This is a genomic window from uncultured Bacteroides sp., from assembly GCF_902491285.1.
In the GTDB taxonomy this organism is placed as follows: Bacteria; Bacteroidota; Bacteroidia; order Bacteroidales; family Bacteroidaceae; genus Bacteroides.
Genome location: NZ_CABUHK010000033.1, coordinates 1 through 51,859 on the forward strand (window position 1 = coordinate 1; position 51,859 = coordinate 51,859).

The 51,859-nt window shown below is 42.4% G+C and carries 33 protein-coding genes; 24 read left to right on the top strand and 9 right to left on the bottom strand.

Going from position 1 to position 51,859, the window contains the following annotated elements; all coding sequences use genetic code 11:
- Nucleotides 1-161: 161 nt before the first annotated feature.
- The 3 genes from RDN93_RS10410 to RDN93_RS10420 all read right to left on the bottom strand — a co-directional run bounded on the left by RDN93_RS10410 (nt 162) and on the right by RDN93_RS10420 (nt 2,169).
- A complete protein-coding gene (locus tag RDN93_RS10410; RefSeq protein ID WP_209319475.1) occupies nt 162-674 on the bottom strand; it encodes a hypothetical protein in 513 nt (170 codons plus the stop codon).
- 604 nt (nt 675-1,278) lie between these two features.
- Nucleotides 1,279-1,647: a hypothetical protein gene (locus RDN93_RS10415; RefSeq protein ID WP_308745459.1), complete on the bottom strand. Its 369-nt coding sequence runs from the start codon at nt 1,645-1,647 to the stop codon at nt 1,279-1,281.
- A 93-nt stretch (nt 1,648-1,740) separates the two neighbouring features.
- The gene (locus RDN93_RS10420; protein ID WP_308745460.1) at nt 1,741-2,169 is read right to left on the bottom strand and encodes a hypothetical protein; all 429 of its coding nucleotides are present in this window, start codon (nt 2,167-2,169) and stop codon (nt 1,741-1,743) included.
- Nucleotides 2,170-2,490: 321 nt separating this feature from the next.
- On the opposite strand from RDN93_RS10420, the gene RDN93_RS10425 reads away from it, so the two are divergent.
- The 7 genes from RDN93_RS10425 to fsa all read left to right on the top strand — a co-directional run bounded on the left by RDN93_RS10425 (nt 2,491) and on the right by fsa (nt 13,940).
- On the top strand, nt 2,491-3,558 hold the full coding sequence (locus RDN93_RS10425) for a FecR domain-containing protein (RefSeq protein ID WP_308745461.1): 1,068 nt from the start codon (nt 2,491-2,493) through the stop codon (nt 3,556-3,558).
- Between the two features lie 19 nt (nt 3,559-3,577).
- Entirely contained in the window at nt 3,578-7,171 is a 3,594-nt protein-coding gene (locus tag RDN93_RS10430; RefSeq protein WP_308745462.1) for a SusC/RagA family TonB-linked outer membrane protein, read from the top strand.
- Nucleotides 7,172-7,193: 22 nt separating this feature from the next.
- Nucleotides 7,194-8,621: a RagB/SusD family nutrient uptake outer membrane protein gene (locus tag RDN93_RS10435; protein WP_308745463.1), complete on the top strand. Its 1,428-nt coding sequence runs from the start codon at nt 7,194-7,196 to the stop codon at nt 8,619-8,621.
- A 17-nt stretch (nt 8,622-8,638) separates the two neighbouring features.
- Nucleotides 8,639-11,149, top strand: a complete 2,511-nt coding sequence (locus RDN93_RS10440; RefSeq protein ID WP_308745464.1) for a zinc-dependent metalloprotease — start codon at nt 8,639-8,641, stop codon at nt 11,147-11,149.
- 239 nt (nt 11,150-11,388) lie between these two features.
- Nucleotides 11,389-12,135 carry a 2,3-diphosphoglycerate-dependent phosphoglycerate mutase gene (gpmA, locus tag RDN93_RS10445; RefSeq protein ID WP_308745465.1) on the top strand — a complete coding sequence of 249 codons (747 nt, stop codon included), beginning with the start codon at nt 11,389-11,391 and terminating at the stop codon, nt 12,133-12,135.
- Between the two features lie 28 nt (nt 12,136-12,163).
- Complete coding sequence (locus RDN93_RS10450; protein ID WP_308745466.1) at nt 12,164-13,216, top strand: class I fructose-bisphosphate aldolase; 1,053 nt, start codon at nt 12,164-12,166, stop codon at nt 13,214-13,216.
- A gap of 67 nt (nt 13,217-13,283) precedes the next feature.
- The gene (fsa, locus tag RDN93_RS10455; protein WP_308745467.1) at nt 13,284-13,940 is read left to right on the top strand and encodes a fructose-6-phosphate aldolase; all 657 of its coding nucleotides are present in this window, start codon (nt 13,284-13,286) and stop codon (nt 13,938-13,940) included.
- A gap of 134 nt (nt 13,941-14,074) precedes the next feature.
- Here fsa and RDN93_RS10460 read toward each other — a convergent pair whose 3' ends face one another.
- Entirely contained in the window at nt 14,075-18,022 is a 3,948-nt protein-coding gene (locus RDN93_RS10460) for a two-component regulator propeller domain-containing protein (protein WP_308745468.1), read from the bottom strand.
- Nucleotides 18,023-18,134: 112 nt separating this feature from the next.
- Here RDN93_RS10460 and RDN93_RS10465 point away from each other — a divergent pair, with 112 nt between their 5' ends.
- The 14 genes from RDN93_RS10465 to RDN93_RS10530 all read left to right on the top strand — a co-directional run bounded on the left by RDN93_RS10465 (nt 18,135) and on the right by RDN93_RS10530 (nt 44,787).
- Nucleotides 18,135-19,565, top strand: a complete 1,431-nt coding sequence (locus RDN93_RS10465; RefSeq protein WP_308745469.1) for a phosphotransferase — start codon at nt 18,135-18,137, stop codon at nt 19,563-19,565.
- A gap of 10 nt (nt 19,566-19,575) precedes the next feature.
- Nucleotides 19,576-20,325: a nucleotidyltransferase family protein gene (locus RDN93_RS10470; RefSeq protein ID WP_308745470.1), complete on the top strand. Its 750-nt coding sequence runs from the start codon at nt 19,576-19,578 to the stop codon at nt 20,323-20,325.
- Nucleotides 20,326-20,466: 141 nt separating this feature from the next.
- The gene (locus RDN93_RS10475) at nt 20,467-22,461 is read left to right on the top strand and encodes a response regulator (protein WP_308745471.1); all 1,995 of its coding nucleotides are present in this window, start codon (nt 20,467-20,469) and stop codon (nt 22,459-22,461) included.
- 138 nt (nt 22,462-22,599) lie between these two features.
- Complete coding sequence (locus RDN93_RS10480; protein ID WP_308745472.1) at nt 22,600-23,625, top strand: PD-(D/E)XK nuclease family transposase; 1,026 nt, start codon at nt 22,600-22,602, stop codon at nt 23,623-23,625.
- Between the two features lie 332 nt (nt 23,626-23,957).
- Nucleotides 23,958-27,290, top strand: a complete 3,333-nt coding sequence (locus RDN93_RS10485; protein ID WP_308745473.1) for a TonB-dependent receptor — start codon at nt 23,958-23,960, stop codon at nt 27,288-27,290.
- A gap of 16 nt (nt 27,291-27,306) precedes the next feature.
- Entirely contained in the window at nt 27,307-29,112 is a 1,806-nt protein-coding gene (locus tag RDN93_RS10490; RefSeq protein WP_308745474.1) for a RagB/SusD family nutrient uptake outer membrane protein, read from the top strand.
- Between the two features lie 36 nt (nt 29,113-29,148).
- Nucleotides 29,149-31,074, top strand: a complete 1,926-nt coding sequence (locus RDN93_RS10495) for a DUF5006 domain-containing protein (RefSeq protein ID WP_308745475.1) — start codon at nt 29,149-29,151, stop codon at nt 31,072-31,074.
- Nucleotides 31,075-31,112: 38 nt separating this feature from the next.
- Nucleotides 31,113-32,456, top strand: a complete 1,344-nt coding sequence (locus RDN93_RS10500) for a PL29 family lyase N-terminal domain-containing protein (protein WP_308745476.1) — start codon at nt 31,113-31,115, stop codon at nt 32,454-32,456.
- A 301-nt stretch (nt 32,457-32,757) separates the two neighbouring features.
- A complete protein-coding gene (locus RDN93_RS10505) occupies nt 32,758-34,341 on the top strand; it encodes a sulfatase (RefSeq protein WP_308745477.1) in 1,584 nt (527 codons plus the stop codon).
- An 18-nt stretch (nt 34,342-34,359) separates the two neighbouring features.
- Nucleotides 34,360-36,684, top strand: a complete 2,325-nt coding sequence (locus RDN93_RS10510; RefSeq protein ID WP_308745478.1) for a glycoside hydrolase family 20 protein — start codon at nt 34,360-34,362, stop codon at nt 36,682-36,684.
- A 26-nt stretch (nt 36,685-36,710) separates the two neighbouring features.
- Nucleotides 36,711-39,785: a glycoside hydrolase family 2 TIM barrel-domain containing protein gene (locus tag RDN93_RS10515; RefSeq protein ID WP_308745479.1), complete on the top strand. Its 3,075-nt coding sequence runs from the start codon at nt 36,711-36,713 to the stop codon at nt 39,783-39,785.
- 148 nt (nt 39,786-39,933) lie between these two features.
- Complete coding sequence (locus RDN93_RS10520) at nt 39,934-41,751, top strand: alpha-L-fucosidase (RefSeq protein WP_308745480.1); 1,818 nt, start codon at nt 39,934-39,936, stop codon at nt 41,749-41,751.
- Nucleotides 41,752-41,893: 142 nt separating this feature from the next.
- Nucleotides 41,894-43,069, top strand: coding sequence for a mechanosensitive ion channel domain-containing protein (locus tag RDN93_RS10525; RefSeq protein WP_308745481.1), 1,176 nt, complete (start codon nt 41,894-41,896; stop codon nt 43,067-43,069).
- A gap of 107 nt (nt 43,070-43,176) precedes the next feature.
- Nucleotides 43,177-44,787, top strand: a complete 1,611-nt coding sequence (locus RDN93_RS10530) for an AAA family ATPase (RefSeq protein WP_308745482.1) — start codon at nt 43,177-43,179, stop codon at nt 44,785-44,787.
- A 114-nt stretch (nt 44,788-44,901) separates the two neighbouring features.
- Here the strand turns inward: RDN93_RS10530 and RDN93_RS10535 are convergent, their stop codons facing one another.
- Together RDN93_RS10535 and RDN93_RS10540 are read right to left on the bottom strand one after the other, a co-directional pair.
- Complete coding sequence (locus RDN93_RS10535; RefSeq protein ID WP_308745483.1) at nt 44,902-46,050, bottom strand: endonuclease/exonuclease/phosphatase family protein; 1,149 nt, start codon at nt 46,048-46,050, stop codon at nt 44,902-44,904.
- Nucleotides 46,031-47,491 (bottom strand): aminoacyl-histidine dipeptidase, encoded by a 1,461-nt coding sequence (locus RDN93_RS10540; RefSeq protein ID WP_308745484.1) that lies wholly within the window; start codon nt 47,489-47,491, stop codon nt 46,031-46,033. The genes RDN93_RS10535 and RDN93_RS10540 overlap by 20 nt, the downstream gene beginning before the upstream one ends.
- Before the next feature lie 135 nt (nt 47,492-47,626).
- Here RDN93_RS10540 and RDN93_RS10545 point away from each other — a divergent pair, with 135 nt between their 5' ends.
- Both RDN93_RS10545 and RDN93_RS10550 read left to right on the top strand, forming a co-directional pair.
- Nucleotides 47,627-47,860 (top strand): hypothetical protein, encoded by a 234-nt coding sequence (locus RDN93_RS10545; RefSeq protein WP_024987742.1) that lies wholly within the window; start codon nt 47,627-47,629, stop codon nt 47,858-47,860.
- 28 nt (nt 47,861-47,888) lie between these two features.
- Nucleotides 47,889-48,491 (top strand): OmpH family outer membrane protein, encoded by a 603-nt coding sequence (locus tag RDN93_RS10550; RefSeq protein ID WP_308745485.1) that lies wholly within the window; start codon nt 47,889-47,891, stop codon nt 48,489-48,491.
- Nucleotides 48,492-48,623: 132 nt separating this feature from the next.
- Here RDN93_RS10550 and RDN93_RS10555 read toward each other — a convergent pair whose 3' ends face one another.
- Nucleotides 48,624-48,965, bottom strand: a complete 342-nt coding sequence (locus tag RDN93_RS10555) for a hypothetical protein (protein ID WP_308745486.1) — start codon at nt 48,963-48,965, stop codon at nt 48,624-48,626.
- Between the two features lie 3 nt (nt 48,966-48,968).
- Nucleotides 48,969-49,265 (bottom strand): septum formation initiator family protein, encoded by a 297-nt coding sequence (locus RDN93_RS10560; protein WP_308745487.1) that lies wholly within the window; start codon nt 49,263-49,265, stop codon nt 48,969-48,971.
- Between the two features lie 224 nt (nt 49,266-49,489).
- On the opposite strand from RDN93_RS10560, the gene RDN93_RS10565 reads away from it, so the two are divergent.
- Nucleotides 49,490-51,373, top strand: coding sequence for a DNA polymerase III subunit gamma/tau (locus RDN93_RS10565; RefSeq protein ID WP_308745488.1), 1,884 nt, complete (start codon nt 49,490-49,492; stop codon nt 51,371-51,373).
- Between the two features lie 79 nt (nt 51,374-51,452).
- On the opposite strand, the gene RDN93_RS10570 is transcribed toward RDN93_RS10565, so the two are convergent.
- Nucleotides 51,453-51,686, bottom strand: coding sequence for a PspC domain-containing protein (locus RDN93_RS10570; protein ID WP_308745489.1), 234 nt, complete (start codon nt 51,684-51,686; stop codon nt 51,453-51,455).
- Nucleotides 51,687-51,859 lie beyond the last annotated feature (173 nt).

A 51,859-nucleotide genomic window follows, 5' to 3' on the forward strand; every position in this document is an offset into this window, starting at 1 on the left:
TCATAGCATATGAAAAAAGAGGTGAAGGATGTGAAGGGTTGTTTGCTTTGTTTTTTCTACTTCCATTCACCATAAATATCTGATTTATAGTTGTTCATATGAATGGTGAAGCCTGTGAACCGTTGGGAGAGTTCATTTACTTGTTAGGGTTGTTGATTGCTTTATGCTTTTTCAAGTACTTTCTCTATTATATTTAACCGTCTGACAAATTCGTTTTTATACTTCCAACTTTCATGTAAGTTAGCCCAAATTCTCAAACGATTTATAGCCACTTGAACAAAATATTTGTAATCAACTTCTATCAAACCTTCATCCACTAATTGACCTAATGCTGTTGCAATGACAGAGGAGTCAAGAGTGAAAATATATTGTTGGTCGTCAAATTCATCATTATCTATTTGACTTTTTATCTTGAGTTCGTCCACAAGATTTTCTTCGTTGTAGTCATCGTAGTCGTCAAATTCTCCCACACTTTCTATAACCCAGGCAATACAATATCCAACAGATATTTTTTTATTTTTCTTACGCCATTTTCGGAATTCACACAAGGCAGTATGTCCTTCATCTGAACCAAATGGAGATAATTCATCTGAAGCACTCCAAAAAAAATCTTCAGTCAGCAATTCTATTGCTCTTGCGTGAGCGTTATTTTTATCAATTCCTTCAAATTTCATATTCGCATTATATCTATTCGTTTGTTATATGCATTTTCTAACTCACTAAAAATTTGAAAACCTATATATGATTTAGGATTTGGATATTCCTTTCTATAATAACAATTCCAATAGCTAATCATCTGGCTTTTTGTTCTATTATAGAACTCGTTATTTTCAGATATAAAGTAAAGGTAATTTTCAATATTATTATCTATTTGAACTTTTATGTCAGGCAATATATTTTTTACATATTCACCTAATAACCTAAAGCAGAACGGTATTATCCAATACTCTGTACAGAATAACAGATTGCGCAAATGCTTCTGTCTAATAAAACCATCATGATGTTTGGTGAAAATGCAGTCTAAAATATATTTCTGTATAGTAGTCAAATTCCCGGACGCAGGCTCACTAAAGTAAATTCGTTCCGGTATTGTTAAGAGGATATTATTAATTTTGACGTTATATGACCTCTTATGAATATCTCCGTCCTTGATTTTCAAATTATCAATGACTACTTGAACATCCTCTTTCAAATTTAGAGGGAAACACATTATTAGTTCTTCTTTTTTCATCGTCAATAGTGTTCGGAGGATAATCGATCTTTTGGGGGGATTTTCATTTATAAATCTTTTGTTGGTGCTTGCAAAATTTCAAATGTTTCATTGAGGCTATTACAATTAGTATTTAAAACAATCCGTATTTTGCAAGGCATATTATATCTCTTATTACTGTTCAATACTTGGATAGATAGAATATTCTCTTTCAATTCAAACTTTACATCTTTATAGTTGGAATACAAACAATTTATTTGGTCATTGTATTCTATATAAGTTTCATCCTCATACGAAAGTCTTGAAATTGAAATGTAGTTATCGCCTTTTATAAATGAAACTTCTATTATTTCTATCCAATATTCTTTCGGATTAATCTCTAATCTATTACACTCAAATATCAGAATTTCAGATTTACTATCAGTAAGCTCTTGCATATTTCTGTTTTTATATTGATTACACTCTCGTTGCTAATGGGTTGTGAATAACTGATCGTTAGGGTGGTTCATTCGCTTGTTAGCAATAACTTATTATAATCCCAAATACCATTCTAAAAAAGAATTGAAGTTTTTCCATTGTGGAGACAGCTTTCCATTCTGAAAATTGATTAGTTTTTCTCCCAATTCAATTTCGAGAACTTCTCCTGTATTACGGTTATAGAAAAAAACGCCTTCCGCCTCAAAACTATCTAAAGGAAGATATTCTTTCGGCAGTTCCAAATTATTCTGCAAAGTTTCTGCTCTTTGAGCATAAGTTGAATATACAAGAAACCAACATATATTATCTATACTACCAACTCGCCCTTTAAAACTTGTTTCCGTTGTATGAAGACAAAAGAATGCAAAATCACTATTTAAATCAATTCCTAAATCTATCAAAGCCTTTTTATATGCTTTATCTTCTTTTTCCGAATATACACCTTGTTTATTCAAATAGTCTATCACTTTATTACTTAGCATGATTTGATGATATTTTATTTGTTTAACTTTATTGCTAACGTTACGCTAACAGCGAAACAATAAACATCCACTGTTATTTTCTTTAATAATATTGCAATAAAAATACGTCATTCTATCTATGCAAGCAACTAAAAATGCTAATATCTTCGTTCTGTGCTTTGAATATTGTTATATAGCATAAAATATGAGGCTTGCGTTTCTTTTTTGTACCTGTTTTTCCAGCCAATTTGTTCTTTCTGAATTTCCATCAAGAAAAAAAATCTCTCTTAGGTGTCATTAATTTCGGTTGGCTCTACGTATTAAGATAAACAGTTGATTACTATGATGGAAAATCCAGACCAGAATTCAGATTATGCATTGCGTGCGATACAGGAACCGCGACTAAGGGAGACGGAAGAGTTCAACCAGTGGATTAGCGTACCTGAAAACAAGGAGCTATTTCTTGACCTGATGGCTTGCAAGGAAGCTGTGATGCGTGAAAGCCTGGATAGGAGACGCAAGGCAAAAATGAAAACACGTATTTGGGTAGCGGCTTCTGCTGTGGCTGCCGTTTTGGTTTTGGCCTTTCTTATACCTGCTTTACTTCCTTCTTCCTATATAAAAAAAGAGGAACCGGTGCGATTCTTTGCCGCAACTGTCAGTGGAGAACATGTGATGCTGCAAATGGACGGTCATCATGAACAACAACTGTTGGAAGACAGTGTGATGGATATCAAAGAATGGAAAACATTGGCACCGGATACCACCTGTTGCCAAACGTTGACTACACCACGTGGAAAAAGTTTCCTGTTGGTATTGTCCGATGGGACTAAGGTGTGGATAAATGCTGAAAGTAGTCTGCGTTATCCTGTCGCATTCTGCGGAAAGGAACGACGGGTAGAGCTGAAAGGTGAAGCCTGCTTTGAAGTGGCAAAGGATGAAAAATGTCCTTTTATCGTAAGTGCCGAGGGCATGGATACCCATGTACTGGGTACTAAATTCAATGTACGTTCATACACAACAGAAGACCGCCACGTGACATTGGTGCAGGGAAAAGTGCAAGTGACTAACACGAACAGCCTTACGTCCGTAGTGCTTCAACCCGGACAGGACTTGACCTATACGGAAACCGGAGAAGAGAAAATATCGCGTGTCAACATAGCTACTTATACGGCATGGACAGAAGGAATGTTCTATTTTGAAGATTCGTCGCTGGAAGAAATTATGAGTTCTCTGGGCAGATGGTACAACGTGAACGTTGACTTTGAACGGGTGGAACTATACAATATCCGCCTGAACTTTTGGGCGAACCGCAACGCCCATCTGGACGAGGCGGTGGAACTGCTGAATAAACTGGAAAAAGTACATGTAGATTATCAGGACGGAACTATTACGATTAAACATATATAACTTTACAAATACAACTCTTATGAAAAAGCAACAAATTACATTGTCTCGCAAAAAGGCAATGAGAAAGGTCGTATGGATGAAAGCCGCTTTCTTATTGCTGATGTTTGTAATTGCCCTGCATGGACGGGCACAAAATACGGACAGCAAATTGATTTCTTTGGAACTAAAGGAAGCGCCATTGGGAGAGGCTTTGAAGCAGTTCAGCAATGTGTCCGGTTATAAGGTGAATTTTCCTAGTGAAGATGTCGGAGCGTACCGGGTAAGCGTAAGCATACATCAGTTGGCACCTTTGGCGGCACTCCAGAAAATACTGGAAGGGAAACCTTTTGAATATGAGGTGAAACAACATTTTATCACTGTCCGTAAAGTGAAGCCTGCATCGCCTACTCGTAAAGTCAGGAACATCGAAGGGCGGGTAGTGGATGAAAAAGGGGATCCGCTGCCGGGTGCGAATATCCGGGGAATCGACAGCCCGTTTGGAGCTATTTCCGATATCAAAGGAAATTTCACTTGTAAAGTGATGGAGGAAACCCACACATTGGAAGTCTCTTTTGTCGGTATGCAAACTGAAAAGGTATCTATTAAAGGGCGTACTCATGTCAATGTGATTATGCATGAAGATAAACAGCAATTGGGAGATGTTGTAGTGACGGGTTATCAGCGTATCAGCCGTGAACGCTCTACTGCCTCTTTCGGTTTTATAGATTCTGAACAACTGACAAGGCAGATGCACACTGACCTGACTTCATCTCTGGAAGGACAAATAGCCGGCCTGCGTATGGATATCAATCCGAATAACGGGGATATGAGCCCCATTCTTCGTGGTATAGGTACATTCTCGAAGGAAGTAGGCTCACATCCGCTAATCGTAGTGGATGATATGCCGACCGACTTGACCCTGAGTGAGATAAATCCCTATAATGTAGAGAGTATTACTGTCTTGAAGGATGCGGCGGCAGCCAGCATTTATGGTGCTTTGGCTGCAAACGGCATTATTGTGGTAGTTACCAAACAGGCCAGAGAAGAGGGTGCGCATGTGAATATCAATGCTGATTGGTTCATCACCAGCAAACCGAATTTCAACAGTTTGAACCTGGCTTCTACAAGCGACATTATTGATTATCAAACAGCGGTGTTTGATGCGAATGTAGCCGAATCAGGCAGTGCGTCCGGTTTTTTGTCCAGCTATAAGGCAGGCTACTATAATCCGTTGTTCCAACTTTATCTGGATCGGGAGAATGGTACACTAAGTAATAGTGAAGTCGAAGCCACATTGAATCAGTGGCGTAATAATGACTATTATAAAGAATATCGTGACAATGCCTGGCGTACGGCTGTAACTCAGCGTTATAATGTGTCCGTATCGCAGAAAGTCGGAAAAAACAATCACTTCCTTTCGTTCAATTATGAAAATGACAAGGGGCGTACGATAAATGATAAAAGGAATAAATTCTCCTTGTATTATAAGTCGAACTATGCCATCACCAGTTGGTTGAATGTGAATGCCGGGGTGGACGCCCGTTTGGGAAGTAGCGATACACCGAATACCCTGTTTACCAGTTACACTATACAACAACGTTATGAAAGAATAATGGATGCCGATGGTAACCGTTATAATTCTCCTTATGTAAATGTAAGCGGATATTCGGGTGGAGCTTATAATGGGAGTGTCGTGAACAAGGCGGAAGGTGTTTCACCTTATAAAACATTTGGTTTTAATGTGCTTGATGCATTGGGTGAAGGTGCTGCTAAATCACGCAATGTCAGCATCCGCCCGTTTGTCAGTTTGCAGGCACGATTCCTGAAGATGTTTAAATATAACTTCATGTATCAATATGAATGGAATCATAGCAAGAGTGAAGTGTTTGATGCGGAGGACTCCTATTTGATGCGTATGACGTACAACTCTATGATTGATACGAATGGAAATTCGGCAATGCCGAAAGGCGGACGGTTCTTTCAAGATGAGTTGAGCAGTAACCGTTATACTGTACGTAACCAGATAGACTTTGACAAAAGTTGGAAGAATCATACAGTGACTGCCATTGCCGGACTTGAATTCAGGGAAAATAAGATTCCGAAACCTACACGGCAATTAATGTATGGATACGATCCTCAGACACTGACTTCTGACATTATAGATTGGCAGGCATACCGTGACGGTGTAGGAACCAGTGCACTTTCCGGCAATACGATTACTTTGAGTGGCCTGTCGCCTACGTTGCAAGAATCACGTCATCGTTATGCATCTTTTTATGCCAATGCAAGTTATTCTTATTTGTCCCGTTATAATGTATCCGGAAGTATCCGCTGGGATCAGGCGGACTTGTTCGGACTTGATATCCGTAACCAGCGTCATCCCTTGTGGTCTGTCGGGGCGTCCTGGATTATGTCGGAAGAGTCATTTATGAAAGATATTGTTTGGCTCGACTTCCTGAAAGCACGTATGACCTATGGTATCAACGGTAATGTGGATCAGAGTTCGACTACCTATTTTGTAGTAAAGCAGAAGACCCAGAGCAATCCGATCAAGACGACTTACCTGACTTATGATGATGATGATCTTCCGAACCCGAAACTCCGTTGGGAGAAAACAGCCACTTATAATGTGGGACTGGATTTCCGTCTTTTCAATAATTTGGTCAATGGTAGTTTGGAGTATTATAACCGCCACTCATCTGATTTGCTTGTACGCCGCTACATGGATCCCACATTGGGGGCTAAATCACGTGTAGTGAACAACGGTGAGATGCGCAACCGGGGTGTCGAATTTTCTCTTACTGCCAATCTCATCAGGAAGAAGGACTGGAATTTTGCTGTTGATTTCAACTTTGCCCATAACAAGAACAAGATGTTAAAGGTGGATCATAGTGATTCGGACACTTCGACAAGTTTTATTATGAGCCCGCAGAACTACTTTATGGAGGGAACCAGTTATAATACGCTTTGGGCTTACCGTATAGACCGTATTGAAAATGGATATCCGGTAGCGGTGGATAAGGACGGAAACGACCTGGTGACGTTCAACGAGGATGGTACGGTTGCCAATATTACTACTGGATCGTCACTGAAAGGTACTGAGAATCTTGTAAATCTTGGCTCGTTGACTCCGAAATTCAATGGAGCAGTGTCCTTGAGACTTAGCTACAAGGGAATTGCCTTGAATGCTTTCTTTGTATATGCAGGCGGTAACAAACTGCGTAATAGTGTGGTAAGTATGAGTGACCAGGTGGGAAGCCAGACGTTGAAAGACATAACCAACCGTTGGAGTGCGGATGCACCGGATGCAAATGTACGTATGTATATTGATATGCCCACAAAGGTTAAAACTTACGCAAGTACTTTCCAGGATTGGTGGCAATATGGTGATATTAATGTGAAAGATGCCGGTTATGTGAAATTGCGTAGCTTGAGTCTGGGGTATAGTTTGCCGTCTGGTATCTGCCGTCAAATCCGGCTTAATTCATTGAATTTGAAGTTGCAAGTGAACAACCTGTTTACCTGGTGTAAGGCAGGAAGCGACATTGACCCGGAAAGCTACGGATTGAACAGCGGCACACGCGGCATGGTTTCACCCAAGACTTATTCTATCGGATTATCAACAAGTTTCTAATTATTTAAAAAGAATATAGGATATGCGTAAATTACTTTATATATTGCCGGTTCTGCTTATCTTGGGATTTGCGGCTTGCGAGAATTACGTGGATATTACCCCTACAGGAAAGAAGACTGTGGACTCTACCGAGACTTATTATGAATTGGTGGCTTTGCCGAACCGGAGTTATTATCCGTCATCTTTTGCTTTGTTGAGTGATAATGTCTGGTCAAAAGAATCGAATATTATCGGCAAGGAATATCTTTCCTCTGATGGAATCAATATGACTTTTAATGAGGATGCCGATCGTAAAGAATTAAGTGATAATAATCTGTATGCAAACTGTTATCAATACATCTTACGCTCTAACATCGTGATTTCATTGGTAGATCATAGTACAGGTGACAAGGATGTGAAGGAACTGGCTAAAGCGGAAGCAAAAATCATGCGTGCGTGGGATCATTTTATTCTAGTGAATACATTTGCTAAAGCCTATAATCCGGAGACAGCAGCCACTGACGGTGGTATTGCTATTGTCAGCGAATATGACTTGGAAGCGACTCCTACCAAAGCTACTGTTGCCCAAGTCTATGACTTTATCATCAAGGATATCGAGGATGCGTTACCTTATCTGCAGGAAGAACCGGTGAATGTATATCATCCGTCGAAAGCATTCGGCTATGCATTGGCGGCACGCGTTTACTTGTTCCACCGTGACTGGAAAAAAGCTAAGGATGCGGCGGAGGAATCTTTGAAACGGAACAATGCCTTGATAGATTATATAGCTTTGGATGCCGTCGGGGGGCCGACTAAGGTTTCAACTTATGCCAAAGGTGGCAATCCGGAAGTGTTGAATTATGCTTATATGGGTAGCACCTCGGACAATCCTGCTTATACCTATGGTATGATTAGTCCGGAACTAGTACAGCTTTTCGGAGATAATGACGAGCGTTTGAACCTATTCTTCAAAACGACCGGTAATCTTGAGTATTATTTTGACGAGGGTTCCGGAGCTGCTTTATGGAATACTGCCCTTACCTATTCTAAGTTTCAATACATGGCTGTAGGTATGCGTACCGCCGAAGTTTATTTGATTTTGGCAGAAGCTAATGCACGGTTAAACGATTTATCCGGGGCTGTCAAAGTACTGAACTTGTTGCGCGAGAAACGTATCAAGGGGAGTGAAGCAGTACTGCCAGAACCAGCTACACAACGTGAGATGATACAGGAAATCATCAATGAGCGTCGTAAAGAACTGCTCTTCGGATTCAGCCGATTCTGGGATTTGAAACGATTCAATACGGAAGCCGACTATGCGAAGACGATAACCCGCACTTTCCCGTTGGTTACCACAGATGTGGAGCAGAAAACATATACGTTGAAACCGGATTCACGTTTGTATATCATTCCGTTCCCGATGGCTGCCCGTGAAAAGAATCCGAATCTGACACTGAATACTAACGAATAAAATAAATCAGGAAAATAATGCAAAAAATTTTGATGATAATTGTATTGGTGCTTTGGGCGTTGCAAGGAGCCGAAGTACAGGCAAGCGGTACCAGTCTGCTGGAATTTGGGAAGAAGGGTCTGGGAGTCCGTGAAGATACAGTTAAGAAAGACACTGTCAAGAAAACTACACCTTATGAAAAACTGCTGAAAGAAGGCGGCAGTGAATGTGAGGGGATGTTTACAGTACGTCATATCAAAGATGACTGGTATTTTGAAGTGCCGGATTCTTTGTTGGGACGGTTATTGTTGGTCGTTACCCGTTTTAAGGCCGTGCCGCAAGGCTTCAAGATGATTAGTGGCGAAGAGGTGAACCGGAGTGTGGTTTATTGGGAACAACATAACGATAAGATTCTCTTTCTGCGCGAGTATGTACAGTCACAGTTTGCCCGTCCGGGTGATAAGATAGCGGAAGCGTTGAAGCAATCGACGGTAGATCCGGTTATTGCCAAATTCGATGTTATCGGTAGAAACCCGGAAACTCAGGCGCAGCTTGTCAATGTGTCCAAGTTTCTTTTGAGCGATAACAAGACGTGTGGCTTTACATCAAGTGACCGTTCCATTCTTAGTATCGGTTCTTTGGTACAGGATCGTACATTTATGGATACCATCAAGACGTATCCTATTAATGTAGAGGTGACAACCTTGCGCACTTACAATGTCACTTCCGGCAAGTTGCCGGCTGCTGCAACAGGTTCGGTAACTGTGAAATTGAATACCAGCATGGTAATGTTGCCTAAAGAACCCATGCAGCCACGACTGGCGGACGAACGGGTGGGATTCTTCCAAAATCCGATAACAGAGTTTTCAGATAACCAGCAGGTTACTGTACGCGGAGCTATTGTCCAGCGTTATCGGTTGGAACCGAAAGACCCGGAACGGTATCGTCGGGGACAACTTACTGAGCCGAAACGCCCCATTGTATATTATATAGACCCGGCAACACCGAAGAAATGGATACCTTACCTCAAAGCGGGTGTGAACGACTGGAATGCGGCCTTTGAAGCTGCCGGATTCAAAAATGCCATCATGGCTAAAGAATGGCCGAATGATCCTACTATGAGCTTGGATGATGCACGTTATAGCGTATTGCGTTATCTGCCGTCGGAAAACGAGAATGCTTATGGGCCGCGCATTGTGGATCCTCGTAGCGGAGAAATCATGGAAAGCCACATTTGCTGGTATCACAACGTGATGAACTTACTTAAAAAGTGGTATATGGTGCAGTGCGGACCTTTGGATAAGCGTGCGCAGACAATGACTTTTGATGACGAATTGATGGGTAAGTTGATTCAGTTCGTTTCCTCGCACGAAGTGGGGCATACCCTCGGTCTGCGTCACAACATGGCGGCAAGTTCGGCTACGCCAGTAGAAAAGTTGCGTGACAAGGCTTGGGTGGAAGCCAATGGTCACACGGTGTCAATAATGGATTATGCACGGTTTAATTATGTGGCACAGCCTGAAGACCGGATTTCGGAAAAAGGGCTTTTCCCCCGTATAGGCGACTATGACAAATGGGCAATAAAATGGGGTTACCAATATCGTCCTGAATTTAAAGACCCCTTTAAGGAGAAAACAGTATTACGTGCCGAAGTCACGAAAAAGCTTCAGGGTGACCATCGCCTGTTGTTTATCGGTGACGAAGGGAAAGGTGCTGACCCGCGCAGCCAAAGTGAGGATTTGGGCGATAATAATATGAAGGCGAATGAATATGGTATAAAGAATCTGAAAAGGGTGATGGAAAATATAATGACTTGGACAGCGCAGCCTGACGGTCAGTATGATGACTTGAATACGATTTATAAATCAGTCCGTGCCCAACATCTGAAATATACCCTGCAAGTGCAGAAGAACCTGGGGGGGCGTTATTCTAATAATCTGCCAGGGATGAAACCTTATGATTACCTGCCGCGTAGTGTACAGAAAGAGGCTGTAGAATGGCTGGGACGCAATCTGTTCGAGGCTCCGCTTTGGCTTTATCCCGATAAGGTGGTGAGTTGTACGGGAGTCAAACCTATGGACGAAATTCGTGACCGCCAAAGTTCCTTAGTCGCTCTATTGCTTGCACCGGGGATGTTGTATAATATCTATTCGGCTTCTTTGTGCGGTTCGGAACCGTATCCGCTTGATGAATATCTGAATGATGTGTTCACTGCGATATGGAAACCTTTGAATGCTTCCAATGAGCTGGAAAATAATCTCCGTCGCCAGTTGCAACGGTCTTATCTGACATTTATCGGACGTATGATGAATCCCGAAAGTAAGGATATCGCCAATGCGAATGCGACATTCAACCGCTCTGATATCCTGCTCTTTGTAGAAACGCATTTTGACAAGGTTGAAGAATATGTGGAAAAGCAGCTCGCTGTTTGTAAGGAAGGTGATTTGAATTATCGCCATTATGCGGCTTTGCTACGTGACATCAAGAAGACAAAAGAAGCGTATTATGGTAAAAACGCTGACACGTCTGTTTCTGCAATGGCCTTTTAAGAGAAAACGGAAAATCGGGATAGATTTTCAGGACATATAAATTCTCTCTTTTTCTTGAATAAACTTGCTTTTCCTTTCGGGGAAAGGTGAGTTTATTTTTTATATACATATTCCCTATATTTTACTGATATACTGAAAGAATCATCTTTTCCGGGTATTGATAACTATTCATTCTTTGGTGAACTTTGTAGAGAAGCAAAATGTTCTATATGTAAAAAGAAGAAAGGAGATTTATAAGAATGAAAAAGATAGTATTGCTTCGTCATGGAGAAAGTGCCTGGAACAAGGAAAACCGTTTTACGGGCTGGACGGATGTAGACCTGACCGAAAAAGGAGTTGCCGAAGCGGAGAAAGCCGGTGTGACTCTGAAAGAATATGGATTCAATTTCGATAAAGCCTATACCTCTTATCTGAAAAGAGCTGTAAAGACACTGAACTGTGTGCTGGACAAGATGGATCTGGACTGGATTCCCGTAGAGAAAAACTGGCGCTTGAATGAAAAGCATTATGGAGAGTTGCAGGGACTGAATAAAGCGGAAACTGCCGAGAAGTATGGTGAAGAACAAGTGCTCGTATGGCGTCGTAGCTACGATATAGCTCCTAATCCGCTTGCGGAGAATGATTTGAGAAACCCGCGCTTCGATTATCGTTACCATGAAGTTCCCGATGCCGAACTCCCCCGTACCGAATCATTAAAAGATACCATCGAACGTATTATGCCTTATTGGGAATCGGATATATTTCCCAGTCTGAAAACAGCCCATACCTTACTGGTGGTGGCTCATGGCAATAGTTTGAGGGGTATCATCAAGCATCTGAAACATATTTCGGATGAAGATATTATAAAGCTGAACCTGCCTACTGCCGTGCCTTACGTGTTCGAGTTTGACGAAAAACTGAACGTGGCTAATGATTATTTCCTCGGAAATCCCGAAGAAATAAAGAAGCTGATGGATGCAGTAGCGAATCAGGGGAAGAAAAAATAGAATAGTTATACATTAAAAAAACAAAGTTATGAGTAAAGTAGTTGAATTACTAAGAGATAAAGCCAATTATTATTTGGATCACACTTGCGAAACCATTGATAAGTCATTGATTCATATTCCGTCTCCCAATACAATAGATAAGGTTTGGATTGATTCCGACCGGAACATACGCGTATTGAACAGTTTGCAAACCCTGTTGGGACACGGACGTCTGGCAAATACAGGGTATGTATCCATACTTCCCGTCGACCAGGATATAGAGCATACTGCCGGTGCTTCCTTTGCTCCGAACCCGATTTATTTCGACCCGGAAAATATCGTGAAACTGGCTATTGAAGGCGGCTGTAATGGAGTAGCTTCCACATTCGGTATTCTTGGTTCCGTGGCACGTAAATATGCCCATAAGATTCCATTCATTGTGAAGTTGAATCACAATGAATTGCTTTCTTACCCGAACAGCTTCGACCAGGTCTTGTTCGGTACTGTTAAAGAGGCTTGGAATATGGGAGCGGTAGCCGTAGGGGCAACCATCTATTTCGGTTCGGAACAGAGCCGTCGTCAATTGGTGGAGATTGCCGAGGCTTTTGAATATGCACACGAACTGGGTATGGCGACCATTCTTTGGTGCTATCTGCGTAACAATGATTTCAAGAAAGGTGCTGTGGACTATCATTCCGCTGCTGACCTTACCGGACAGGCCGACCGTTTGGGAGTCACTATCAAAGCGGATATTGTGAAACAGAAACTTCCTACTAATAATGGTGGTTTTAAAGCTATCGGCTTCGGTAAGATTGATGAACGTATGTACACCGAACTAAGCTCCGAACACCCGATTGACCTTTGCCGCTATCAGGTAGCCAATGGTTATATGGGACGTGTAGGATTGATTAACTCCGGTGGAGAGTCTCATGGAGAATCTGACTTGCGTGATGCTGTCATTACTGCTGTGGTCAATAAACGTGCCGGTGGTATGGGATTGATTAGCGGACGTAAAGCGTTCCAGAAACCGATGAATGAAGGCGTAGAGTTGTTGAACACCATCCAAGATGTATATCTTGACCCGGAAATAACAATTGCTTAACCCCGGATGAATGGAAATAAATTCTTATCTTTGACTATTAGATAGTTAACCATTAAAAATTAGAAGTATGAAGTTTTTTATTGACACAGCCAATTTGGAGCAGATTCAAGAGGCGTATGACCTCGGAGTACTTGACGGAGTGACTACCAACCCTTCGCTGATGGCGAAAGAAGGTATCAAGGGCACGCAGAACCAGCGTGAACATTATATCAAGATATGTGAGATTGTCAAAGGCGACGTGAGTGCCGAAGTGATTGCAACCGATTATGAAGGTATGATTCGCGAAGGCGAAGAACTGGCTGCGCTTAATCCGCATATCGTAGTGAAAGTGCCTTGCATTGCCGATGGTATCAAAGCTATCAAGTATTTCACGGAGAAAGGAATCCGTACAAACTGCACATTGGTCTTTTCCATAGGACAGGCACTGTTGGCGGCTAAAGCCGGAGCTACCTATGTCTCACCTTTTGTCGGACGTCTGGATGATATTTGTGAAGATGGAGTAGGGCTTGTCGGCGATATTGTACGTATGTATCGCACCTATGATTACAAGACGCAGGTACTGGCTGCATCTATCCGTAATACGAAGCATATCATCGAATGTGTGGAAGTGGGAGCGGACGTTGCTACTTGTCCGTTGAGTGCTATCAAGGGCTTATTGAATCATCCGTTAACGGATTCGGGGTTGAAGAAATTCCTGGAAGATTATAAGAAAGTGAATGGTTGAGTAGGCAATGAAACTTGCAATATATTAAAATTATTAGGCACGGATTACACGGTTTTTGATTAATCAATCTCTTAAAACCGTGAAATCCGTGTAATCCGTGCCTGAAAAATATGTATTTCCCGTGTAGCTGTTCGTTACTCTTTTTTCCTTTCCTGTTTCTGCTTTTCCTTATACTGTGTCGGCGTTTCTCCCGTATATTGTTTGAAAGCCGTACTGAAATAGCGTGAAGTTGTAAATCCTACCTTTTCTGCAATTTCCGTAAATGACATTTCCGTGCCTATGATTAACGTTATCGCTTTTTCCATCCGGAATTTATTGATATAATCATTGGCTCCCATATCGGTCAGAGCTTTCAGCTTATTATAAAGCGAAGCCCGGCTCATCCCTATCTCCTTACAGATAAATGTAACATCTAAACCACTGCTGTCCAAATTCTCCTGAATGATTTGATTCAGTTTCAACAGGAAAGTCTCATCTGCCTGGCTGAACGTACTTTCTTCCGCTGCGGGAATTAATCCGGCGTTCAGATACTTTTTCTTGGTGGATTCCCGGTTTTTCAAACGGTTGCGGACGATTTCCATCAGCATCTCTATTTCGAAAGGTTTTGTCAGATAGGCATCCGCTCCATTCTTGTAGCCGCTCAACTGACTTTGTTTATCATCCCTTGCCGTCAGCAGGATGATAGGAATGTGGCTGATAGTAATATCTTCTTTAATGTTTTTGCAAAGTTCGTATCCGTTCATTCTCGGCATCATCACATCACTGACTATAATATCCGGGGCATGGCTCTTGATAAGTTGTAGTGCTTCCACACCGTCCGAAGCAATCACTATGCGCTTAAAGTATTCCCCTAATGATTTCTTCAGGAAATCCGTCAGGTCGGGATTATCATCCACTACCAGAATCGTGTAGGAAGTTGTATCGAAATTATTTTCATCCGGTATATTTTCATTCTTGTCGTCACTAATCAGTTCGTTCAGATATGCTTTGGGTTGGCAGATAATTTCTTCGGTTCCCTGTTTCAGTGGCAGTTCAAAGAAGAAAGTAGCACCTGCTTTTTGGTTATTACGGGCACCGATGGAACCGCCGTGCAGCTCAACCAGAATTTTAGAATAAGATAGCCCGATTCCCGTTCCGCTTTGTTCGCCCGTTCCCTGATAGAAGCGGGTAAAGAGCTTCCGGGTATCTACCTGCTGCAATCCGTTTCCCTGGTCGGTAATAGAGACACGTACTCTGCTTTCTTCGGGAACTAATTCCGAAGTAATTGTAATTTCCGTATTCTCGGGACTATGTTTCAGTGCGTTAATAAGCAGGTTGCTTAAAATAGTCTCGCACTTGTCCTTATCGAAGCTGACGGTTTCAATCCGTGGGTCGAGCTCATAGCGGATTCGTACATTCTTGGCTTCACCTTCACTGATAAAGTCCTGTGAAACGTGCTCAATCCATTGGTTGAATGGATGAGGCTGCATCTGCATTTTACTTTCTCCAACTTCCATTTTACGTACATCAAGCACCATGTTTATCAGGTTCTTCATGCGTTGTGACTGCCTGTAAATAGCCTTCAACGGAAGATATTGACCGTCATCGGAAGAGAGCGATTTCAATATCCTGCTGAGTGGAGCGTGTATCAATGTCAATGGGGTGCGAAGCTCGTGGCTGATATTGATAAGGAAACGCACTTTCTCCTCATACACCTGTTGTTCGTGCTCTTTCATAGCCCACCTTAACTTTTCTTCCTTGCGTCTTAATGCTCTTCGGAAAGTTTCTATAATGACGGCAGTAATGAAAACTGCACAGCTAAGGATGAACCACCATGTACGATACCAGGGCGGAAGAATGGTTAGTTCCAGCACTTCCTGATTAGGAATCCAGCTACCATCTTTAGCAGTGCAGGAAGCCATGATTTTATAACTTCCCGGTGGCAGGGAACGTATAGCCAGTTCGGGGTTGTAAGATTCGATTTGTTGGTCGTTTAGTCCTTCTATCTGGTATTTATATACTTTTTGACGGAAAATATCTTCCTCTTTCGACATGATTCGAATGATAATATTACTGTTCCAAGGGACGGAGATTCCTTTCGGATGACCGCTTAGTTCGTCATTAACGGATTCGCCGTTGATAATGACATCTGACAACTGGAGTTGAGGAAGTTCGGATGTCGTTAAGGGAAGCTTGCTGTTGATATGCAGCAGACCTTTTACTCCACCCATATATACATCTCCCTGCATACTTAACAATTGCGGTTTGGAAAGATATTCGTTCAAAATAACACCGTCCGATTCTCCGAACAGAACAAACTTCTTTTCTTTAATCAACCAGGCGAATAGCATGCTGTCGGCTCCTATCCATACTTTTCCTTGCTGGTCGCATACTATCAAGGTGATTTCACCGAACAGGGAAGTCGGTATCGGCGTCTCTGTCTTTGTACTGGGGCTGTAATGCACCAGTCCGTAGTTGTTTCCAATCCAGAAATTTCCTTCTTCGTCCCGTGAAACAGAGTTGATAATCATGTCTTTCTGACAAGAGTACAGGGCTTTCAGCCGATTTGTACGGTTATCCAGTTCATAGATATGCTTTGTATCGCTCATATAAGTATAATTCTGATAATTGCCGATTGGCAGCAGTGCCCCGATAATATCTTGTCCTTCCTGCTCTGTAGCGATGCTGAAAGTTTGCTCTTTCAGGTTGTACTTATAGACATGCTCCCCTAGAAATAGGATACTATGCGGTGTGTTTTGTAATAAATTCACAGCTTTTCCCCGGTTGCAGAGACAAGCGTTTGTTTCAGCGTCGACAATGGTAAAAGGCTGTTTCTCTCCTGTTGCCGGATTGAAAATGAATACTCCCTGCGAGAAAAGGGAAATCAATAATTTGCCGGGAGTAAACGGGCAGATAGAAGCCACTTTGTCTTCCCAGGTCGAAGGGTAATGGGTGAACTTTTCCGTGAGTGGGTCGAAACGATTTATGCCGCCGCCGTCCGTACCTATCCAGATTCGGTTTTCGGATTCCTGGAAAAGGCTAAGAACGGTTGCATTGCTTAGTCCACGGTCGCTGCCGGGTAATACGTCCGTATAGGTTTTCATGGAAACTTCCCGGATGCTGATTAACCCGTTTCGGATACTGCCTGCCCACATATTATTGTTCCGGTCGTTGTAAAGACATAAGATAGAATTGGCGGGAAGCGAATAGTTATCCCTTCCGGGGATATGTTCCAAAAGAGAAAAACGTCCCGTTTCCGGGTCGAGGATATTGATGCCGCCACCGTCTGTTCCAATCCATATTTGTCCTTCCCGTTCGGCGAGACTTAATACAACATTGTTGCTTAGAGATGAATTACAGGTAGTATAGGTTGCCAGCAACTTGCCGTCACGGGTGAAGCAATTCAATCCCCCATTGTAAGGAGCCACCCATATCCTTTTTTGTGAGTCGATAAATACGTTCATAATTTCTTTTCCGCAATCGAAAGGCGGGCGGATGCATTTTCCGGTCTTTAAGTCGAGCAGGAGCAAGCCCTGCCATCGGCTGCAACAGAGCAGTGTATGTTCATCCCAAAGACTCAGCAGGGTGACATTGTAATTCGGTTCCAAGTCGAAAGATTGCAGGAGACGAAAAGAGGCATCCTGGTAATTGTAGAAGAATATCTTGTTTTTCGAACCAAACAAGACTCCGTCTTTTGTCAGGCAAACAGAATAAACGATGATGTTATTTCCGGTTTCATTTGTCGGTATAAAGAAATCATCGCTCTGCCGTTGATAGCGTGCCACTCCTTTGTCCGTCAGAATCCAGATGTTATTTTGCTTGTCTTCTATCATCTGATAGATTAAATTATGAGGAATGGAGTGAGGATTGTCAGCTTGATAAACGTATTTTTTAAGTTCATGTCCGTCATATCGTCCCAGTCCGGAGCGTGTTCCTATCCACACAAAGCCTTGTTCATCTGTTAGGATACACCGCACGGTGGACGGCAATCCGTCTTTCAGAGAGATTTGTTTATAGTAATAATGTCCGGCTTGAAGGGGGAGAATACCGGCAAACTGTGTGATAAATGCTACGCATAGTAGTATAAAGATTCTTTTTTTCATGGAATCAGGTCAGTTAAACTGAAACAAAGATAATATATTCGGATGAATATTAGTAGAATCGGGACTCTTATTTTTGGTTTTTATCCCTATCTTTGCTCGAAAATATACGACTATGATTACCGAAGAACTACAGAAACTTTATCAGGCATATACGGGCGTTCCCGCTGAAAATATAACAGAATTGCCCTCTTCCGGTTCCAATCGCCGGTATTTCCGGCTGACGGGCGTACAAACATTAATCGGAGTGTATGGAACTTCTGTCGACGAAAATGAAGCCTTTCTTTATATGGCAGGGCATTTCCGCAAAAACGGTCTGCCTATTCCCGAAGTTCATATTGTGTCGGAAGACAAGACCTATTATCTGCAGGAAGATTTAGGTGACACTCTGTTGTTTCATGCTATTGAGAAAGGGCGTGCCACCAGCGTATTTTCCGAAGAAGAGAAAGAGTTGCTTCGCAAAACGATTCGTCTGCTTCCCGCCATTCAGTTTGCCGGAGCCGACGGGTTCGATTTTTCCCGTTGCTATCCCCAGCCGGAGTTCAACCAGCGCTCTATCCTTTGGGATTTGAACTACTTCAAATATTGTTTCCTCAAAGCTACCGGAATGGAATTTCAGGAAGACAAACTGGAAGATGATTTCCAGAAAATGACTGATGTCCTGCTGCGCAGTTCTTCCGCCACTTTCATGTACCGTGATTTTCAGAGCCGCAATGTGATGATAAAAGACGGGCAGCCTTGGTTTATTGACTTCCAGGGCGGGCGCAAGGGGCCGTTCTATTATGATATTGCTTCCTTCTTGTGGCAGGCCAAAGCGAAATATCCCGATAGCCTTCGCAAAGAACTCTTGAAGGAATACATAGAAGCCCTTCGCAAATACCAGCCGATTGACGAGCCTTATTTTTACAGCCAGCTTCGCCACTTTGTTCTTTTCCGTACCTTGCAGGTATTGGGAGCATACGGCTTCCGTGGTTATTTCGAGAAAAAGCCCCATTTTATTCAGAGTGTTCCTTATGCCATCGCAAACCTGCGTGAACTGTTGAAAGAAGACTATCCGGAATATCCGTATCTCTGTAAAGTATTGCGTGAACTCACCGGCCTGAAACAGTTTACGGACGATTTGAAAAAGCGTCAACTGACAGTGAAAGTAATGAGCTTTGCCTATAAAAAAGGAATCCCTGAAGACCCGACAGGCAATGGCGGTGGTTATGTATTCGATTGTCGTGCCGTGAATAATCCCGGCAAATATGAACGCTACAAACCTTTCACCGGATTGGATGAGCCGGTAATTACTTTCCTTGAAGAAGATGGTGAAATACTTCGTTTCCTCGATAATGTCTATGCTTTGGTGGATGCTTCCGTGAAACGTTATATGGAACGCGGATTCAGTAACTTGTCCGTTTGCTTCGGTTGTACCGGCGGGCAGCACCGTTCCGTATATTCGGCACAGCATTTGGCGGAACGCCTGAATCAGAAGTTCAGAGTAAAAGTAGAACTGGTGCACCGCGAACAGAATATAGAGCGCACGTTCGAAGCAACCGTATAAAAGATATCGTATGAAAGCAATGATATTTGCAGCCGGTTTGGGTAGCCGGCTGAAACCACTGACCGATACGATGCCCAAAGCCCTTGTTCCCATAGCCGGACGACCGATGTTGGAGCATGTTATCCTGAAACTGAAAGCATCGGGTTTTACTGAAATAGTGATTAATATCCATCACTTCGGCGAGCAAATACTTGATTTTTTGAAAGCGAATGACAATTTCGGACTTACTATACACATCTCTGATGAACGTGACCTATTGCTCGATACAGGGGGCGGAGTAAAGAAAGCCCGCACTTTTTTTGAGAACTCTAATGAACCTTTCCTCGTGCACAATGTAGATATTCTTTCGGATACTGACCTGATAGAACTCTACGAATCCCATTTGCAGAATGGTGGTGTCGCTACTTTATTGGCCAGCCGGCGCAAAACTTCCCGTTATCTGCTTTTTGATACCGGGCGGAAACTCTGCGGATGGATTAATAAAGATACGGGACAAGTGAAACCGGAAGGTTTCCAGTATGATGAATCACTTTATCAGGAATATGCGTTCAGTGGTATCCACGTTCTTTCTCCTGCCATTTTTCAGTGGATGGATGCCCCTCGTTGGGAAGGCAAGTTCTCTATTATGGATTTTTATCTTGCTACCTGTCGGCAAACGGACTTCTTTGGGTATCTGTCTGAGAAATTGCAACTTATTGATATCGGCAAGCCGGAGACATTGGCCAAAGCGGAAGAATTTGTAAAAGATTTGCGGTTTTAGAATGAGGGCATTACTACCAAAGTGCTCTATAAGGATACCTAAAGGGACTTTCTGACCTCTTTTTTATCGAAGTATAAAAGATTTATGTAAGTTTGCCTGTATAAAACAAACAATATTGTTGAACTACATAAATTTTGTAGCATGAGAAATGAATCTCCCTTAGCTTTAATTAGTGGGGTAGCTGATAGTTTATTGTATAATATCTTTGAGAATCTATCCATCGGTCTGGAGTTATACGATAAAAGTGGTTTCATGGTTGAAGTTAACCATACAGAATTGCAATCGATGGGGGTAAAAAACAGGGAAGAACTTTTAGGACGTAGCCTGTTCGATATTCCGAGTCTTTCCGGTAAAGACAAACAACAAATAATGAATGGCGAAACCGTACATCTCACAGTAGAGTATGATTTCGATAAGTTACGCAGTTGTTTTCCAACCTATCTGTCCGGCACCAAACATTTTGAAATTACAGTTTCTTCCCTATTCAATGAAGTCGGTAAGATTACGAATTATCTGGTAATCACACAGGATGTTACTGAACGTGTTTTATGGCAGCGTAAGTATGAAAATCTTTACGAAGATGCCATACGTTCGAAAAAGGAGTTAATCGAGAGTGAGCAGAAGATGATAGAGTTGCTTCGTCATAACGAATTGGTGCTGAACAATGCCAATTCCGGACTAGCTTATATTACTAATGATTATATTGTACAGTGGGAAAACGTATCGCTTTGTAGCAGGAGTCTTTCTTATGAGGCTTACAAAAAGGGGGAGTTTTGCTATAAAACTGCTTATAATCGTACTGCTCCTTGTGAGAATTGTGTGATGCAACGTGCCCGTAAATCCGGTCAGGTAGAGACAATTCAGTTCTTTCTCAATAATGAACACACTATCGAAGTATTCGCTACCCCTGTATATAACGATTTAGGAGAGATAGAGGGTGTGGTAATCCGGGTGGATGATGTGACGGAACGTCAACATATGATAGGTGAGCTGGAAAAGGCAAGGAAACAAGCAGAACAATCTGATAAATTGAAATCTGCCTTTCTTGCGAATATGAGCCATGAGATTCGTACTCCGTTGAATGCGATTGTTGGTTTCTCAGATTTGTTGATGATAACAGATAATCCGTCCGAGAAAGAAGAGTATAGCAAAATCATTAATACGAACAATGATCTGTTATTGAAATTGATTAATGATATATTAGACCTTTCGAAAATAGAAGCCGGGTCGGTAGAATTGAAGTATGAAAAGTTTGATTTGGCTGTTTATTTTGATGAATTGGCAACTTCCATGCAATGGCGTGTTAAAAATCCTCAGGTTCGTTTGGTCTCTATTAATCCTTATACTACCTGTATGGTAAAATTAGACAAGAAACGCTTTACCCAAATCTTCACGAATTATGTGACAAATGCTATTAAATATACCCCGGAAGGAACTATCGAGATGGGATATGAAGAAGTGGAAGAGGGGATACGTATCTATGTACGTGATACAGGTATCGGTATACCGGAAGATAAAAAAGATAAAGTATTCTATCGGTTTGAAAAACTGGATGAGTTTGCTCAGGGAACCGGTCTTGGTTTATCTATCTGCAAAGCTATTGTCGAAGCTTGTGGGGGGAGTCTCGGATTTGAGTCGGAATATGGAAAAGGCTCTTTCTTTTGGGCTATTCTACCATATATAAATGAAGTAGATGAGGATGGGGCGGCTGCTTCTCAACAGAGAAACGGAAGGAAGCTTAGAAAGGATGCTGCAATGGCTGCCAAAGAGGAGGAAGAAGAGCAGAAGACTATTCTGGTAGCAGAAGATATTCAAAGCAATTTTTCTTTAGTGTCTTCACTGTTGAAAAACAGATGTAAACTATTGCATGCGCCAAATGGTCAAAAGGCTGTTGAAATAGTACAAACACAACCTGTTGATCTTGTATTGATGGATATGAAAATGCCAATAATGGACGGGCGTACTGCTACTGCTGAGATTCGAAAGTTCAATACCCGTATTCCAATTGTCGCGTTGACTGCCCACGCTTTTGAAACCGATCGAGTAACGGCCTTGGAAGTAGGTTGCGATGATTATTTAGTAAAACCTATTAATGGGGCAAAATTGATGCAGGCTTTGAAAGAGTATGGTTGTTGAGAGGATTTGATTAAAAATTACTCTTGTTTGTTTTGGAGGATTGAAAGAGGATTATTTCACTTTAAACCTGTAAAGTTTGGGCTTGTTTCTCATGTTTATGGATTTAAATGGTTACCTTTGCTATAAAAATAGAATATTATGTCCAAATACGTCAATCCTTTTACTGATATAGGATTTAAAATTATTTTTGGTCAACCGGCTAGTAAGAATTTGCTTATCACTTTATTGAATGAGCTACTTGCTGGCGAACATCATATTACAGAACTTACTTTTCTTGATAAGGAAGACCATGCGGACAATGTAAGTGACAAAGGTATCATTTATGATCTTTATTGCCGGACAGCAAGTGGTGAGTATATTATTGTGGAGATGCAGAACCGTTGGCACAGTAATTTTCTGGATCGTACACTTTATTATGTTTGTCGAGCTGTGAGCCGGCAGATAGAATCTCCTTCATCAAAAGAAGTCCCTGTTCCTGAAGATTCGATGACTGTAAGGGAACCACTTGTCGCTTATGGGAAACAGTATAGATTGCCTACTATATATGGAATTTTCTTGATGAATTTCAAAGAGGAAAATTTAGAGGCAAAGTTCCGTACGGATACGGTTCTTTCCGACCGTGATACAGGGAAGATTGTTAATCCGCATCTCCGGCAAATTTATTTGCAATTTCCTTATTTCGCTAAAGATTTGTCGGACTGTCATACATTATATGATAAATTAATTTATGCACTGAAGAATATGAGCAATTGGAACAGAATGCCGGAGGCTTTGAAAGAACAAGTGTTTGAACATCTGGCGAGATTGGCAGCAGTTGCCGATCTTTCGGAAGAAAATCGTATCGCTTATGATAAGGCATTAGATCGGTATAGAGTCAATCAAATCGTGGAGGAGGATGAACGACGTAAAAATGAAGAGATGCGGAGAAAGGCGGCTGAAGAAGGGATGAGGGAAGGACTGAGGAAAGGAATGGCGCAAGGAATGACGGAAGGGATAGAGAAAGGGATGGAGAAAGGAATGGAAAAAGGGATAGAGAAGGGGATGGAGAAGGGAGAGCAAAAGAAACAAATTGAAATTGCTCGAAAGATGAGAAAGGATGGAATATCCATTGATATGATTATCAAATACACAGGTCTTCAATCTTCTGATATAGAAAACTTATAATATATCTTCGTTGGAAAATTGTAGTAGTTACATTTGTCTAAAATATAAAGAGGCGGGAATATTCGGAAATGAATATTCCCGTTTTCTTTTTTTGATTCGTAAGATGTTCAAAGATGTCTGTGATATTTTAATTAATCGATGAAATGGACGATTTTAGACAAATTTGGATATAAATTAGCGATTTTGGAACATCCTATTTTTGTGCCCTTCCTATTTTTGTAGCCGAAAAAGTTATTCAGCAAAAAGTCTGATATACTTTTTCAAACTTAGAGTGTTTTGAGATTTATTTTTGTTAGCTAATAAATAAAGTCTTTATTATTAAATGTAATATTATGAAAAGAAAGAAGCTTATGAAAAAACAAAGCTGCTTTGTTGTTCTTTTTTTGCTCCTCCTACTATTCCCTTTAGGAGCATTTGCACAGCAACAGATGATTAAAGGACAAGTGGTGGACGATAAGGGCGAAACCATTATCGGCGGTACGGTCATGGTTAAAGGAACACAGGAAGGTACCCTGACTGATATTGATGGAAATTTTTCTGTCAAAGGTAAAGTTGGTGATGTCTTAACCATTTCTTATGTTGGTTTTTCTCCTTTAACAGTAAAAGTGACAAAACTTGAAGGTAATCGTTTCGTAATGAAAGAAGATACGAAAGTCCTTGATGAAGTGGTTGTGGTAGGTATGGACAAGCAGAAACGTAATACTATTACGGCTGCTGTAGCTACAGTGAAATCTGATGCAATTGTTAATCGTCCGGTAACAGATGTGACCAGCGCACTGCAAGGTAATGTTGCTGGTTTGAACTTTGCCTCGGATGCTGCTGAAGGTGGTGTCGGTGGTGAAACCGGTGCGGAAATCAAGTTTAGTATTCGTGGTATTGGCTCTATTAATGGTGGTGAACCTTATGTATTGGTAGATGGTGTGGAACAAAGCATGCAAAATGTAAATCCCGCCGATATCGAAAGTATCAGTGTGCTGAAAGATGCCTCAGCTTCTGCTGTGTATGGTGCTCGTGCTGCGTATGGGGTAGTATTGGTGACTACTAAAAGTGGTAAAAAAGAAAAGACACGTGTAACTTATCGTGGGACTGTTGGTTTCAGTTCTCCTATAAATATGCCGCAAATGATGAACTCTTTGGAATGGGCGAGATACATTAATCAGCGTGAGGAGAGTATGGGGCGCAAGCAAAAGGTCTCTGATACTACTATAGATAAGATAGTGGGATTTATGAATAATCCTTATTCAGCAGAATTTCCCGGTATCGAATCGAATCAGGCAGGTGACGGATGGGCATCGGCTCCAGAGAATCAGTATGGTAATACGGATTGGTTTGACTATTATTTTAAGGATCGGGCTATTCGCCATTCACACAATCTTAGTGTTCAAGGTGGTTCGGAAAAAGCTACCTATTATATAGGATTGGGATATACTTATCAGGAAGGTTTAATGGATCAAGTTCAGGATGATTTGAAGAAATATAATGTCAATACTAAATTTGCAGTTACGGCGACTGATTGGTTGAAATTTAATTTTAATAATAACTTGACACTGAATATAATTAATCGTCCGATGCCTAACCAGACTATTTTTTATGGTACAATAGCCAATCAAGCTCCAACTCGTGTGACTAAGTTGCCTGTGGAACAATCGGAATATTCAACTCCTGATTGGAATGAATTTCTCTATATGAAGAAAGCAAATTATAATCAGAATCGAATTTCAGACGCTATGTCTTTTTCGGCTATAATAACGCCATTGAAAGGATGGGACATAATGGGAGAGATGAAAGCCCGTTTGGATGTTGAAAATAATAGTTTTGAATTGAGGACACCTCAGTTTATGCAACCTAATGGGCAAATTACTGAGAAATCCGGAATTCGCCAGGGGTATCAATATCCGGGTATGAGGTGGCAGAATACAAATACCGGTTCATTGACGCGGGGTAATACATTTAATTACTATTTGTCTCCTGGCATATCAACTTCTTATGTCAACCAATGGGGTGATCATTATTTTAAGGTGATGACCGGTTATCAGATGGAGTTGCAGGAAAATTCCAATGATTTCATCTACAAAGACGGAATGTTGAGTGAAGATACTTATTCATTCGAAAATGCTGATGGAAAATTGTATGCAGGTGAGGCTCGCACTCATTGGGCTACTATGGGATTTTATGCACGTATGAACTGGAACTATAAAAATGTTTACTTTCTGGAATTTAGTGGTCGTTATGATGGTTCGTCTCGTTTTGCACCTGGACATCGCTGGGGATTTTTTCCGTCTTTTTCTGCCGGTTATGATATCGCGCGTACTGATTATTTTACGAATTTGCATCTACCTGTGTCTCAATTGAAAGTACGTGTATCTTACGGACGCTTGGGTAACCAGAATGGTGCCGGACTGTATGATTATCTAGGTATGATGACTCTTGACCCGAATAATGTTAATTCATGGTTGCTTCCGGGTGGAAATAATGGAATTGATAAAGGTACTATTTCATTAACTCCGAAAATGATTAGCCCGTATATCACGTGGGAGAAAGTAGATAATGCCAACTTAGGTTTAGATTTAATGTTGCTGAACGATCGTTTATCTGTAACGTTTGATGTTTACCAACGTACAACGAAAGATATGATTGGTCCTGCTGAAGCTATTCCAGCTGTCAGTGGTATTGTGCCGGATGATCGTGCGAAGATAAACAATGCTACCTTACGCAACCGTGGCTGGGAGTTCTCAATCAATTGGCAAGATAAGTTGAAATGTGGTTTCAGTTATGGAGTAGGTTTTAACTTGTTCAATTATAAGGCTGTTATTACGAAATATAATAATCCTGAAGGTATTATTTATAACAACCATACAGGTTTGGATCGTAATAAAGGTTATTACGAAGGTATGGATATTGGTGAAATCTGGGGATATGTGGCAGATGACTTGTTTATGACTAATCAGGAAATAGATTCATATTTAAACAGTAAAGACCTGTCTTTCTTTAAGAGCGACAATCTTTGGCAAGTAGGTGATTTGAAGTATTTGGATACGAATCGTGACGGCAAGGTAGACCCGGGAAAAGGTACTTTGAGCGATCATGGTGATTTGAAGATAATTGGTAATGCTACGCCAAAATATTCATTTGGTATTAATTTGAATGTTGGCTATAAAGGATTCTCTGTCTCTACTTTGTTGCAGGGAGTTGGCAAACGTGATTTTACGTTGGCTGGAAGTACTTACCTTTTTGGTGGAAAGAACTTTTTTAAAGAACATTTGGATTATTTTAGCCCACAGAATCCTAATGCATACCTGCCTCGTCTGACAGAACCCAAAACGACAGATTATGATGCCAATGTCGGGTATAATACGACACGTTACCTAGTCAATGCGGCTTATATGCGTATGAAAAACTTAATGGTGTCTTACACATTTGATAAGAAACTTTTAAAGGCTATGAGGTTGGAGAATTTGAGAGTATATTTCACATGTGATAACTTGTTTACTATTAGTAAGCTGCCAAAATCTTTCGACCCAGAAACGCTGAATCAAGTGAATACGTGGGCAGGTGGTAGTTCGGCTACGGCGCCCGGTCTGACTTCTGCTGCCAATGAAAACGGTAACGGTAAGGTATATCCTATGAACAGAAACTTTGTATTCGGTATTGATTTTACCTTTTAATTAATAACAGAGAAATATGAAAATATTTTATTTATATATAGTATTATTGGCGGGTGTTGGAACGATCGTTTCTTCTTGTTCCGATTTTTTGGACCGCGAACCGCTTACTGTCCCTAATAATGCATCTTTCTTATCAGGTGAAGCACAGGTACGGGGGTATATCAATGGTCTTTATACGGCACTTCCGTCATTGGATAAATTCGGTATGGGGGTACGTGGCGAAGAGAAGAATAGTGATAATATTCTTTCTGAAATCTACGATAAACGTCTGAATGGTGAAAATACGTTGTTCTCTAGTAGTGAAGCATGGGAAACCGGTTATAAGAATTTGCGTAGTGTGAATTATTTCTTTCATTATTATTTGGTACCGGAAGAGTTGGAGACTGACGAGATAAGATCGTTAAAGGGCGAAGCTTACTTTTTGAGAGCTTACTGGCATTTCGGACAGTTGAAGAAATTTGGCAATATACCTATAATGGATGGTTTTTGGGATGAACATGCTACGATAGCAGGTTTACAGATTCCGCAGAAAGATCGTGGAGAAGTTGCTAAGTTTATTTTAAATGATTTGGATATAGCTCAAGGATTATTATTCAATAGAAGCAAATATAGCGGTTTGCGTATTTCTAAGGAGGCTGCTATGCTACTTGCCATGCAGGTAGCTTTGTATGAAGGTACGTGGGAGAAATACCATCAGAATGATGAGTTTGCGGCCGCTACTAACCAATCGGATTATTTTTTAGGTGAAGTGTTGAGATGGGGGGATTTGCTTTTTGAACAAGGTATACAATTAAATACTAAAGAAACAGATAAAGGTGTAGTTCATCCAGAAGATGCTTATGGACGTTTGTTCAATCAAAAAGATTATTCGGATATGCCTGAAATTCTTTTTTGGAGAAAGTATTCTGTTACGGAAGGTATATTTCATGCTTTACAAGGTTTGCTTGGTGGAGGAGTTGTCGATCAGAATGGACCTGCTGGTGTGTCCGGAGATTTAGTAAATACTTATTTGAATGCTGATGGAACGCCTATAAATCCGAATGATGACAAATTTAAAGATTTTAATGAGACTTTTAAGAACAGAGACTTGCGCCTTACGGAAACTGTGATGAGCAGTGGGTATAAATTTAAGTCTACTGCTAAAGGGTCTCGTCCGATGCTGGTAAAAGATGCCTCTACAGGTGATAAGTCAATAAATCCTCCTTTCCTTGCCGGTGATGGTAATGCTAAAAATGTGACAGGGTATCATATTCGTTTGGGAGTAGACACTACTTATGTAGAAGGTAATAATGAAACAGGATTAGTGATAATGCGTTATGCTGATGCTCTTTTGAGTTATGCTGAAGCCGCTGCAGAACTTGGAAAATGTGATGACAAGGTGCTGGAAAAAACGTTGATTCCTTTGCGTAAGCGTGCTGGCGTGGACTATATAACTCCGACTAAGGATATCTATTTTACTGATTATGGTTATGAATTGACTCCGGTAATGCAGGAAATTCGTCGTGAACGTCGTGTAGAGCTTGCTTTGCAAGGGTATCGTTTGGATGACTTGATGCGCTGGGCAGGAGCCAAAGTAATTATGGGAAAAAGAGGTAAAGGAGCTTATCTGGGACATGATGGTGTCTTGTACAAATCTTTTAGTACAGATAAACAAGAGGCGTTAGCTACTGTACTTACAGATGGTAACGGATGGATGGATCCTTTGCAGGAGATGTTGCCAGGTGGTTATCAGTTTGATTCTAAGAGAGATTATCTCTTGCCTATTCCTCCCAGTGAATTGGAATTGAATAAACAGATGAAACAGAATCCGGGCTGGAAATAAAATAAGGTTATAGACTCTATAATAAAGATATAGTATATGAAAAAGATTTTAGAATGGACATATTTATGGGTGCTCTTACTGGTATTTATTGGTGTGTCAGGATGTTCTGACGACGATAAAGTAAGTGCGTTAGCAGAACCTGTACCTTTGAAGATGACACTGAATAGTACTGACTTGGTGATGGGAGAGATGCTGGAAATCACTTTTGATGTGACGGGCACGGCAGAAGGGAAGAAAGCAATGAATGAGGATCTGAATATTAAACTGACTGCTATGACTGACAAAGGAGCTGTAGATCGGTTATTGTTTGATGGCTTTCCCTCTGTTGTGACATTGCATCAAGGTGAGACGAGTAAGACTCTTCAGATTCCAGTTAAAAAAGAAGGACTAAATAAAGAACATTCAGTAGAAATATCAGCTTTTGCACGTGGTTATAGAATGGCAGATGCCTTACAAATTATTACTGTGAGTGATTATCATTATTCTAAAGTGAGTTTGAAGAATAATACAGATAAATTAGTGAAAGAAGGACAGACGTTTGTGTTAGTGGCTTCCGTTAATTCAATGTTAAAGGATGCTCTCACAATTACTGTTAATGCAAAAGACGGAGAAGAGGGACGTTACGAAAACCTACCGGAAGAGTTGATAATTCCCGCTGGAAAGAATTCGGTTGAAAGCGAACCGGTTACTATGAAAAAAGATGTGAATACGACCGAAGATGAAGATCTTACTTTGGAGTTTGCTACAGTTCCGGCTCTTAGTCGTTATCCTTTAGTTGCTACAAAATTGGTTATCAAGAAGATTGATATTCATAAGAATATGGATACTCAGTTGAGGGATGAGCGTTGGCTCTATGAAGATGCAGATTTGTTATTTGTTTCACCCAAAAATGAGGCTGATGTGAAGAAATGGGGGCAGACTAATTATGTGGTGATGAAGGAAGGTGATCCTCATCCTAATAGTGGTAAGGTACTGCCGGAAGGAAAATGGAAATTTTTCCGTGCGTATGAGTTCCATAAAATTGCCGGATGTCTTGTTGAGAAAGCAAGTAATGATAAAACATATACCAGTAAAGAACATCCGGCAGGCTTTGCCGATCAAAATACGGGTGCGGTAGAAACTGTCGGTGCGGTAGATAATGCCAAATATTCATGGATAACGGATGAAGGATATTTGAGGATGATCTCATTGAAGGAGCAAGCAGTATCAGCTAATACTGGCAAGACCTTTAAATTCGGAACTTCAGCTTTCTATTCCTGTAAATTTCAAAGAGGCAATCCTCTTAGTCCTACATGGCCTACTGCTAATGTTCGTATCTATCCAGGAATGCGTATTGAGACTCGTGCTCGTATTCGTGGTACTGATTGGAGTGGTATGTTACCGGGCATTTGGTTACAAGGTAATGAACAGGTAGGTGGTGATGGTCAATGGAATATTTGGCCGGACTTTGGAGAAATAGACGTGATGGAGAATAATACTAAACATGGTACTCCTAGTTATAGGACAGGTGTTGAACAAACTTTCCATTTTGGTGGTAGTACACCAGGTCAGGCAAATAAATATGCTCCTACCAAAGCTGTAACGGAGATTGCCGGAACAATCGGTGATTTTCATATCTATTGGGTAGAATGGGTAGACAATACGACAGTTCGCATGGGTGTTAATGGAGAAACAACAATAGTGGTAACTAAAGCACAAGTTGAATCTCAAGGCTCCAGGTGGCCATTTACGGATGAAGTGAATAAAGAAGGATTGTATTATATTCTAACTATGATGTTCTTACACAAAGCTGAACCTGATTATCCATCTATGGAAATGAGTTATTTGACAGCCAGAAATATGTTGAAAAGTAATCCTAATGCATTGATTCCCCGTATGGAGATCGACTGGGTACGTTTCTACATTGATGATACATATTCTGATCATGGCATGCCATGGAGAGATGACGTCATTCTTTACTAATAAACAGAATAATAAACCTTTTTAAACAAAATAATAATATGAAGATCAAGACGATTTTATGTGCAGTATTTGCAGCAACTTTAATGGGTAGTTGTAATTATGACGATGGTGAATTATGGGATGCTGTTAACGGGCAGGAAGAAAGAATTTCCGCTTTGGAGAAATGGCAGAAAACTGTGGTTGAACAATTGAACTCTTTACAGGGTATACTTACTGCTACTGACTATATAACGGATGTAGAAAAGGTGACAAAAGATGGAAAAGAAGGGTATAAAATATCTTTCCTTCATGCAGCTCCTATTACATTATATTATAATGCCGATAATGAGGTCAGTGGTACTGGCGACAATGTCATTGGTGTGGCAGAAGAAGAGGATACTGGTAAATGGTATTGGACTTTAGACGGTGAAGCTTTGGTTGTTGACGGCAAGACTGTATATGTTAATGGTGGAGATGATATCAAGGTGGAAGTAAATGCGGATGGTTCTACAAAACTGACTATTGGAGATAATGAGGTGACAGTGCCTGGACCTATAACTCATCCTGTGACGGGAGTTGCTGAATCGGGCAATGTTGTAACTATTACTTTGGATGGAGGTAAAACTATAGATGTACCTAAATATATAAATCTTAGCAAGCTTTTGTTAGATGAATATAATAAAGAAACCGCTGGAGAACAAACATATGAGTTGAATCTGCCAGAAGGTTATATTATAAAATTGTTAGATGCAGTTCCTGCAAATTGGACTGTAGAAGTAAATAATGCAATGTTGAAGGTTGTGTATCCGAACTCAGGAGAAGTAGCTATGACTTTCTTGATTTCTGATGGAAAAACTCAGACTGTAATGAAAACTGTCACATTTAAAGTGACGTCAGAACAATCATGGGTTACTGTAGAGTATATAAGTGGTGGTAGCAAGATAGAGATACCTGCTGGTGCATCAAACATAAAGGTGGTAACAAAATTATCATCTGTATCCACTGCACAAGTGAGAGATGACATTTGTACACCTTTGAAGACTAATGAGAATGTAGTGAATATTGACTTGTCAACGCTCCCTCTATCAGCGGCTTTTCCAGCTAATGCATTTTATATGAGTACTCCTAGTGTTCCCGCAACGGATTATAATACTTCTATAGAAACCGTTATTCTTCCTCCGAATATTCCTAATATATTTAATGATGCATTTAAACATTGTAGTGCTTTAAAGAGTATTACACTTACTGGAAGTCTGCCTAATTGTACTAGTTTTAATGCAACATGGTTCACAGGTTGTGATAATTTTACAACTATCTACGTGCCAGCAGACAAAGTTGAAGCTTATAAAGCAAAGTGGTCTGGTATTCCTGTGCAAATAACAGTAGCTCCTAGCGCTGAATAAAATAGCAGAATGAATCTACTGGTTAAAATTATTGTTTGTAGATAAGTGATTTGAGAATTAAAGGCTGTATTAGATAGCGACTTGTTTAATACGGCCTTTCTTGCTTTCTATCTTTCTTGAATTGTATCTGATACAGATATAGGTATGAATATGTAACATCTTCAGAGATGCATTTTGAAGTATTTGATTCAACAAATCATGCAGAAATGGAGATTATTGGAAATTAATTGGTAATTTGTGGAAGCCGATTTTGCTTTCCGTTCACTATCTTTGCTGCTACTATCTAATATAAAATTGTTTTATGGAAAAACTGCACTCAAATTTATTCTTTCCTCTGGCAGGAGTAGCTGCCGTAGCTTCCCTTGCTTCCTGTTCAAACAAGCAAAAGCCTGCGGAGCAGAAACCTTTGAATATCGTCTACATCATGACGGACGATCACACAGCACAGATGATGAGCTGTTACGACACGCGCTACATGGAAACCCCGAATCTTGACCGCATTGCTGCCGATGGCGTACGCTTCACTCAAAGTTTTGTAGCCAATTCATTAAGCGGTCCCAGCCGAGCCTGCATGATAACAGGAAAACATAGCTGTGCTAATAAATTCTACGATAACACCACTTGCGTATTCGACAGTTCGCAACAGACTTTCCCAAAACTGTTGCAGAAAATCGGTTACCAGACAGCGCTGGTGGGTAAATGGCATCTTGAAAGTTTGCCTTCCGGATTTGATTACTGGCAAATTGTCCCCGGACAAGGCGACTACTACAATCCGGATTTCATCACGCAAAACAATGACACTATCCAAAAACATGGATACATCACGAACCTTATCACCGATGATGCTATCGACTGGATAGAAAACAAGCGCAACCCGGAGAAACCTTTCTGTCTCCTGATTCACCACAAGGCGATTCACCGCAACTGGTTGGCGGATACTTGCAATCTGGCTTTGTACGAGGATAAGACCTTCCCTCTGCCGGACAATTTCTTTGACGACTACGAAGGGCGTCCCGCCGCTGCCGCACAAGAGATGAGCATTGTAAAGGACATGGACATGATTTATGACCTTAAAATGCTTCGTCCCGATAAAAAGTCCCGTCTGAAATCCTTGTATGAGAAATATATCGGTCGCATGGATGAAGCACAACGTGCCGCATGGGACAAATTCTACACTCCGATTATAGACGATTTCTATAAACAGAACCTTCAAGGCAAAGACCTTGCCAACTGGAAATTCCAGCGTTACATGCGCGACTACATGAAGACCGTGAAATCACTGGACGACAATGTAGGCCGTGTGCTCGACTACCTGAAAGAGAAAGGACTGCTGGATAACACACTCGTTGTCTACACTTCCGACCAGGGATTCTATATGGGTGAACACGGTTGGTTCGACAAACGCTTCATATACGAAGAATCCATGCGTACACCGCTTATCATGCGCCTGCCGAAAGGATTCGACCGCAGAGACGACATCACCGAAATGGTACAGAACATCGACTATGCACCCACCTTCCTCGAATTGGCAGGAGCGGAGATTCCTTCTGATATCCAAGGTGTATCCCTCGTACCCTTGCTGAAAGGCGAACATCCGAAGGACTGGCGGAAAGCTCTCTATTATCATTTCTACGAATATCCCGCCGAGCACATGGTGAAACGTCATTATGGCGTACGCACGGAGCGCTATAAACTGATTCATTTCTATAATGACATCAACTGGTGGGAACTTTACGACCTGCAGGCAGACCCGTCGGAAATGCATAACCTTTACGGACAGCCTGAATATGAAGCGGTAGTGAAAGAACTGAAAGAAGAAATGCTGAAACTTCAGGAGCAATACAATGACCCTGTCCGCTTCTCACCGGAGAGAGACAAGGAATAAATCCAACGTACATACGCCATGAAAAGATACATCTTGATCATTCTCGTACTGCTTTCGCCGTTGACAGCGTTTTTGCAGGCTGATAACTTAACATCCCCTTTAATTTCAATAGTTCCACGCCCGACACAGTTTGTGCCGGGCAGTGGCAACTTCACCTTTTCTGCAAAAACGGCATTTGCGGTAGAAAATCAGGAGCAGGCTGCGATTGCCCACAATTTTATCAATCTGTTTACCCATGCTGCCGGAATAACTCCTACATTGAATGTCGGCAACAAAGAAGGACAAGTCCGTTTTGTGACGGATACTTCTTTAAAAACCGAAGCATATCTGCTGGAGATTACACCGGAACAGATACTTATTAAAGCTTCGGATACAAAGGGATTTTTCTATGCCCTGCAATCTGTCCGCCAACTCCTGCCTGCTGCCATAGAATCGGAACAACCGGTACAGAATATCGCTTGGAGTGTTCCCGCAATGACAGTTCAGGATGAGCCCCGTTTCGGTTTCAGAGGATTACTTTTGGACCCGGTACGTTGTTTTATTCCTAAGGAGAACGTATTGCGAATCATCGACTGCATGGCGATGCTGAAAATAAACAAGCTTCATTTTCATCTGACGGATGATAACGGCTGGCGGATTGAAATAAAGAAATATCCCCGTTTGACGGAAGTAGGAGCGTGGAGAGTAGACCGTACGGATGTACCTTTCCACTCACGCCGTAACCCGAAGCGTGGAGAGCCTACTCCGATAGGTGGTTTCTATACGCAGGATGAGATTCGGGAGATAGTGGCTTATGCCGCCGACAGGCAGATTGAAGTAATTCCCGAAATAGATGTACCTGCTCACAGTAACTCTGCTTTGGCTGCCTATCCCCAGCTTGCCTGTCCGGTTGTGAAAGACTTTATCGGTGTGCTTCCCGGACTGGGAGGACGGAATTCCGAAATAATTTATTGCGCGGGAAACGACAGTGTATTTACATTCCTGCAAGATGTCTTTGACGAAATTCTGGCACTTTTCCCTTCCCGTTATATTCATATGGGAGGAGATGAAGCCCGAAAGACGAATTGGGAAAGATGCCCGCTTTGCCAGAAACGGATGAAAAAGCAGCATTTGGCGAATGAAGAAGATTTGCAGGGTTATTTTATGAAACGTATCAGTGATTATCTGCGCAAAAAAGGTCGCGAAGTGATTGGCTGGGATGAGTTGACAAACAGTTCTTTTCTTCCCGAAGAATCCATCATCCTCGGTTGGCAGGGAATGGGGACGGCTGCTCTGAAAGCTGCCGAAAAGGGACATCGTTTTATCATGACTCCGGCGCGCATCATGTATCTGATTCGCTATCAGGGGCCGCAATGGTTTGAACCGGTAACCTATTTCGGAAACAATACACTGAAAGATGTTTTTGATTACGAACCGGTGCAGAAGGATTGGAAACCGGAATACGAGTCTTTGTTAATGGGAGTACAGGCTTGTATGTGGACGGAATTCTGCAATAAGCCGGAAGATGTGGAGTATCTTTTGTTTCCTCGTCTGGCAGCTTTGGCAGAGGTGGCATGGACGCCCGCAGGTACAAAAGACTGGCCTGGATTCTTGAAACGAATGGATGCATACAACGCCCATATTGCAGAAAAAGGGATTATCTACGCCCGCTCAATGTATAACATACAGCAGACGGTGACCCCGGTGGACGGACATCTGGAAGTGAACCTGGAATGTCTCCGCCCGGACGTGGAAATTCACTATACGCTGAATGGCAGTGACCCGGCTATGTCCTCTCATCGTTATGACGACCCTATCCGTGTGACAAAGACACAAATGGTGAAGGCGGCTACTTTTATGAACGGCAAGCAAATGGGAGAAACCTTAGAATTGCAACTCACATGGAACAAAGCCACGGCAAAACCTTTGCTTGGCAATAAGAAGAACGAAATGTTATTAGTCAACGGATTGCGGGGAAGCTTGAAATATACAGATTTTGAGTGGTGTAACTGGACTCGGAATGATTCTATATCTTTCACGATAGATTTGCTTGATAAGGAAAAACTGAATAAATTTGCCATTGGCTGTATTACGAATTATGGGATGGGAGTACACAAGCCGAAGATGATTCGCGTAGAGGTTTCTGATGACAATCGGGCATACCGTGCCATAGGGGAGTTGAATTTCTCTTTGGAAGAAATCTATCAGGAAGGAACTTACAGAAATGACTACTCGATAGATATGGGCGGAGTATCTGCCCGCTATGTCCGGGTAACGGCGAAAGGAGCAGGGATTTGCCCCGCCGAACACGTCCGTCCCGACCAGGAAGCGAGAGTCTATTTTGATGAGGTGATTATAGAATAGTAGTCAAGCAGTTAAAAATAACAATTATGAACATCAGCTTAAAGAAACGAACTTTTTTAATCTTATTGGCAGGACTGACTGCATCTTTCGCTTCGGCACAGAAGCAAGTATTGCCCGAATGGCAAAGCCAGTATGCGGTAGGACTGAACAAACTCGCCCCTCATACCTACGTATGGCCTTACGTCGACGCTTCCGATATTGAAAAGCCGGGCGGATACGAACAGTCCCCATTTTATATGAGCCTGAACGGGAAATGGAAATTCCATTGGGTGAAGAATCCCGATAACCGTCCGAAAGATTTTTATCAGCCTTCTTATTATACCGGAGGTTGGGCGGACATCAACGTTCCCGGCAACTGGGAACGTCAGGGTTATGGCACAGCTATCTATGTCAACGAGACATATGAATTTGACGACAAAATGTTCAACTTTAAAAAGAATCCGCCACTAGTTCCTTATGCGGAGAATGAAGTCGGTTCCTATCGTCGTACGTTCAAAGTGCCTGCCGACTGGAAAGGACGGCGTGTAGTGCTTTGCTGTGAAGGTGTGATCTCTTTCTATTACGTATGGGTGAACGGGAAACAGCTCGGATACAACCAGGGTTCGAAAACAAATGCCGAATGGGACATCACCGATGTTTTGAATGACGGAGAGAATGTGGTTGCTTTGGAAGTGTACCGTTGGAGTTCGGGCGCTTATCTGGAATGTCAGGATATGTGGCGTTTGAGCGGTATCGAACGTGATGTGTATCTTTACAGTACTCCCAAACAGTATATTGCCGACTATAAACTGAACGCTTCTTTAGATAAGGATAAATACAAAGATGGTATCTTCGGACTGGAAGTTACCGTGGAAGGCCCTTCCGCTACCGCCAGCTCTATTGCTTACACATTGAAAGATGTTTCGGGCAAAGCAGTCTTGCAGGATGCTATTCAGATAAAATCCCGTGGATTGAGCAATTTCATCGCGTTTGATGAAAAGAAGATTCCGAATGTGAAGGCTTGGGATGCGGAGCATCCTAATCTTTATACATTAGTACTCGAACTGAAAGACGCCCAAGGCAAAGTCACCGAACTGACCGGATGTGAAGTAGGCTTCCGCACTTCGGAAATCAAGGACGGACGTTTTTGTATCAACGGCGTTCCGGTACTGGTGAAAGGAACCAACCGTCATGAACATTCACAACTCGGACGTACGGTGAGCAAGGAATTAATGGAGCTGGATATCAAACTGATGAAACAGCATAACATCAATTTGGTTCGAAACTCGCATTATCCTACCCATCCTTATTGGTATCAGCTTTGCGACCGTTACGGACTGTATATGATTGATGAAGCAAACATCGAATCCCACGGCATGGGTTACGGTCCCGCTTCTCTCGCCAAAGACAGCACCTGGCTGCCGGCACACATGGACCGTACGCACCGTATGTACGAACGTTCCAAGAATCATCCCGCCATCGTTATCTGGTCGCTTGGAAATGAAGCCGGCAACGGTATCAACTTCGAGCGTACCTACGATTGGCTGAAATCAGTAGAAAAGACCCGCCCCGTACAGTACGAGCGTGCCGAACTGAATTACAATACGGACATCTACTGCCGTATGTACCGCAGTGTGGACGACATCAAAGCATATGTGGCAAAGAAAGACATCTACCGTCCTTTCATCCTTTGTGAATATCTGCACGCAATGGGCAACAGTTGCGGCGGACTGAAAGAATACTGGGATGTCTTTGAAAGTGAACCGATGGCACAAGGCGGTAACGTCTGGGACTGGGTGGACCAGTCTTTCCGTGAAATAGACAAGAACGGAAAATGGTACTGGACTTACGGCGGTGACTATGGTCCGGAAGGAATCCCCAGCTTCGGTAACTTCTGCTGTAACGGTCTGGTAGGTGCCGACCGTGAACCACATCCGCATTTGCTTGAAGTGAAGAAAGTCTATCAAAACATAAAGACTACATTACTTGACCGGAGGAACATGAAACTCCGTATCAAGAACTGGTACGATTTCTCCAATCTGAATGAATATATATTCCATTGGAATGTAACGACAGATAGTGGAGAAAGACTGGCGGAAGGCACAAATGTATTGGATTGTGAGCCGCACGCTACAATAGATATACAGTTGGGTAATGTTATTCTATCAAAAAAAGACCGGGAGGCTTATCTGAATATTAGCTGGACCCGCAAGGAGGCTTCCCCGATGATAGCTGAAGACTGGGAAGTGGCTTATGACCAGTTTGTTCTTGCCGGTAATAAGAACTCTACGGCTCATCGTCCGCAAAAAGCAGGTGAGACTACATTCACTGTTGATAAAGAAACGGGTGCGTTGACCTCTTTGAATCTGAATGGCAAAGAGCTGTTGTCCACCCCGGTAACACTGAGCCTTTTCCGTCCGGCTACGGATAATGATAATCGTGATAAGAACGGTGCACGCCTGTGGCGTAGAGCAGGACTGGACAATATAACCCAAAAAGTCGTTTCACTGAAAGAAGGCAAGAACTCGACAACCGCCCGTGTGGAAATACTCAACGTAAAAGGACAGAGAGTAGGTACGGCTGATTTTATTTATGCACTTGACAAGAACGGTGCATTGAAAGTAAGCACAACTTTCGAGCCGGATACAGCAATTGTGAAATCAATGGCTCGCCTGGGATTAACGTTCCGTGTAGGTGATACGTACGATCAGGTTTCCTATCTGGGACGCGGTGACGATGAAACGTATATCGACCGTGACCAGTCCGGCAGAATCGGGCTGTATCGGACAACTCCCGAACGTATGTTCCATTACTATGTCACTCCGCAGTCAACAGGCAACCGGACAGATGTACGTTGGGCGAAGTTTACGAATCAGTCCGGTGAAGGTATCTTTGTTGAATCCAATCGCACTTTCCAGTTCAGTATGATTCCTTTCTCAGATGTATTATTAGAGAAAGCCCGTCATATCAACGACTTGGAACGTGACGGAATGTTCACTGTACACTTGGATGCAGAGCAGGCAGGTGTGGGAACGGCTACTTGCGGTCCCGGTGTGCTGCCGCAATATTTGGTTCCGTTGAAGAAACAGAGTTTTGAATTTACCATTTATCCGATAAAATGAGTGTTGAACCAATAGGCTGTTAGATTACATATAATCAGGTGTGGATTTCACGGTTTCTTTGAATATTGTCAGAAATATTCTGCCGGAGTAGTGAAAATCACACCTTTATGTTATCTTTGTGCTATCAGCATTAATTAAATAGTATATTATGAACAAACTCCTAACCACACTATTATTATCCTCTGCCATAACATTGAGCGTACAAGCACAAAAGTCAGATGATTATTACGTGAAGCACGTCGAATTTCCTCAAAATGCAACACTTGAACAGAAGGTAGATATGGCGGCACGTCTGGTACCTACTCCCCAACAGTTATTGTGGCAGCAAATGGAACTGACTGCTTTTCTCCATTTCGGTATCAACACTTTTACCGGACGCGAATGGGGAGACGGAAAAGAAGACCCCGCACTGTTCAACCCTTCGGAACTGGATGCCGGACAATGGGTACGCAGCCTTAAGGAAGCCGGCTTTAAAATGGTACTTCTTACAGCGAAACATCACGACGGTTTCTGTCTTTGGCCTACGGCTACCACCAAACATTCCGTAGCTTCTTCCCCTTGGAAGAACGGACAGGGAGACGTTGTGAAAGAACTTCGGAAGGCCTGCGATAAATATGGAATGAAATTCGGAGTCTATCTCTCTCCGTGGGACAGAAACGCGGAATGTTACGGAGATTCTCCCCGCTACAATGAGTTTTTTATCCGCCAGTTGACGGAACTGTTGACTAATTACGGTGAAGTGCACGAAGTATGGTTCGACGGAGCGAACGGAGAAGGTCCGAACGGAAAGAAACAAATATATGACTGGGACGCTTTCTATAAAACTATCCAACGTCTGCAACCCAAAGCGGTGATGGCGATTATGGGAGACGATGTCCGCTGGGTAGGAAACGAGAAAGGCTTGGGACGCGAAACAGAATGGAATGCCACTGTACTGACTCCGGGCATTTATGCCCGTTCGGCAGAAAACAACAAACGTCTGGGTGTCTTTAGCAAAGCGGAAGATTTAGGAAGCCGTAAGATGTTGGAGAAAGCTACGGAATTGTTCTGGTATCCCTCGGAAGTGGATGTGTCTATCCGTCCGGGATGGTTCTATCACGAGTCGGAAGACAGTAAAGTAAAATCCCTGAAACATCTATCGGATATTTATTTCCGGTCGGTAGGCTATAATTCCGTGCTCTTATTGAATATTCCTCCCGACCGTAGAGGGCTGATAAATGAAGCAGATGTGAACCGACTGAAAGAATTTGCCTCTTATCGGGAACAGATATTTGCCGACAACCGGGTGAGGAAAGGAAGAAACTACTGGAATGCCACTTCGGGTAGTGAGGCCGTTTATTCCTTGAAGCCGAAGTCGGAAATCAATGTCGTGATGCTTCAGGAAGATATAACGAAAGGGCAGAGGGTAGAGGCTTTTACCGTTGAGGCTCTGACGGATAACGGTTGGAAAGAAGTTGGTAAAGGCACTACAATCGGGTATAAACGTATGCTGCGTTTCCCTGCGGTAAAAGCCAGTCAACTTCGGGTGAAGATAAATGAATGTCGTCTGACTGCTCACATAAATCAGGTTGGTGCTTATTATGCGGCTCCTTTGGAGGAAGCGGCTCAGGGAGAAGACTGGAATAACCTGCCTCGTAGCGGTTGGAAACAAGTAGCTGCTTCTCCGCTTACGATTGATTTGGGTAAAACGGTGACATTGAGCAGTTTTACCTATGCTCCGTTGAAAGCGGAAGCGAAACCGGCCATGGCTTTCCGTTATAAATTCTTTGTCAGCATGGACGGCAAGAACTGGAAGGAAGTTCCCACGAATGGAGAGTTCAGTAATATTATGCACAATCCGTTGCCGCAGACAGTTGCTTTCGGTCAGAAAGTACAGGCGCGTTATATTAAATTAGAGGCTACTACGCCTACCGCGACAACCGCAAAAGTAGAAATGAATGAAATAGGAGTGGTGATAACTCCCTGACGGAGTTGGCATCATTGAAAGATATGCTTGGAAAGTATCAGTGAAGACTGGCGGTCTTGATTTTTCGTGAATCAGACGCCGGTCTTTTTTTTCTAAACCAAATGCATATTTAGCTGTTATTAAATAAAAAAGAATATAAGTTATGCTAGTAGTAGATTTAGGAAAATGGATGAACAAAATCCTGATAGATTGGGGAATTGACCCGAAAGTTGCCGACCGTTTTGATGAGACTATTATGGCCATACTGATGATTGCCATTGCCATCGGTCTGAATTATCTTTGCCAGGCGATTCTTATGGGCGGGATGAAGCAGTACACCCGCCGGAAACCACATCTATGGAATACATTGTTGATGAAGCGCAAGGTGTTTCATCACCTGATACATACCATTCCGGCTTTTCTTGTTTATGCTTTGCTGCCAATGGCTTTCATTCGTGGGAAGGAACTGCTGTTGATTTCTCAAAAAGCCTGTGTCGTTTATATTATTTTCTCGTTGCTGCTGGCTGTAAATGGTATCCTGTTGATGATAATGGATATCTATGACGGAAAAGAATCTATGAAAGACCGTCCGATGAAGGGATTTATCCAAGTATTGCAGGTACTCCTTTTTTTTGTGGGCGGAATTGTAATCATCGCTATCATCGTGAACAAATCTCCTGCCAGTTTATTTGCGGGGTTAGGTGCTTCGGCAGCCATCTTGATGTTGGTTTTCAAAGATTCCATATTGGGGTTTGTTGCGGGCATCCAGCTTTCCGCCAATGATATGGTCCGTCCGGGCGACTGGGTTACGCTTCCTTCCGGTGAGGCAAACGGTACGGTGCAGGAGATTACGCTGAATACAGTCAAGATTCAGAATTTCGATAATACCATCTCTACTGTTCCACCATATACCTTGGTCAGCACTCCTTTTCAGAATTGGCGGGGAATGGTGCAGTCGGGAGGACGAAGGGTGATGAAGAATATAACCCTGGACTTGACTACGCTTCAATTCTGCACGCCCGAAATGCTCGACCGTTATCGGAAGGAAATCCCTTTAATGGCGGACTATCAGCCCGAAGAGGGCATAGTGCCTACGAACTCCCAGGTTTACAGAGTATATATTGAACGTTATTTGTGTAGTTTGCCTGTGGTGAACCAGGATTTGGACTTGATTATCAGCCAAAAAGAGGCCACGATGTATGGAGTGCCTATTCAGGTTTACTTCTTCTCCCGAAATAAGGTTTGGAAAGAATATGAACGTATCCAGTCGGACATCTTTGACCATTTGCTGGCAATGGTTCCCAAGTTTGACTTGAAGGTTTATCAGTATTCAGATTAAATGTTAAGTAGTACAACAAAATTCGTTTTATAATGTCCGGAATCGTTTGTATTTATGCCTGTTTTCACGTATCTTCGTCTAGTGATTCATAAAAAGCCGATAAAAAGATGAAATATCCTATTGGAATACAGAGCTTTGACCGCATTCGTGAAGACGGTTTTGTTTATGTAGACAAGACTGCCTTAGTTTACAACCTTGTGCAAACGGGTTCAATCTGTTTCTTGAGTCGTCCCCGTCGTTTTGGGAAGAGTTTGCTGGTGAGTACACTTGCCTGTTATTTTCAGGGGCGGAAAGAACTTTTCGACGGACTGGCAATTGCCGATCTTGAAAAAGACTGGTTGCAATATCCTATTTTCCGCATTGACTTTAACGGTGGACCATATACCCAACCGGGAGTGCTCGAAGCAACTATTGAAGGGTATTTAGGTAATTGGGAAGACATCTATGGCAAAAATCTGAACTACACTACTACAGGTGACCGCTTCAAGGAACTGCTCCGCCGTGCTTATGAACGGACAGGACAGCGTGCGGTAGTACTGATTGATGAATATGACAAACCCATTCTCGATGTGTTGGATACCGGAACTTACACCCGCAACCATGTAGGAGAGAAACTTTTGCTTGAAGACCATCACAGGGAAATTCTGAAATCTTTTTATTCCACCTTCAAAGGAGCTGACGAGTATCTGAAATTCGTATTGTTGACGGGAGTTACGAAATTTTCGCAAGTAAGTGTGTTCAGTGGCTTCAACCAACCAAAAGACATTAGTATGGATGAACGCTACGAATCACTATGCGGAATCACTCAGGAAGAATTGGAGAAATACTTCGCAGAACCCATCTCGCGATTGGCAACTAAATACGAATGTACGGTGGAGGAAATGAAGGACTGGTTGAAACGGCAGTATGATGGTTATCATTTTAGTACAAACATGGCCGCCATTTATAATCCGTTTAGCATACTTAATGCTTTTGATATGAATGAAATCCGTGACTACTGGTTCGCCACCGGTACTCCGACCTATCTGGTACGTTTGTTACAACACAGTCGCGAACAGATGAACGAACTAACAGGAAAATTCTACGACCCAACTATGTTTATAGACTACAAAGCGGATGTGGAACAACCCCTACCAATGATTTTTCAAAGCGGATACCTCACAATCAAGGAATATAATAAGAAAATGGGAACCTATCTGCTCGATTTCCCGAACAACGAAGTACGGAAGGGATTCTTGTCTGTATTAGCAGCCAATTATATGAAGCCGAAGAGTAAAGAAGTGACGAGTTGGATAACAGATGCCGTGATGGACCTTGAACGGGGTGATACAGATGCGTTCCGCCGTTCTCTCACCTCTTTTTTGGCTAGTATTCCCTATGATTCTCACGGCTCGTTGAAAGATATAGATATAACAGAAAAGCATTTTCAATACACTTTTTATCTATTACTTCGACTGATAGGTGTATATTGCATCGCTATCCATTGCGAAGACCGCCAAAGCTACGGACGGGTGGATTGTACACTGGAGATGGAGGATTACATCTATATCTTTGAATTTAAAATGGACGGCACGACACAGGAGGCTTTGGAGCAAATAGAAAAGACTGGCTATGCCAGACCTTATCTTGCAGACAAACGAAAAGTAATTGGTATCGGAGTGAACTTCTCATCCGTCACACGAACAGTAGAAGACTGGGAAGAAGTTTCCATTGCGTGAGAAAAATAGAATTATAATATCCAGTAGGGATATTTAGTAAATGCCCCACTTTAAAATTCAATGAAGAGTAAATTTCATGGAAAAGTGAAATTTACTCTTTATTTTTAATTCCAGTTAATGTAGAATCAGCTCGAAGTCGGTGTAAATAGGCAAATGGTCGCTGACACCGCCTTGATACTTCATCCCCTTATAAGTGCGGAAAGGCTCTTTATCACCGTATTTCTTATCCTCAATTAGTAAAAAGGGGAGCAGGCAGACGTTCGTTTTTTCCTCACTGGTGAAGAACTCACCGGAGCGGTTCAGCAAAGTACCGGATACGATCAAGTGGTCGAGCAATCCCCATTCGCCTTGATATTTGTAAGAACCGAAATCTTTGGATTTGGCTTTTCGGGCGAGTAGATGATAGAGTTTCAATGGAGATAAGGCAGGGGATGGTGCTTCCGCTTCCAGTACTTTCCGGATAGACTTATTGGTCGGATAGTCATTAAAATCTCCCATGATGATAACTTGGGGGTGGAGCCGTTTGTGCAAGATACTATCCGCTTCTGTTCGTAGAATTTGAGCAGCATGAAGCCGATAGGGTTCAGACTCTTTCGCTCCGCCGGAACGGCTTGGAAGATGGCAGACGAATACGTCCAGCGTATCTTCTGTTAGTAACAGCCCGCTGACGTGTAGTAAGTCTCTTGTCGGGCGATGTTGTTTTAAGGGTGGAATAGAAATGGAGCGGGAAGATAATAATTTGAATAAATCCCGTTGATAGAGCAGAGCTACATCAATACCTCTTGAATCGGGAGAATCGGTCATCACATAACGATAATCGAGTTCCTTTAAAGGTGAGCGGCGGGTAAGGTCACGCAGTACCGTATCATTTTCTACTTCACAAAGACCTACGAGGGCGGGCGGATTCCATTCGCCAATCGCCGTGATGACACGTGCAATATCAGCCAGCTTCTTTTTGTATCTGCTGTAATTCCAGTGACGCATCGCATCGGGAAGAAATTCGCGGTCATTCTTCAGACTGTCATGGTGAGTGTCGAACAGGTTTTCTATGTTCCAGCTTACGACGCGAAAAGGGACTTTTTCTTGGAAGAGAGAATCTTGCCTGTAATGAAAATCTTGTGCTATATTATGAGAAGGGATAAGAAAGCTGATGCCCAATACGCCCGTAACAAAAAAGAGTATGGTAACAGCTACTCTTTTTTCGCTATTACCATAACCCACGATTCGCTGATCTGACCGTCTGTTATTTCTTAACTGGAACATGTACCAGAATATCCAGTAAGTGCTTCCAGAATTTATCTACAGTAGGGATAAGCATCCGTTCATCGGGAGAGTGCACACCGGTAAGCGTCGGTCCGAAAGAAATCATATCCAATGTCGGATATTTATCAAGGAACAAACCGCATTCCAATCCGGCATGAATAGCTTTTACTTTGGCATCTACGCCGAATAAACGCTTGTAAGACTCGGCAGCTACTTCGAGGATAGCCGAATGTGGATTCGGTTTCCATCCCGGATAACCTTCGCCGAAGGTAACATCGGCGCCTGCCAGACGGAATACGGCACGTACAGTATTCGCCATATCATTGCGGGCGGACAGAATGGAACTGCGCTGGCTGGTTTCGATACGGATGATATTGTTTGGCTTCATCTTCACGGAAGCAAGATTTGTAGACGTTTCTACCAATCCCGGAATGTCCTGGCTCATGGCATATACACCGTGAGGAGCAGCATACAAAGCCTTCATCAAACGGTTGGCTGTATCCTGGTCGATAGCAGTCTTGCGGGGAGTTTCCGATTCAAGAACCAGTTTCAAGTCCGGTTCTACAACGGACAGTTCATCTTCCATTTCGCTGGCGAAGATATTCAGTTCGGTACGTACATCATGTTTCGCATCCTCGGGGACGGCACAGACGGCATACGCTTCGCGGGGAATGGCGTTGCGCAGATTTCCCCCGTTGATTTCGCAGAGATACAAGTCGTGATTATCAGCTATACGCGTGAGGAAACGATTCAGAATCTTGTTCGCGTTTCCTCTTCCCAAGTGAATATCACCACCGGAATGACCGCCTTTCAGTCCCTTCACTTCTACCTTGAAGAAGAAATATCCGGCAGGAACTTCTATCTCTTTGTATGTAAATTCTGCGACAGAATCGATGCCACCGGCACATCCGATATAGATTTCGCCTTCGTCCTCAGAGTCAAGGTTCAGGAGAATATCACCACTCATGAAGCCCTCTTTCAGAGCAAATGCACCGGTCAGTCCGGTTTCTTCGTCTACGGTGAACAGACATTCCAGCGGTCCGTGCTCAATGCTGTCATCGGCAAGGATAGCCAGTTCGGTAGCCACACCGATACCGTTGTCGGCTCCGAGGGTGGTTCCTTTGGCTTTCAGCCATTCTCCGTCTATTTCCGTTACGATAGGGTCGGTGAGAAAGTCGTGCTGAACGTCGTTGTTCTTTTCGCACACCATGTCGATATGCGATTGCAGTACGACAGTCTGCAGATTCTCCTTGCCCGGAGTGGCAGGTTTTTTAATCAGTACATTGCCTGCCTCGTCTACCTTGGTCTCGAGGTTATGTTTAGCTCCGAATGCCTTCAGATAGGCAATCATTTTCTCTTCCTTCTTTGAAGGGCGCGGCACCTGGCAGATTTCTTCGAAATACTTGAATACGCCAGCCGGCTTTAAGTCTTTTTTTTCCATGTTGTTTTCTTTATTATAATAAGGAATAGAAGGGTGGTTTTGCCCTCTTCTATTGCTAAATATGGTTAATTTGATTGGCTTATCTGAACTCATATCTCATTAAAGCCTATCTTTGCACTCACAAAATTAATAGAAATGGTTGAGACTATACTGATAACTTTGTTAATAGTTGCTATTTCCCTGGCATTATTAGGGGTGAAAGTATTCTTTACGAAAGGTGGAAAGTTCCCTAATGGTCACGTGAGCGGGAACAAAGCGTTGCGTAAGAAAGGAATCGGATGTGTGCAGTCTCAGGACAGAGAAGCACAAAAGAAACCGCGTTTTTCTATTGATGAGTTGGAAAAAGCCTTGAACGATAGTATGAATTAAATATTTAAAAAACAATACTTATTAAATTATGAATAGAATGAACTACCTCATGAACGGTTTGGCTGCTCTTGCGTTTATCGTTTTATTTTCACAATGTGCCGGCAAAGCTGACAATCAAACTACTGCTGCTCCATCTCAGGCTAACGCCGAACTGTCAGGAATGAAAATTGCCTATGTTGAAATAGATTCGCTGTTAGCTAAATACAACTTCTGTATTGACTTGAATGAGGCGATGGTGAAGAAGAGCGAAAACGTTCGTATGACGTTGAACCAGAAAGCTAACGCTCTGAATAAGGAAAAACAAGACTTCCAGAAAAAAGTTGAAAATAATGCATTCCTGTCACAAGACAGAGCTCAGCAGGAATACAACCGTCTGGTGAAGTTGGAACAAGACCTGCAGGATTTGAGCACCAAACTTCAGAATGGTTTGATGGAAGAAAACAATAAGAACAGCTTGCAGTTCCGCGATTCAATCAATGCTTTCCTGAAAGAGTATAACAAAACTCACGGATATAGCTTGATTTTCAGCAACACAGGTTTCGATAATCTGCTTTATGCTGATAGTACATTTAACATCACAAAAGAAATTGTAGATGGACTGAATGCAAGATATTCTCCGGTAAAGAAATAATTAAACAATTATAATTGATCATTGTTAAAATGAAATAATATTCCGTTCTTTGTGGAAAAGGACGGAATATAAAATTAAAATTTTGTTTGTGTTGGTGCCTGTTCAAGACTGTGAAGTTATGAATGGGCTTTTTTATGCCCTTTCCTTTTCTTCTTCCTGCGGAATGCGGAAGGCAGTATAAAGTTCGAGTATAGCGGCGATGGTAAGGCAGGCAATCCATTCGTTGCCACGTGTGGTGAACATGAAAGCTCCGGTCAGTATGAGTGCCAATGCCCCGAATATCTGCTGGATACGCAGGCGTTTCAGAGTTTTGCTTTTTCCTTTGACGGGGGTGTTCACTTGCGCCAATGCGATGAATCCGGCTCCGATGGTGTATATATAGGGAGCATAAAACCATCCGGTGATAAATACGGCGGCTCCGGTAAGAGTCATTATAGCGCCGACAGTAAAAAGAGCGGGTACTAATTGTTTCATTCTTTATTCTTCAAAAACGTAAATATCTTCGTTGGGTTTCTTCATCAGATACTTCTCACGGGCAATCTGTTCGATAGCATCAGGATTGGTGCTTATTTCATTGAGACGTTTTGTATTCTCTTCATAATCCACCCGGTATTTTTCTATTTCTTCTTTCAACTGGCTGATTTCACGCTCATATCCGAGACGGCGAACCAGGCTGTTCTCGTCCAGAAAACCTATGATAACAGCAAATGCGACGACCGTAATGAGATACTTACGCCTGCATATGAAATTCCAGATATTGATTAATTTGCTCATAACTTCTCCTTTTAATCTTCGCAAAGATAAAACTAATAACTTAAAAACTTATCGCTTCGGCTTCAAAACTTCTCTCTCTATCCTTTATTACTTATCACTTTTTTATGTACATTTGCACTGAAAGCGAAAATAGGTTGCATCCGGCATAGTTCAAATAAGCTTGACTCTGCTCTCGTTTGCACTATTTTTGCACGAAAAGCAAAAAAACAGAGAGAATCCCGGATATGGAAAACTATATTGTATCAGCCCGTAAATATCGTCCGTCCACGTTCGAATCAGTGGTAGGTCAGCGGGCGTTGACTACTACGCTGAAAAATGCGATTGCCACCCAAAAACTGGCTCATGCTTATTTGTTTTGCGGACCACGTGGAGTAGGAAAGACTACTTGTGCGCGTATCTTTGCCAAAACCATTAACTGTATGACGCCCACCGCCGATGGCGAGTCCTGTAACCAATGCGAATCCTGTGTGGCGTTCAACGAACAGCGGTCGTACAATATTCACGAACTTGATGCCGCATCCAATAACTCGGTAGACGACATCCGCCAGTTGGTGGAACAGGTACGTATTCCGCCACAGATAGGCAAGTATAAAGTATATATCATCGACGAGGTACATATGCTCTCCGCATCCGCTTTCAATGCGTTTCTGAAAACGCTGGAAGAGCCGCCCCGCCATGCCATCTTTATTTTGGCTACGACAGAGAAGCACAAGATTCTTCCGACCATTCTTTCCCGTTGCCAGATTTATGATTTCAACCGGATTAGTGTGGAGGATACGGTGAATCACCTGTCATATGTAGCTTCGAAAGAAGCAATCACAGCAGAACCGGAAGCATTGAACGTGATAGCGATGAAAGCGGATGGTGGTATGCGTGATGCATTATCTATCTTTGACCAGGTGGTGAGTTTTACGGGTGGCAACATCACGTACAAGAGCGTGATTGATAACCTGAATGTACTTGATTACGAATATTATTTCCGTCTGACGGATTGCTTCCTCGAAAATAAGATAAGCGACGCCCTGCTGCTCTTTAATGACATATTGAATAAAGGCTTCGATGGAAGTCACTTTATAACCGGCTTGTCTTCTCATTTCCGTGACTTGCTGGTAGCTAAGGACGCAGTGACATTGCCTTTGCTGGAAGTGGGGGCGAGCATACGCCAACGCTATCAGGAGCAGGCGCAGAAATGTCCGTTGCCTTTTCTGTATCGGGCGATGAAGCTCTGTAATGAATGTGATTTGAATTACCGCATCAGCAAGAACAAGCGTTTGCTGGTAGAACTGACCTTGATACAGGTTGCGCAGCTTACCACCGAGGGGGATGACGGTAGTGGTGGGCGTGGCCCTAAGAAGATTATAAAACCCGTATTCACTCAGCCCGCTGCAGCTCAGCAGCCGCAGGCTGCTTCTGCAACCACTGTTCAGCAGAATCCTGTTCATTCGTCTCCGTCTTCAACTTCAACACAGGCTGTTGGCTACGCTACTGCTGCCCGTCAGCCGCAGATGCCTGCGGCGACGCAGTCCGCATCCGCATCGCCTTCTTCACCGAATGCGGCGGCTTCGTCAGCTCCGTCACCAGGAGCGGGAGTTTCCCAAACGGTAAGGGAAGAACAGCGGAAAGTTCCGGTGATGAAGATGTCCAGTCTGGGCGTGTCTATCAAGAATCCGCAGCGTGGGCAGGAGACTCGGAATACGGCTGCAACTGCCGCTCCTAAGGTGCAGATGCAACCGGAAGAGGATTTGATATTCAACGACCGTGACTTGAACTATTATTGGCAGGAATATGCAGCACAGTTGCCGAAAGAGCAGGATGCGCTAATGAAGCGTATGCAGATGCTTCGTCCGGCATTATTCAAAAACTCGACGACTTTTGAAGTTGTAGTGGATAATGAAATGGCGGCGAAAGACTTTACCGCCTTGATTCCTGAATTGCAGGAGTATCTTCGTGTCCGGTTGAGGAATAGCCAGGTAGCAATGAAAGTGAGGGTCAGTGAAGCGGCGGAAACTATACGGCCGGTGGGGCGTGTAGAGAAGTTCCAGATGATGGCTCAGAAGAACCAGGCTTTGATGCAACTGAAAGAGGAATTCGGACTTGAGTTATATTAGTCTTTTGTGAAGAATCCATATGAAATGAGCCTTGCCCGATTGGTTGTCATTTGACAAAAAACGGGCAAGGCTTTTATTTTTAATGTAATCTGTTGTTCATGCGGTCTATATATCCGTCCGACGGCATTTTTGCCGGCATAACAATCCATAAGATAATATAGATGATTACTCCTGCGAAAGCGGTGAAGAACGTAGCCAGGATATATATTATTCTCAGTAAGGTCGGATCCCAACCGAAATACTCAGCAATTCCGGCACATACCCCCGCAATCATGCGGTTGGAAGAGCGGGTTAGTTTCTTGTTATTTTTCATATATGGTATAAATTTTAGTGCGAATATCGGTACAAATATAAAAAATATATTTGGTCTGTGTGGCAGGTAGGATAATTTATATCCTGTTTTCTGACTGTCTATGCAAAGTTGTAATAGTCAGGGCAACCGCTCAATAATCTCTACATGTTATCTTTTATTCTTCGGGTGGTATA

Excerpts from the sequence above, each read along its gene's own strand:
- RDN93_RS10410 (WP_209319475.1), bottom strand. The coding sequence starts at position 674 with ATGAAATTTGAAGGAATTGATAAAAATAACGCTCACGCAAGAGCAATA.
- RDN93_RS10415 (WP_308745459.1), bottom strand. The coding sequence starts at position 1,647 with ATGCAAGAGCTTACTGATAGTAAATCTGAAATTCTGATATTTGAGTGT.
- RDN93_RS10420 (WP_308745460.1), bottom strand. The coding sequence starts at position 2,169 with ATGCTAAGTAATAAAGTGATAGACTATTTGAATAAACAAGGTGTATAT.
- RDN93_RS10425 (WP_308745461.1), top strand. The coding sequence starts at position 2,491 with ATGATGGAAAATCCAGACCAGAATTCAGATTATGCATTGCGTGCGATA.
- RDN93_RS10430 (WP_308745462.1), top strand. The coding sequence starts at position 3,578 with ATGAAAAAGCAACAAATTACATTGTCTCGCAAAAAGGCAATGAGAAAG.
- RDN93_RS10435 (WP_308745463.1), top strand. The coding sequence starts at position 7,194 with ATGCGTAAATTACTTTATATATTGCCGGTTCTGCTTATCTTGGGATTT.
- RDN93_RS10440 (WP_308745464.1), top strand. The coding sequence starts at position 8,639 with ATGCAAAAAATTTTGATGATAATTGTATTGGTGCTTTGGGCGTTGCAA.
- gpmA (WP_308745465.1), top strand. The coding sequence starts at position 11,389 with ATGAAAAAGATAGTATTGCTTCGTCATGGAGAAAGTGCCTGGAACAAG.
- RDN93_RS10450 (WP_308745466.1), top strand. The coding sequence starts at position 12,164 with ATGAGTAAAGTAGTTGAATTACTAAGAGATAAAGCCAATTATTATTTG.
- fsa (WP_308745467.1), top strand. The coding sequence starts at position 13,284 with ATGAAGTTTTTTATTGACACAGCCAATTTGGAGCAGATTCAAGAGGCG.
- RDN93_RS10460 (WP_308745468.1), bottom strand. The coding sequence starts at position 18,022 with ATGAAAAAAAGAATCTTTATACTACTATGCGTAGCATTTATCACACAG.
- RDN93_RS10465 (WP_308745469.1), top strand. The coding sequence starts at position 18,135 with ATGATTACCGAAGAACTACAGAAACTTTATCAGGCATATACGGGCGTT.
- RDN93_RS10470 (WP_308745470.1), top strand. The coding sequence starts at position 19,576 with ATGAAAGCAATGATATTTGCAGCCGGTTTGGGTAGCCGGCTGAAACCA.
- RDN93_RS10475 (WP_308745471.1), top strand. The coding sequence starts at position 20,467 with ATGAGAAATGAATCTCCCTTAGCTTTAATTAGTGGGGTAGCTGATAGT.
- RDN93_RS10480 (WP_308745472.1), top strand. The coding sequence starts at position 22,600 with ATGTCCAAATACGTCAATCCTTTTACTGATATAGGATTTAAAATTATT.
- RDN93_RS10485 (WP_308745473.1), top strand. The coding sequence starts at position 23,958 with ATGAAAAGAAAGAAGCTTATGAAAAAACAAAGCTGCTTTGTTGTTCTT.
- RDN93_RS10490 (WP_308745474.1), top strand. The coding sequence starts at position 27,307 with ATGAAAATATTTTATTTATATATAGTATTATTGGCGGGTGTTGGAACG.
- RDN93_RS10495 (WP_308745475.1), top strand. The coding sequence starts at position 29,149 with ATGAAAAAGATTTTAGAATGGACATATTTATGGGTGCTCTTACTGGTA.
- RDN93_RS10500 (WP_308745476.1), top strand. The coding sequence starts at position 31,113 with ATGAAGATCAAGACGATTTTATGTGCAGTATTTGCAGCAACTTTAATG.
- RDN93_RS10505 (WP_308745477.1), top strand. The coding sequence starts at position 32,758 with ATGGAAAAACTGCACTCAAATTTATTCTTTCCTCTGGCAGGAGTAGCT.
- RDN93_RS10510 (WP_308745478.1), top strand. The coding sequence starts at position 34,360 with ATGAAAAGATACATCTTGATCATTCTCGTACTGCTTTCGCCGTTGACA.
- RDN93_RS10515 (WP_308745479.1), top strand. The coding sequence starts at position 36,711 with ATGAACATCAGCTTAAAGAAACGAACTTTTTTAATCTTATTGGCAGGA.
- RDN93_RS10520 (WP_308745480.1), top strand. The coding sequence starts at position 39,934 with ATGAACAAACTCCTAACCACACTATTATTATCCTCTGCCATAACATTG.
- RDN93_RS10525 (WP_308745481.1), top strand. The coding sequence starts at position 41,894 with ATGCTAGTAGTAGATTTAGGAAAATGGATGAACAAAATCCTGATAGAT.
- RDN93_RS10530 (WP_308745482.1), top strand. The coding sequence starts at position 43,177 with ATGAAATATCCTATTGGAATACAGAGCTTTGACCGCATTCGTGAAGAC.
- RDN93_RS10535 (WP_308745483.1), bottom strand. The coding sequence starts at position 46,050 with ATGTTCCAGTTAAGAAATAACAGACGGTCAGATCAGCGAATCGTGGGT.
- RDN93_RS10540 (WP_308745484.1), bottom strand. The coding sequence starts at position 47,491 with ATGGAAAAAAAAGACTTAAAGCCGGCTGGCGTATTCAAGTATTTCGAA.
- RDN93_RS10545 (WP_024987742.1), top strand. The coding sequence starts at position 47,627 with ATGGTTGAGACTATACTGATAACTTTGTTAATAGTTGCTATTTCCCTG.
- RDN93_RS10550 (WP_308745485.1), top strand. The coding sequence starts at position 47,889 with ATGAATAGAATGAACTACCTCATGAACGGTTTGGCTGCTCTTGCGTTT.
- RDN93_RS10555 (WP_308745486.1), bottom strand. The coding sequence starts at position 48,965 with ATGAAACAATTAGTACCCGCTCTTTTTACTGTCGGCGCTATAATGACT.
- RDN93_RS10560 (WP_308745487.1), bottom strand. The coding sequence starts at position 49,265 with ATGAGCAAATTAATCAATATCTGGAATTTCATATGCAGGCGTAAGTAT.
- RDN93_RS10565 (WP_308745488.1), top strand. The coding sequence starts at position 49,490 with ATGGAAAACTATATTGTATCAGCCCGTAAATATCGTCCGTCCACGTTC.
- RDN93_RS10570 (WP_308745489.1), bottom strand. The coding sequence starts at position 51,686 with ATGAAAAATAACAAGAAACTAACCCGCTCTTCCAACCGCATGATTGCG.